This is a genomic window from Pseudofrankia asymbiotica (genome assembly GCF_001983105.1).
Classification (GTDB): Bacteria; Actinomycetota; Actinomycetes; order Frankiales; family Frankiaceae; genus Pseudofrankia; species Pseudofrankia asymbiotica.
Map to the genome: position 1 here is coordinate 57672 of NZ_MOMC01000025.1, position 57671 is coordinate 115342.

Annotated in this window: 42 protein-coding genes (2 of these 42 cut by a window edge); 20 read left to right on the top strand and 22 right to left on the bottom strand. The window is 74.1% G+C overall.

The window, feature by feature from the left end:
- Positions 1 to 476, bottom strand: partial view of a 16S rRNA (cytosine(1402)-N(4))-methyltransferase RsmH gene (gene rsmH / locus BL253_RS13665; protein WP_076816949.1) — the beginning only. It extends 535 nt beyond the left edge of the window; the window shows 476 of its 1011 coding nt (coding positions 1–476); its start codon is at positions 474 to 476; its stop codon lies beyond the left edge, outside the window.
- Positions 477 to 944: 468 nt separating this feature from the next.
- On the bottom strand, positions 945 to 1376 hold the full coding sequence (gene mraZ / locus BL253_RS13670) for a division/cell wall cluster transcriptional repressor MraZ (protein WP_076816951.1): 432 nt from the start codon (positions 1374 to 1376) through the stop codon (positions 945 to 947).
- A gap of 779 nt (positions 1377 to 2155) precedes the next feature.
- Here mraZ and BL253_RS13675 point away from each other — a divergent pair.
- The 4 genes from BL253_RS13675 (at position 2156) to BL253_RS13690 (ending at position 9107) form a co-directional block, all read left to right on the top strand.
- Positions 2156 to 3187 carry an AAA family ATPase gene (locus BL253_RS13675; RefSeq protein ID WP_076816953.1) on the top strand — a complete coding sequence of 344 codons (1032 nt, stop codon included), beginning with the start codon at positions 2156 to 2158 and terminating at the stop codon, positions 3185 to 3187.
- Between the two features lie 9 nt (positions 3188 to 3196).
- Complete coding sequence (locus BL253_RS13680) at positions 3197 to 4690, top strand: DUF58 domain-containing protein (RefSeq protein ID WP_081438288.1); 1494 nt, start codon at positions 3197 to 3199, stop codon at positions 4688 to 4690.
- 47 nt (positions 4691 to 4737) lie between these two features.
- Positions 4738 to 8307: a transglutaminase TgpA family protein gene (locus BL253_RS13685; protein WP_076816955.1), complete on the top strand. Its 3570-nt coding sequence runs from the start codon at positions 4738 to 4740 to the stop codon at positions 8305 to 8307.
- 401 nt (positions 8308 to 8708) lie between these two features.
- On the top strand, positions 8709 to 9107 hold the full coding sequence (locus BL253_RS13690) for a DUF3040 domain-containing protein (RefSeq protein WP_076816957.1): 399 nt from the start codon (positions 8709 to 8711) through the stop codon (positions 9105 to 9107).
- 18 nt (positions 9108 to 9125) lie between these two features.
- Here the strand turns inward: BL253_RS13690 and dinB are convergent, their stop codons facing one another.
- The 6 genes from dinB to BL253_RS13720 form a co-directional block, all read right to left on the bottom strand.
- Complete coding sequence (gene dinB / locus BL253_RS13695) at positions 9126 to 10325, bottom strand: DNA polymerase IV (protein WP_241834765.1); 1200 nt, start codon at positions 10323 to 10325, stop codon at positions 9126 to 9128.
- Positions 10326 to 10351: 26 nt separating this feature from the next.
- Complete coding sequence (locus BL253_RS13700; RefSeq protein WP_076816961.1) at positions 10352 to 11152, bottom strand: methyltransferase domain-containing protein; 801 nt, start codon at positions 11150 to 11152, stop codon at positions 10352 to 10354.
- Positions 11153 to 11331: 179 nt separating this feature from the next.
- Complete coding sequence (locus BL253_RS13705) at positions 11332 to 15303, bottom strand: error-prone DNA polymerase (protein ID WP_076817074.1); 3972 nt, start codon at positions 15301 to 15303, stop codon at positions 11332 to 11334.
- 302 nt (positions 15304 to 15605) lie between these two features.
- Positions 15606 to 17339, bottom strand: a complete 1734-nt coding sequence (locus tag BL253_RS13710; protein ID WP_076816963.1) for a DNA polymerase Y family protein — start codon at positions 17337 to 17339, stop codon at positions 15606 to 15608.
- Positions 17340 to 18254, bottom strand: a complete 915-nt coding sequence (locus tag BL253_RS13715) for a hypothetical protein (RefSeq protein ID WP_241834766.1) — start codon at positions 18252 to 18254, stop codon at positions 17340 to 17342.
- A gap of 2 nt (positions 18255 to 18256) precedes the next feature.
- Positions 18257 to 18703: an SAV_6107 family HEPN domain-containing protein gene (locus tag BL253_RS13720; RefSeq protein ID WP_241834767.1), complete on the bottom strand. Its 447-nt coding sequence runs from the start codon at positions 18701 to 18703 to the stop codon at positions 18257 to 18259.
- A gap of 578 nt (positions 18704 to 19281) precedes the next feature.
- Between BL253_RS13720 and BL253_RS13725 the strand changes: the two genes are divergently transcribed.
- From BL253_RS13725 to BL253_RS13745, 5 genes are all read left to right on the top strand, one after another.
- Complete coding sequence (locus BL253_RS13725) at positions 19282 to 20049, top strand: hypothetical protein (RefSeq protein WP_081438289.1); 768 nt, start codon at positions 19282 to 19284, stop codon at positions 20047 to 20049.
- A gap of 278 nt (positions 20050 to 20327) precedes the next feature.
- Entirely contained in the window at positions 20328 to 20951 is a 624-nt protein-coding gene (locus BL253_RS13730) for a GNAT family N-acetyltransferase (RefSeq protein WP_076816967.1), read from the top strand.
- An 82-nt stretch (positions 20952 to 21033) separates the two neighbouring features.
- The gene (locus BL253_RS13735; RefSeq protein WP_241834768.1) at positions 21034 to 22089 is read left to right on the top strand and encodes a carotenoid biosynthesis protein; all 1056 of its coding nucleotides are present in this window, start codon (positions 21034 to 21036) and stop codon (positions 22087 to 22089) included.
- The gene (locus BL253_RS13740) at positions 22086 to 23240 is read left to right on the top strand and encodes a glycosyltransferase family 2 protein (protein WP_081438290.1); all 1155 of its coding nucleotides are present in this window, start codon (positions 22086 to 22088) and stop codon (positions 23238 to 23240) included. The genes BL253_RS13735 and BL253_RS13740 overlap by 4 nt, the downstream gene beginning before the upstream one ends.
- Positions 23241 to 23354: 114 nt before the next feature.
- On the top strand, positions 23355 to 24983 hold the full coding sequence (locus BL253_RS13745; protein WP_241834769.1) for a phytoene desaturase family protein: 1629 nt from the start codon (positions 23355 to 23357) through the stop codon (positions 24981 to 24983).
- Between the two features lie 13 nt (positions 24984 to 24996).
- Here the strand turns inward: BL253_RS13745 and BL253_RS13750 are convergent, their stop codons facing one another.
- Positions 24997 to 25530: a cupin domain-containing protein gene (locus tag BL253_RS13750; protein ID WP_076816972.1), complete on the bottom strand. Its 534-nt coding sequence runs from the start codon at positions 25528 to 25530 to the stop codon at positions 24997 to 24999.
- Complete coding sequence (locus tag BL253_RS13755; RefSeq protein ID WP_081438291.1) at positions 25527 to 26489, bottom strand: NmrA/HSCARG family protein; 963 nt, start codon at positions 26487 to 26489, stop codon at positions 25527 to 25529. The genes BL253_RS13750 and BL253_RS13755 overlap by 4 nt, the downstream gene beginning before the upstream one ends.
- Before the next feature lie 166 nt (positions 26490 to 26655).
- Here BL253_RS13755 and BL253_RS13760 point away from each other — a divergent pair, with 166 nt between their 5' ends.
- Complete coding sequence (locus BL253_RS13760) at positions 26656 to 27570, top strand: helix-turn-helix transcriptional regulator (RefSeq protein WP_076816974.1); 915 nt, start codon at positions 26656 to 26658, stop codon at positions 27568 to 27570.
- Positions 27571 to 27800: 230 nt separating this feature from the next.
- Positions 27801 to 28220, top strand: a complete 420-nt coding sequence (locus BL253_RS13765) for a globin family protein (protein WP_076816976.1) — start codon at positions 27801 to 27803, stop codon at positions 28218 to 28220.
- On the opposite strand, the gene BL253_RS13770 is transcribed toward BL253_RS13765, so the two are convergent.
- Positions 28217 to 28900 (bottom strand): CDP-alcohol phosphatidyltransferase family protein, encoded by a 684-nt coding sequence (locus BL253_RS13770; RefSeq protein WP_198946260.1) that lies wholly within the window; start codon positions 28898 to 28900, stop codon positions 28217 to 28219. The genes BL253_RS13765 and BL253_RS13770 overlap by 4 nt on opposite strands.
- A gap of 26 nt (positions 28901 to 28926) precedes the next feature.
- On the opposite strand from BL253_RS13770, the gene BL253_RS13775 reads away from it, so the two are divergent.
- Positions 28927 to 29175 carry a hypothetical protein gene (locus BL253_RS13775; RefSeq protein ID WP_076816980.1) on the top strand — a complete coding sequence of 83 codons (249 nt, stop codon included), beginning with the start codon at positions 28927 to 28929 and terminating at the stop codon, positions 29173 to 29175.
- Positions 29176 to 29303: 128 nt separating this feature from the next.
- On the opposite strand, the gene metF is transcribed toward BL253_RS13775, so the two are convergent.
- On the bottom strand, positions 29304 to 30179 hold the full coding sequence (metF, locus tag BL253_RS13780; RefSeq protein ID WP_076816982.1) for a methylenetetrahydrofolate reductase [NAD(P)H]: 876 nt from the start codon (positions 30177 to 30179) through the stop codon (positions 29304 to 29306).
- 436 nt (positions 30180 to 30615) lie between these two features.
- Positions 30616 to 31317, bottom strand: coding sequence for a DUF4097 family beta strand repeat-containing protein (locus BL253_RS13785; protein ID WP_076816984.1), 702 nt, complete (start codon positions 31315 to 31317; stop codon positions 30616 to 30618).
- Between the two features lie 465 nt (positions 31318 to 31782).
- Between BL253_RS13785 and crtI the strand changes: the two genes are divergently transcribed.
- The 7 genes from crtI (at position 31783) to BL253_RS13820 (ending at position 40978) form a co-directional block, all read left to right on the top strand.
- The gene (crtI, locus tag BL253_RS13790) at positions 31783 to 33369 is read left to right on the top strand and encodes a phytoene desaturase family protein (protein WP_076816985.1); all 1587 of its coding nucleotides are present in this window, start codon (positions 31783 to 31785) and stop codon (positions 33367 to 33369) included.
- A gap of 72 nt (positions 33370 to 33441) precedes the next feature.
- Positions 33442 to 34545: an AAA family ATPase gene (locus BL253_RS13795; RefSeq protein ID WP_076816987.1), complete on the top strand. Its 1104-nt coding sequence runs from the start codon at positions 33442 to 33444 to the stop codon at positions 34543 to 34545.
- The gene (locus BL253_RS13800; protein WP_241834770.1) at positions 34542 to 35948 is read left to right on the top strand and encodes a DUF58 domain-containing protein; all 1407 of its coding nucleotides are present in this window, start codon (positions 34542 to 34544) and stop codon (positions 35946 to 35948) included. The genes BL253_RS13795 and BL253_RS13800 overlap by 4 nt, the downstream gene beginning before the upstream one ends.
- Positions 35945 to 36904, top strand: coding sequence for a VWA domain-containing protein (locus BL253_RS13805; RefSeq protein ID WP_076816989.1), 960 nt, complete (start codon positions 35945 to 35947; stop codon positions 36902 to 36904). Before BL253_RS13800 ends, BL253_RS13805 begins: the two co-directional genes overlap by 4 nt.
- 120 nt (positions 36905 to 37024) lie before the next feature.
- Positions 37025 to 38101 (top strand): phytoene/squalene synthase family protein, encoded by a 1077-nt coding sequence (locus BL253_RS13810; protein WP_096335993.1) that lies wholly within the window; start codon positions 37025 to 37027, stop codon positions 38099 to 38101.
- Positions 38102 to 38278: 177 nt separating this feature from the next.
- Positions 38279 to 39541, top strand: a complete 1263-nt coding sequence (serS, locus tag BL253_RS13815; protein WP_076816992.1) for a serine--tRNA ligase — start codon at positions 38279 to 38281, stop codon at positions 39539 to 39541.
- A gap of 513 nt (positions 39542 to 40054) precedes the next feature.
- Positions 40055 to 40978 (top strand): peptidylprolyl isomerase, encoded by a 924-nt coding sequence (locus BL253_RS13820; RefSeq protein ID WP_076816994.1) that lies wholly within the window; start codon positions 40055 to 40057, stop codon positions 40976 to 40978.
- Between the two features lie 114 nt (positions 40979 to 41092).
- Here BL253_RS13820 and BL253_RS13825 read toward each other — a convergent pair whose 3' ends face one another.
- Positions 41093 to 42922 carry a DEAD/DEAH box helicase gene (locus BL253_RS13825; RefSeq protein WP_420801658.1) on the bottom strand — a complete coding sequence of 610 codons (1830 nt, stop codon included), beginning with the start codon at positions 42920 to 42922 and terminating at the stop codon, positions 41093 to 41095.
- 696 nt (positions 42923 to 43618) lie between these two features.
- On the opposite strand from BL253_RS13825, the gene BL253_RS13830 reads away from it, so the two are divergent.
- A complete protein-coding gene (locus BL253_RS13830) occupies positions 43619 to 45070 on the top strand; it encodes a helix-turn-helix transcriptional regulator (protein ID WP_241834771.1) in 1452 nt (483 codons plus the stop codon).
- 203 nt (positions 45071 to 45273) lie between these two features.
- Here BL253_RS13830 and BL253_RS13835 read toward each other — a convergent pair whose 3' ends face one another.
- From BL253_RS13835 to secD, 8 genes are all read right to left on the bottom strand, one after another.
- Positions 45274 to 46488 carry a CaiB/BaiF CoA transferase family protein gene (locus tag BL253_RS13835; RefSeq protein ID WP_076816998.1) on the bottom strand — a complete coding sequence of 405 codons (1215 nt, stop codon included), beginning with the start codon at positions 46486 to 46488 and terminating at the stop codon, positions 45274 to 45276.
- A gap of 1 nt (position 46489) precedes the next feature.
- Positions 46490 to 47632 carry a CaiB/BaiF CoA transferase family protein gene (locus tag BL253_RS13840; RefSeq protein WP_076817000.1) on the bottom strand — a complete coding sequence of 381 codons (1143 nt, stop codon included), beginning with the start codon at positions 47630 to 47632 and terminating at the stop codon, positions 46490 to 46492.
- A 197-nt stretch (positions 47633 to 47829) separates the two neighbouring features.
- Positions 47830 to 48576 (bottom strand): dienelactone hydrolase family protein, encoded by a 747-nt coding sequence (locus BL253_RS13845; RefSeq protein ID WP_158230356.1) that lies wholly within the window; start codon positions 48574 to 48576, stop codon positions 47830 to 47832.
- 112 nt (positions 48577 to 48688) lie between these two features.
- Entirely contained in the window at positions 48689 to 51628 is a 2940-nt protein-coding gene (locus BL253_RS13850; RefSeq protein WP_076817003.1) for a RelA/SpoT family protein, read from the bottom strand.
- 31 nt (positions 51629 to 51659) lie between these two features.
- The gene (locus BL253_RS13855) at positions 51660 to 54377 is read right to left on the bottom strand and encodes a RelA/SpoT family protein (RefSeq protein WP_076817005.1); all 2718 of its coding nucleotides are present in this window, start codon (positions 54375 to 54377) and stop codon (positions 51660 to 51662) included.
- Positions 54378 to 54557: 180 nt separating this feature from the next.
- On the bottom strand, positions 54558 to 55154 hold the full coding sequence (locus BL253_RS13860) for an adenine phosphoribosyltransferase (protein ID WP_076817007.1): 597 nt from the start codon (positions 55152 to 55154) through the stop codon (positions 54558 to 54560).
- A gap of 9 nt (positions 55155 to 55163) precedes the next feature.
- Positions 55164 to 56369, bottom strand: a complete 1206-nt coding sequence (gene secF / locus BL253_RS13865) for a protein translocase subunit SecF (RefSeq protein WP_076817009.1) — start codon at positions 56367 to 56369, stop codon at positions 55164 to 55166.
- 1 nt (position 56370) lies between these two features.
- Positions 56371 to 57671, bottom strand: the 3' portion of a protein-coding gene (gene secD / locus BL253_RS13870) for a protein translocase subunit SecD (protein ID WP_076817011.1). It continues 577 nt past the right edge of the window; 1301 of the gene's 1878 nt are visible here — the last part of the coding sequence; its start codon lies off the right edge, out of view; its stop codon occupies positions 56371 to 56373.

Consider the following 57671-nt stretch of genomic DNA (forward strand, 5'->3'; position numbering starts at 1 on the left):
TCGCCGTAGCGGCGCAGCACCCGGGCGAGCGATGCCTCGTCGTAGGTGTTGAGGATGTCGGCCGCGGTGCGCGGGCCTGTCGTGTCCATCCGCATGTCCAGGGGGGCGTCCCGCGAGTAGGCGAAGCCGCGGTCGTCGGTGTCCAGCTGCAGCGAGGAGACGCCGAGGTCGAACAGCACCGCCTGCACGGCCCGGATGCCCAGGCCGTCCAGCACGTCCGGCAGCTCGTCGTAGACGGCGTGCGCGAACTCGACCCGCCCGGCGGCGAAGTCGAGCCGGTCGCGACTGGCGGCCAGCGCCTGCGGGTCACGGTCCAGGCCGACCAGCCGCAGCTCGGGCAGCTCGCGCAGCAGCGCCTCGGCGTGCCCGCCGAGGCCGAGGGTGGCGTCGACGGCGACGGCGCCAGGCTGGCGTAACGCCGGGGTGAGCAGCGCGCGGACCCGGTCCAGCAGGACCGGGATGTGGCTGGCCTGCACCGCTCGCCGCCCTTCTCGACTGGACCCTTCCTGACCGGTCCCTCGCGGCCGGGGCGCCCAGCGGACGGAGCACGCACGCACGCGACTGCCCGTGTCGACGCCATCCGGTGGGATGGCCGAGGGCCGCTGGGCGCGTACCGGAGGCGGCGCACCCGCGGGAGGAACGAGCAGGTTCGGCGTGCGCCCAGGTCCCGCCCCGCCGGGCCGCCGGGCGCCGGGGAAGTGGCGCCCGGAGGCAGGCGGGGGGAGAACTCGACACGCGACGGCCGTCTGTTCCGCTTGTTGAGGGTTCCGCTGGCTGAGGCCACCGGGGGGCGGGGTCACCCGTCGGGTCACCTGGTCGCGTCCTCGCCGGCCAGCCGGGCCCGCCGCGGGTCGGGGCCGCGGGCCGCGGGGAGCACCCAGAGGTGCGGGTGCTCCTGGAGCTTGGTATTGCGAGCGTCCCTGGGCAGCACGTGCCCTGGAGCGCTATATGACGCCGGGCAGCACCTCCTCGGACAGCTCCGCGAAGCTCTCCTCCTGCTCGGTCAGGTAGGTCGTCCACCGCTGCGCGTCCCAGATCTCGACCCGGGTGTTCGCACCGTTGACGACGCAGTCGCGGGCCAGCCCGGCGTACTCACGCAGCGCCTGCGGGATGTTGATCCGGCCCTGTCTGTCGGGAACGTCATCGCTCGCCGAGGAGAAGAAGACCCGGCTGTAGTCGCGCAACGACTTCGTCGTAACCGGCGCAGTACGCAGCGACTCGCTGATTCTGGAGAACTCGGCCAGGGGGAACACATAAAGACAGCGTTCCTGCCCTTTGGTAATCACGAGCCCTCCCTCCAGCTCCTCACGGAACTTCGCGGGCAGCGTGAGCCGGCCCTTGTCGTCCAGGCGCGGGGAGTGGCTACCGAGAAACACCGGCGCCCCTCCTCGCTCACCAGCACGGGGTCATGCGCCGCGGCCGACGGTCTCCCCACAGATCCCGCTCATCGGTCCCGCAAACAGCCCATCAGTCCGTCGTCGTTCCCCCACTGCGCGCCACTGTACCCCACTATCCCCCACCCGACACCCCCGCGACACCCCGAGGAGGTGGCTTCCCCCACCGCGCCGCGGGGCTGGCACGACGCCGTTCCGCGTGCCCTCCGGCTCCCGGGAGGACCAGGCTCCGCACAGCGAAGAAGTGCGCCAATTCGACGGACGTAAAGGCGGCACAATCTGGTCACGGGCCATCACCGTCACCGATAGGGCGCACAGGTGCCACACAGGTTCCGTGATGGAGTCCACCGACATGGGYGGAGCCAGGACGGCGCGCCAGAAGTGCGCCAGAAGTGTCGGGACTTCCCGGCGCCATCCCGCGTTCCCATCGTCCCGGCAGGTTCCGGGTAGGGCGGGAAGGTTGTTGTTGGTTCGCTCCGTGCGGGCGGCGCGCTACGGCGACCTCCGCGCCAGCTCGGTCGCGTGCCGCTTGGACGTCACGAGTCCAAGACCGGTCCCGACCGGAACCAGCGCCCCATGGCGTCGGCCACTGGTGTCACTACGGCGCACCACGCGACCACGCACGGGCGCGAGGCGCCTCCCCCGGATGACGGTTTGACGCCCCTTGCACGCAAGGATGGCCCGTTGGGATGTCACACTCGGGAATGGAGAGCTCCCGCCGGGGGCCGGACCGATCCGTTGATCCCGGAGGAGGGCCTTAGGTGGCTACGGAGCCAGGAGTCCTGCACTGGCGCGACCCGGCTGGCGATCTCGGCCAGCTGGCAGACGTGGCCGACCGGATCCAGCATTCGGTGGCCGCGGTGATCGACGGCAAGCCCGAGGCGATCAGAGCCGCGCTCGTCGTGCTGCTGGCCGAGRGCCACCTGCTCATCGAGGACGTGCCCGGCGTCGGCAAGACGATGCTGGCCAAGGCGCTCGCCCGCTCGATCGACGCGCGGGTGCGCCGCATCCAGTTCACCCCGGACCTGCTGCCCGGTGACGTCACCGGGGTGAGCGTCTACAACCAGGGCACCCGCGACTTCGAGTTCCGCCCCGGCCCGGTGTTCGCGAACATCGTCGTCGGCGACGAGATCAACCGCGCCGAGCCGAAAGCCCAGTCCGCGCTGCTGGAGTGCATGGAGGAGCAGCAGGTCACCGTCGACGGCGTCAGCTACCGGCTGGAGTCACCGTTCATGGTGATCGCCACCCAGAACCCGGTGGAGATGGAGGGCACCCGGCCGCTGCCCGAGGCGCAGCGCGACCGCTTCACCGCCCGGATCTCGATGGGCTACCCGTCGCCCGCCGCCGAGTTCTCGATGCTCGACAACCATGGCAACGCCGATCCGCTGGCGGACGTCGTCCCGGTCACCTCCGCCGCCGAGATCGCCAAGATGAGCTCCCTGGTGCGCGGGGTGCACGTCGCCGATGAGGTCCGCCAGTACGTCGTGGAGCTGGTGGGCGCCACCCGCCGTCATCCCGAGATCATGCTCGGCGCCTCCCCGCGCGCGGCGCTGCACCTGATCCGCACGGCCAGGGCCGCGGCCGCGCTCGACCGCCGGTCGTTCGTCCTGCCCGACGACATACAGGCGCTGCTGGTGCCGGTGCTCGCCCACCGGCTGCTGCTGCGCCCGGAGCTGGCGATGTCCGGCGACCCGGTCGTCGACATCGCCGCCCGGCTGCTCGCGGACATCGTCGCCCGCACGCCGATCCCCCGTCCCGGCCCGGCCGCCAGGCCGCCGCGACGCGGGCACTGACGGACCGCGGTGCGCGACCTCGCCGCCGCCCTGCGCGGACTGACCGTCCGCGGCCGCTCGTTCCTGGCCGCGGGCGGTGCCTGCGCCGTCTCCGCGCTGGTGCTCGGCGAGCAGGACCTGCTGCGGGTGGCTCTTCTACTGGTGCTGCTGCCGCTGTCGGCCGCCGTGTTCGTCTCCAGGACGCGCTACCGGCTCGCCTGCACCCGACGGATCGACCCGCCTCGGGTCGCCGCCGGCCGGACCGCGCAGGTGCATGTCCGGCTGGACAACATGARCAGGCTGCCCACGTCGGTGCTGCTCGTCGAGGACCGGGTACCGGAGGCGCTCGGCGCCCAGGCCCGTTTCGTCCTCGACCGGATCGAGCCGGGCGGCACCAGGGACCTGTCCTACGAGCTGCGCGCCACGCACCGCGGGCGCTACCAGCTGGGCCCGATGTCGATCCGCCTCGCCGACCCGTTCGGGTTCTGTGAGCTGACCCGCGCGTTCCGCAGCCGCGACGAGCTGGTCGTGACGCCAAAGATCGAGCTGCTGCCCGCCACCCGCGCGGAACCGCACGCCGCGGTCTCCACGCGGCGTCGCTCCGCACTGCACGGCGAGGACGAGGTCACCACCCGGCCCTACCGGTCCGGCGACGACCTGCGCCGGGTGCACTGGCGCACCACCGCCCGGGTCGGCGAGCTGATGGTCCGCCGGGAGGAGAAGCCGCGGGTGGGCGGCGCGACGGTGCTGCTCGACGACCATCTGGGGTCGTGGGGCCACTACGTCGGCCCGGGATCACCGTTCGAGTGGGCGGTCAGCGCGGCCGGCTCGATCAGCGCTCACCTGGCACGCAGCGGCTACGGCGTCCGGCTGGTCACCCATCGCGGGCTCGCGGCCGTCGCGGCCGCCGGCAACGTGAACCCGCTGCTCGACGAGCTCTCGACGGTGACTCAGGTCCCGACGTTCGACCCGAACGCGGCGTACGCGGCGGTCGCGGCCGGCGACGGCGGGACGCTGGTGCTCGTCCTCGGGCACACCTCGCCGCCGGTGGCCCGCAAGCTCGGCGCGATGCGGCCGCGCTCGGCGCCGGCCGTCGCCGTGCTCGTCGACCTGTCCCGCTGGGGCCAGGACCCGGCGGCCGCCACCGACCTCGCCGGCTGCGAGCTGGCGTTCACCCGCGCCGGCTGGCGGGTGCTCGTCGCCGGGCGCGGCAGCCGGCTCGCCGACGAGTGGCCGCGGGTGACGATGCCCGCCGTCCGGTACGCGTCCGGCTGGTCGCGCGCCGGCTCCCAGCCGGGCACCCCCTGGCTGGGAGCCGCCCCCTGGGTCGGCCGGAAGGACGGCCGAACCGACGGCCCGGCCAGGACCCCGGAGACCGGGCCGGCAGACGGCGCGGGCGCCACCATCCTGACCGCTGGCGACGGTGTCCCAGGCGGTCGTGCCCGTCCCGGTATCGACGAGCGCCGGCAACGCCGCTGGGCTGGGCGCGACGGCGACAGCGACACTCACGAAGCGCCGCGATGAACGAGGTGCCGCGATGAACGAGGTGCCGCGATGAACGAGGTGCCACGATGACTCGGCCCGCCATGCCCGCCGCCCGCCAGCCGGGCGGCGCGAGCGCCGGCCGCCGGCTCACCACCCTGCTGAGCGCCGGCCACTCCAGCGCGCGGGAGCAGTGGGTGCCCACGGCCGTCGGCGCGTTCGCCTCGGTGATGTGCGCGCTCGCCCTCACACCGCTGTTCCGTGGCCTGTGGTGGTGGTTCGGCCCGGTGCTGCTGGCCGTCCTCGTGGTCGTCGGGCTCGCCGCCCTCGGCCGCCGCGCCGGCCTCGGGCCGTCCGCGACCATCGTCCTGAGCCTCGCCGGTCTCCTGCTCACGCTCACCGGGCTGTGCACGCGCGCGGAGGCCTGGCTCGGCTTCATACCGAACGGCGCGAGCCTCGCGCGCCTGACGGAGCTGATGTCCGACGGCCGAAGCGACATGTCGCGGCTGGCCGCGCCGGTGCCGAGCCGGACGGGCCTGGTCGTGCTGACCGTTCTCGGCGTCGCGCTCGTCGCACTGGTCGTGGACCTGCTGGCGGTCACCGCCCGCCGCCCGACGCTGGCCGGGCTGCCGCTGCTCGGGCTGTTCGCGGTGCCGGCCGCCGTGCTGCCGGGCGGCGTCGGCGTGGTGCCGTTCGCCCTCGGCGTGCTCGGCTTCCTGGCGCTGCTCATGCTCGACGGGCGCACCGTGATCGGGCGGTGGGGACGCCTCGTCACCACCCACGGCCAGGGACGCTCCCAGCTGCTGCTGGGGGGCCTGGCCGGCCGGGTCGCCTTCGGCGCCGTGCTGCTCGCCGTGCTGGTCCCGGTGGTCACGCCATCGCTGAACGGCAACGGCCTGGTCAACCGTGACAAGGGGGCGGCAGGCGGGAACGGCCCAGGAAGCTCGCAGACCAAGGTGAGCCCGCCGATGGCGACGCTCACTCAGCGGCTGCACGACAACCCCGACCGCCCGGTGATGACCGTGCTGCGGCCGAACGACCCGGACGCCTCGCTGCACCTGCGGCAGGTGGCGCTGGACGACTTCGACGGCAGCGCCTTCAACATGCGACAGCTGGAGGCGACCACCGACGACCGCATCGAGCACGGCCTGCCCCGCCCGCCCGCCGGCCTGACCACCAGCGAGACCGTCGCGACGATCTCCATCAGGCCCGGCTACCCGGACGTCTACCTTCCCGTGCCCGGCCTCCCGACGTCGGTCAAGGACCTCACCGGCGACTGGCGGCTCGACCGCGACACCAACACCATCTTCGCCGCCCACGCCAACGCGTCCGGCATCACCTACACCGTCACCGCCGCCGTCCCGACGCCCACCCCCGAGGAGCTCACCGCCGCGGGGCCACGGCCGCAGGATCTCGGCATCGACGTCACGCTGCCGAAGAGCCTCGACCCGAGGGTCGCCGAGCTCGCGCGGCAGATCGCCCAGGGGCGCTCCACCAGCTACGACAAGGTCCGCGCCATCCAGGACTACTTCCGCGGCGGCACCTTCACCTACGACCTGAACGGCGCGCCGACGAACAAGCCGGCGGCACTCGTCGAGTTCCTCTTCGGGAGCAAGCGGGGCTACTGCGAGCAGTTCGCCTCAGCGATGACGGTGCTCGTCCGTTCGCTGGGGATTCCGGCGCGGGTGGCTGTCGGCTTCGTCGACGGCGTCCGCCAGGCCGACGGCAGCCGGCTGATCCGCAACGGCGACGCGCACGCCTGGCCGGAGGTCTGGCTGCCCGGCACCGGTTGGATCGCCTTCGAGCCCACCCCGCGCTCCGACGGCGCCACCCCGCCGCCGAACTACGCGCCCGACCCAGGCCAGGCCCCGGCCGGCCAGGGCACGTCCACCCCGGGCCAGACCCAGCCGGCGACCCCGGCGGCCGGCGGGGACCAGCCGGGCGCGACGCGGAGCGCGGGCCCGGGGGACGAGCCTCAGCCGGCGAACCCCGAGGGCCGGTCGACCGCCGACCTCGCCGATACCCTGCGCCAGACCGACCTCAGCGCGCCGAGGCTGAGCGTGCGGACCGCGAACCCGGCCGCGTTCCAGTTCCTGCGGGAGACGGCGCTGGACACGTTCGACGGCCAGAGTTTCACGTCGGTGCGGCTTCCCGGTGCTGACGACACGGAGCTGGCCGCCGGCCTGCCCGGTCCCGTGGCGGGCGTCGCGACGACCGCGGTCACCGCGACGGTCGCCGTCCACCCCGGCTTCCGCGAGACCGAGCTGCCGGTGCCCGGTGCTCCGACGTCGGTCACCGGGCTCCAGGGCGACTGGTGGCTGAACAAGGCCACCAGCACCCTTTACGCCGCGGTCGGCACGTCGGCCGCCGGCGCCACCTACACGGTCCAGGCCCAGATCCCGGCGCCGACGGCCGCCCAGCGCGCCGCCGTCGGCACGGTGCCCGCCGAGCTGGCCGTCGACAGGGAACTGCCCGCCACCATCGACCCGCGGGTCGCGTCGCTGGCACGGCAGGTGACGGCGAACTACCGCGGCAGCTACGACAAGGCCAACGCGCTCGAGCGCTACCTGCGCGGGCCCGCGTTCACCTACGACCAGGACGCCGTCGCCGGCACGCTCACCGACTTCCTGTTCGGCACGAAACGCGGCTTCTGCGTCGACTACGCGACGGCGATGGCGGCGCTGGCCCGGTCGCTCGACATCCCGGCCCGGGTCGTGACCGGCTTCGCCTTCGGCGTCCCGCAAGCCGACGGCACGCTGCTCTACAAGGATGGCAACAGGCACGCCTGGACGGAGGTCTGGCTGCCCGGTACGGGTTGGATCGGCTTCAACCCGACCCCGGTCGGCGACCTGCGCGGGCTCGGCGACAGCACCTGGGCACCGGGACCCGACCAGCACCAGAGCGAGACCGGGCAACAACCGGCCGCGACCGCGACTCCTGGCGTCGACACTGGCGCCGGTACCGGCAAGGCGGACCAACAGGGTGGGACGGGACACGCGGCGCACATCGCGCTGTGGGTCGGGATCTGGCTGGTGGTGGCCCTCGCCGCGCTCGGTCTGCTGTTCGCGCCGGCCATCGCGCGGCGGGTCATCCGCCGCAGGCGACTGCGGGTGGGCCCGCGGGCGGAGGCGGTCACCGCTGGCACGGCCGGCGACGCGCCCGCCCGGGCGAGCGCGCGGGTGCGGGCCGGCTGGGCGGAGCTGTTGGACGTGTCGACGGACCTCGGCATCCCGCTGCGGCCCAGCGACTCGCCGCGGATGGTGGTCGCGCGGCTGTCCTCCTATCTGTCAGCGGGGCCGGAGGCGGAGGACGACGAGCGGGTGATCGCGGCTCGGGCGGCCCTCAACCGGATCGGCTGGGCCGAGGAGCGGGTCCGCTACGCCCCGCCGGGCACCCCCCTCGGGGAGGGCGCGGACACCATCGGGGCCGACGTGACCACGGCGATCGACACCCTGCTGGCCGTGGCGCCGCGCAGCCGCCGGCTGGTCGCCCAGGTCGCCCCGCCGTCCGTTCTGCGCAGACTGACCCGGTCCGGCGCGTACGCGGCCGACGAGCGCGCCTGGCAACGACGCTCCGCCGATCCGGCCTCGCCGCCGGCGGCGGGTCCGGCTCCCGAACGCGAGTCCGCGGAGCCCCCTGAGCCTGCCGGGCGGTCCTGACCTGGCCATTCCTGACCGAGCCGTTCCTAGCCGGCTGACCTCGCGGCGGTCCACCGTCGGAGGTGTCCCGCCCGCCCGAGCCGCCTGGCGCGGAGGCCGCTGCCGGCCAGGTCAGGATCCGGACACGGGTCGGGCAGTCCCCGGGACCCCACACCCGACGGTTTTGTTTACGCTTGGGTCCACAGGGGTGTCGAGGTTCGGCTGACTCGGGCCTACCGGCCAGAGGCGGCCCAACGGGACGCGACCATGAACTAGAAGCACGCACCCGGGGGCCCGCGTGCCCTCGGGGTACCTATTCGGTGTTACGGCTGGGTACCTAGGATGGCCGGTTGCCTACCGCGCCCGCTCTCGGATGCCTATCCTTGGTTAGGTTCGTCCTACCGGCCGTGGGAGGAGCGTCGATGCCGCTCTCGGAGAACGAGCAGCGCATGCTCGAGCAGATCGAGCGCGCTCTTGTCGAGGACGACCCGAAGTTTGCGAGCACTGTCCGCTCGGCTACTCCGCGTACCTATCTGGTGCGCCGGATTCGCCGCAACGCGGTACTGTTCGTCCTCGGGCTCGCGATGCTGATTGTCGGCGTCGTACTCAGCCAGATGCCGGTCCTGACCGTTGTCCTGGGCATTCTCGGCTTCTCGATCATGCTGGCCGCCGCCTTGCGCGGCTCCGCGGACCTGCGCCGCATGAGCGGCCGGGGCGCCGATCACGGCCGCCGTGGCGCCGGCGGGGCCCCTCGCCGCCGCACCCGGCCCAGCATCACCGAACGCTTCGAGGAACGCTGGCGCCGACGCTGGGAGAATTAGCAGGCGGAGCCGGGCCGGTCAGGGGTTGTGGGGCTTCGGGGCGCGTGGCGGTGGGGGCTGGCGGGGTAGGAGGCTTGCGGGGGCTACGGCGCCCGCGCCGAAGCGGTGGCCGGCGGCGTCGGTGGCCCGGTCGAGCTGGGACCAGGCGGCGGGGCGCTCGTCGATGGCGAGCTGGTGGCCGGTGGCGCCGGCCTCGGTGAGGTTCGCGGCGCGCACACCCACGAGCCGGACCGCTCGCCCGGCTATCCCCGCCTCGCGGAACAGCGCCAGTGCCGTGCGGTAGATCTCCTGGCTGACGTCGGTGGGCTCACGCAGCGTGCGCGCCCTCGTGACCGTCGTGAAGTCCGCGAACCGGATCTTGATTCCGACCGTGCGGGTGGCCCGGCCGCGTGCCCGCAGCCGGCGGGCCACCTGGCCGGACAGGCGCAGCAGCTCACGCGCGAGCTGGTCCGCCTCGGCGACGTCGACGGACAGCGTGTGCTCGGCGCTGACGCTGACCTCGGTCGTGTCCGGGTCGACAGCGCGCTCGTCGCGGCCGTGGGCGAGCGCGTGCAGATGTTGGGCTGCGGCGTCGCCGAGGGCATGGCGCAGAGTGAGCAGCGGGCAGTCGGCGATGTCACCGATGGTGCGCAGGCCGAGCCGGTCGAGCGCCGCCTCGGTGGCCCGCCCGACCCCCCACAGCGCGGACGTCGGCAACGGGTGCAGGAACGCGAGCACATCGCCGGGCGGGACGACGAGCAGGCCGTCCGGTTTGCACCTGGTCGAGGCGATCTTCGCGACGAACATCGTCGGCGCGACGCCCACCGAGCAGGTGAGCCCCTCGTCGGCGAGCACCCTGGCGCGGATCATCCTGGCGATCTCGACGGGGGTCCCGAACAGCCGTCGGGCGCCGGAGACATCGAGGAACGCCTCGTCCACGGACAGCGGCGCCACCAGCGGGGTCACGTCCCGCAGGACCGCCATCACCCGTCGCGAGACCTCCTGGTAACGGTCCCGCTCCGGCGGCAGCACCAGCGCGGACGGGCACAGCCGACGGGCGCGAGCGAGCGGCATGGCGCTGTGGACGCCGTAGGCGCGCGCCTCGTAGGTCGCGGAGAGCACCACTCCGCGCGGGCCGCCGCCGATGATCACCGGCTGGCCGCGTAACTCCGGGCGGCCGAGCAGCGTCACCGCGGCGAAGAACGCGTCCATGTCGACGTGCAGGATGTCGCTGCCCATGGGACCCATCGGGCCGGCCTCGCTGGTCATGGGGCGGCTGGGGCGCGGCGGGCGAGCACGTGCAGCTGGGCGGCCAGGTCGCGATAGGGCGAACGGGCGGACACGGCGGCCTCCAGGTCGGCAAGCTGGTCGGCCCAGGCGGCGGGCGGCTCCCGTTCGCCCTCGCCGCGGGCGGGCGGGGGCGGCGCCGCGAGGTCGGCGAAGACCCGAACGCCGTGGACCGCGACCACCTCGGCGCCGGCCGCGCGCACCAGGGACATGGCCTCCGCGGTGTCGAAGCGGCGGGTGGGCTCCCCCGGCCCCGGCTCGCCCATCGGGTCTGTGAGTATCCGAGCCGCCTCGCCGAACCGGCCGGCGAGCGCCCTGGCGAGCACGGCACCGGGCCGGCCGGCGACAAGCAGGCTCAGCCAGCCGCCGGGGCGCAGCACCCGTACCGCCGCGGCGAGCGCCTGCTCGGGGGCCTCGACCTGGTCCAGGACCGCGTGACAGAGCAGCAGATCGGCGCCACCCGCGGCGGCGACGGCCGGGCCGGCGGCGGAGGCGAGCTCGGCCAGGTCGCCCTGGCGGCCGGTCACGCGGTCGGCGACGCCCGCGTCGGTGGCGCGCCTGGCGAGCGCGGCGAGCGCGTCCTGGCTCGGGTCGACGACCGTGACCCGATGCCCGCGCTGGGCGAGTGGCACGGCGAAGCCGCCGCTGCCCCCGCCGGCATCGACGACGGTGAGCCCCTCGCCGACCGGACCGGAGACGGCGAGGACGTCCGCGAGCGCCCGCCACACGGCCGCGTGCCGTGGGTCCGACGAGGGGACCGGCGGCCGGGCGGCCGTCATCGGGCCGGGAGCGAGAACCCGATGACCACGCCGACGACCAGCCCACCCACGGAGACACCGGCGACCGCCATCATCCACCGGGACATCGGCCACCCCTACGCTCGGTAACAACGGCTCCCCCAAAGTAACCGATGGTAATCGAGTAGAAGTGACACGGCGACAGCGTCCGCTGTCCGGCGCTAGCGGAAGTCCCGGGAGCGGCGGGCGACGGCGATCGGGAGGCGTTCCAGGCGTTCGGCGATCACGTTCACCACGCCGTCGGCCTTCTCCAGTCTCCCACTGACGATCAGCGCGGCCGCGGATGTCGCGACCGTCCGGTGGCGGACCCAGACCCCGCGCGAGCAGACGACGTTCACCAGCCCGGTCTCGTCCTCCAGGTTGAGGAAGGTGGTCCCGCCGGCGGTCGCGGGGCGCTGTCGATGGGTGACCACGCCGGCGACCACGACCCGCCGGTCCGCGTCGAGCCCGGCCAGTCCCGAGGCGACGACCACTCCGAGCGCGTCCAGCCGGTCCCGGACGAACTCGGTCGGGTACCGGCCAGGGGTGATCCCGGTCGCCCACAGGTCGGCGACGGCCTCCTCGGCGTCGGTCATCCCGGGCAGACAGGAGGCGACCGCCGCCGGGTCGGCGCCGATGGTCATCCCCTCGAGCCGGCCGGGGCGGGCCTGGGCCGCGGCGCCGGCCGCCCACAGCGCCTCCCGCCGCGCCATCCCGAAGCAGCCGAACGCGCCGGCGGTGGCGAGCGCCTCCAGCTGGGCGGCGGCCAGGCCGGTCCGGCGGGCGAGGTCGGCCGGGTCCCGGTAGGGGCCGTCCCTCTCCCGGGCGGTGACGATCTTCTCGGCGTTCGCCGCGCCGATGAGGCGCACCCCGGCGAGGCCCAGCCGAACGGCCGGGTACCGGCCGGCCGCCTGGTCGGCGTTCACCAGCCAGCCGGCGTCCCGGCTTCCCAGCGTCACCGCCGGGGCTTCCGGGGCCGGGGCCGCGGGGGTTCTCACCGGATCGACACGTCCGGGTCCTGGTCCGGGCTCATCTGCCTCGCGCGGGCCGGTCGGCGCCATGGCCTCCCAGCGGATCTCCCGGAACGCCGGCCTCCGGCGCGCCCGGACCTCCCGGAACGAATCCGCGAGCTCCGTCGATCCGGCGGGAACCCCGGATCCGGCGGGAGCTCCGGATCCGGCGGGAGCTCCGGATCCGGCGGGAGCTCCGGGTCCGGCGGGACCATCGGCCTCGGGCTGGCGGGGGGATGGGAGGTTCTCCAGGATGGCGCCGGCGGCGGAGGCGTTCAGGTCGGGGCCGTGGACGGTGATCCCGTGGCGGCGGGCGTCGGCGACGAGGCTCTGCGGGGAGTAGAAGCCCATCGGCTGGGCGTTGAGCAGCGCCGCGCAGAACGCCGCCGGGTAGTAGAGCTTGATCCAGGCGCTGGCGTAGACGAGGAACGCGAAGCTCACCGAGTGGCTCTCCGGGAAGCCGAAGTTCGCGAACGCGGCGAGCTTCGTGTACAGCTCGTCGGCCGCCTCCCCCAGGATCCCGTTCGCGGCCATGCCCTCGTAGAAGCGGGTCCGCAGCCGGTCGATCCGCTCGGYCGCCCGTTTGGCGCCCATCGCCCGGCGCAGCTGGTCGGCCTCGGCCGCCGTGAACCCGGCGATGTCGATGGCCATCTGCATCAGCTGCTCCTGAAAGAGCGGGACCCCCAGGGTCTTCTTCAGGGAACGCTCCAGCAGGGGGTGGGGGTAGGTGACCTTCTCGGTACCATTGCGGCGCCGGATGTAGGGGTGTACCGAGCCGCCCTGGATCGGGCCGGGCCGGATGAGGGCCACCTCGACGACCAGGTCGTAGAAGCGGCGCGGGCGCAGCCGGGGCAGGGTCGCCATCTGGGCGCGGCTTTCCACCTGGAACACCCCGATGGAGTCTGCGTCGCAGAGCATGTCGTAGACCGCCATGTCCTCCTGCGGGAGCTCCCCCAGGTCCAGGTCGCGGCCGTGGTGAGCGCGGATCAGCTCGAACGCGCCGTGCAGCATGCCGAGCATCCCCAGGCCCAGCAGGTCGAACTTGACCAGCCCCGCGACCGCGCAGTCGTCCTTGTCCCACTGGATGACGGTCCGCCCGGGCATCCGCGCCCACTCCACCGGCACCACCTCGGCCACCGGCCGGTCGCAGATCACCATCCCGCCCGAGTGGATGCCCAGGTGCCGGGGAAACCCCAGCAGCTGCCCGGCGAGCCCCACCACCTCATCCGGGATCTCCGGCCCGATCCGGTCCCGTGGCTCGGGGGGAACAGCCGTTCCGCCAGGGGGCTCGGGGCGGGCACCCGTCCTGTCAGGCGGTGTGGGGCGTGACCGGGCCTCCTCGACCCCATGGCGCCTGAGCGGATCCTCCACACCGTCTGAGCGGATGCCGGGGCCGGAGGGCGTGGCCGGGGCGGCGGCGGGTTCACCTGCGGTCTGGGCGGTTCTCGCCGTGCTGACCGGAATCACCACGGCGGGGGCCGCCGCCCGGGCTGGAATGGGCGGGGCCGTGGCGGCCGTGGCGGCTTGGGGCAGGGGCGGGGTGGGCTGCGCCGGGATGGTCGCCGCCGTGGTGGCGGGCAGGGGGGACCAGCGGTCTATGCCGGTGGACCAGGCGTCCTGCTGGCCGGGCGAGAAGCCGAGCGCGCGGGCGACGTCCCGCACCGCCGAGCGGGACCGGTAGCTGATGACGTTGGCCACCTGGGCGGCCCGGTCCCGGCCGTAGCGGCCGTAGACGTACTGGATGACCTCCTCGCGCCGGCCCGACTCGATGTCCAGGTCGATGTCGGGCGGGCCGTCGCGCTCCGGGGCGAGGAAGCGCTCGAACAGCAGGCCGAAGGAGACCGCGTCGACGCCGGTGATGCCCAGCGCGTAGCAGACGGCCGAGTTCGCCGCCGAGCCGCGGCCCTGGCAGAGGATGTCCTCCCGGCGGCAGAACTCGACGATGTCGTGGACGATCAGGAAGTAGCCGGGGAAGCCGAGCGACTCGATCAGGGTGAGCTCGTGGGCGAGCTGGTCGTAGGCGCCGTCCACCCGTTCCCGCCCCGGCGGGCCGTAGCGGCGGGCGGCGCCCTGCGTGGTCAGCAGCCGCAGCCAGCTGGCCTCGGTGTGCCCGGGCGGCACCGGGAAGTCCGGCAGCCGGGGCGCGACGAGGCGAAGGTCGAAGGCGCATTCGGCGCCGATCCGGGCGGCCGTCGCCACCGCGCCCGGGTAGCGGGTGAACCGGCCGGCCATCTCGTCGCCGGACCGCAGGTGCGCACAGCCGGCCGGGGGCAGGTGGCCATCCATCTCGTCGAGGGCGCGCCGGGCGCGGATCGCGGCCATCACGGCGGCGAGCCGGCCCGCCGACGGGGTGGCGTAGTGGACGTTGTTCGTGGCGACGCAGGCCAGCCCGGCCTCCTGGGCGAGCTCGTACAGGGTGTCGTTGCGGGCGGAGTCGAGCGGCTGGGCGTGGTCCCACAGCTCGACGGCGACGTTGTCCCGGCCGAACCGGGCGACCAGCCCGTCCAGGCTGTCCCGGGCGGCGTCGACCCCGCCGGCGGCCAGGGCGGCCGGTACCACCCCCTTGCGGCAGCCGGTGAGGATCTGCCAGTGTCCCTCGCCCGCCGCGGCGGCGAGCACGTCCAGGCTGGTCAGCGGGCGGCCTTTCTCCCCGCCGGCCAGGTGCGCGTCGGACACGGCCCTGGACAGCCGTCGGTATCCCTCGGGGTCGCGGGCCAGCACGAGCAGGTGCTCCCCGTCGGGGTCGGGCGTGCCCGGGCGCGGGGCGGCCAGGTCGAGGGAGACCTCCACCCCGTAGAGCGTCGGCAGGCCCACCTCGCCCGCCGCCTCCGCGAACCGGACCACCCCGTACATGCCGCCGTGGTCGGTGAGGGCCAGCGCGGACAGCCCCAGCCGGGCGGCCTCCTCGACAAGATCCTCCGGCTGGCTGGCCCCGTCGAGGAAGCTGAAGGCGGAGTGGCAGTGCAGCTCCGCGTATGGCTCGCCCGCCAGCGCAGCGCCGTCACCACCGCGCGCGGCCGCCGTGGCCACCAGCTCCGGGGAGGGCCGGAACGCCTCGCGATGCCGCGTCCACGCCGGGGCGTCCCCACCGTCACCCGCCGGCGCCTCCCGCTCCTCGCCCGGGCGCGCCGGCCGGCCGGACATCCGCCGCTCCAGCTCCATCCACGAAACCGCCGGGTTCCACCAACTCACCATGTCTCCTAGTTCGCTCCGTGCGAGCACCGCGCCCAGCACGGTCACCTGCCGCTTCACTTCACCAATCCACGGCAGGCTTGTCCGTGGGGCCACATCGCTTCGCTCGCGGCGGGCGGGCTTCGTGGGGAACGCCTGCGCGGCTACCTGCCGCTGTGGCTAGCCAAACCATGACCAATCCGTCAACGCGACTGGGACGAGTCATCCCCCCACCCGCCGGCGATCTTGCCCACCGGCGGGACACTTCTCCTCCCTCAGCCGTATGACGCCTCCCACCACCAGCGGCCGGCCTCGACGTACAGGAGGCAGGCCGAGCCGTTCTCGGTGACCAGCTGGAACCGGGCCCGGCGCCGGCCGGCGGCCTCCCACCACCGCTCGTCGACCGGCCACGGCCCGGCCCAGCCGACGACCCGGACCGGCGGGCGGCCGTCGACGGACAGCCAGGTGGGCGCCCCGGTGGCCGTCGCCCGTCCGCTGACGACGACGGACTCGCCAGCGGCGTCGAGCAGTTCGGCGGGGCGGGGCTCGACGAGCACGGTGGCCGGCGCCGGCGGGGGCAGCCGGCCGGGCCACGGGGCGGCGGCCCGCTCGGCCTCGGCCGGGCCGCGCGGCCCGCGCGGCTCCCCCCACGGCACCAGTCGGACCGCCGCGAGCGGGTCCCGTCCGCCGCGCACCTCGGCGGTGAGGACCGCCTCCGGCCCGAGCAGCCCCTGCACCCGGTCGAGGGCGCGGCGCACCCGGCCGTCGGCCGCTCCCGGCTCCCCCCACAGCCCCAGCTGGCGGCCGTCGGCGGCGAGCAGGTCCTGCGGGGTCACCCGGATCCTGATGATCCGGGCTGGTTCGGGAGGCCGCCCCACCCGCGACGGGGAAGAAATGATCGCGGCTGGGGCGGCCCGCCCCGCTGGCCCGCCGGCCGCGTTCGCGGCGGACAGCCAGCCGTCGAGCTGCCAGCGGATCCGGTCGGTGATCGCGGCGGCGGTCAGCGGGCCGTCATGCCGCCAGACCCGGCGCAGGTGCTCGCCGTGCTCGGTCTCGGCCTCGATGGCGACCCGGGCGCAGGCCAGCCCCGCGGCCAGCAGCCTGGCGTGGGCGTCCTCGGCGAGCCGGCGGGCGGTGAAGACGACCTGGTCGACGTTGTCGGCCGGCGGGTCGAGCTCGGTCTCGACGGTGAGATCCGGTGGGACCACCCGCGGCGCCGGCAGCCGCTCGTCATCGCCGCGGGCGAGCCGGTGCGCGAGCACCCCGTCCGGGCCGAACCGGGCGAGCACCTCCCCCGCGGGCAGCGCGGCGAACGCGCCCAGGGTGGGCAACCCCAGCCGGCGCAGCAGCCCGGCGAGCTCGGGCCGGTCGAGCAGTTCCACCGGCAGCGGCGCGAGGAAGCCCGCACCGGCACCGGCCGGCACGGTCTCGCCGAGCCGGGCGGCCACCGCGGCCGCGAACGGCCCGTCGGCGATTCCGAAGGAGCACAGCGCCACCGCGGCCGAGCCCCTGCCCTGACCTCCCCCGTCAGCCAGACCGGCCCTGTCACCCAGGCCTCTCGGGCCACTCCGGCGGGCCGAGCCGCGCGGCCCGCCGGCCGTGGCGGCCCCACCGGCCGCCACGGCGGCCAGCGCGGCGGCGACCGCGCCGCGGACCTGGGCGATCACCAGTGCCTCGGCGCCGAAGTAGCGGGCGGCACCGCGGACGGGTATGAGGCAGTCGCCGGGCTGGGTCACCTCGGCGCCGGGCACCACGGTCTCGACGGCGGCCACCACCGGCTCGAACACCCGGGCGTCCCGCTCCGGGTCGGCGGGAAGCAGCCGCAGCTCGGGGCAGCGCCCCTGGGCGTCGCGACGGCGCAGCCCGGGCAGCACGCCGGCGGCGCGGGCGGCCCTGGTCACCGCCACGACCTGGTTCGCCTCGATGACAGCGGCGGGCACCTCGGGGCTGGCTCCCGCGGCCGTCGTCGGCCAGTCCCCGCAGTGCAGGGCAAGCATTCGCACAGGCATCTACGCCGCCCCCTCGACGGAGGGCGGGCCCGGCGCGGGCCGTGCCTCTTCCCTGGGTGGCGAGCCGGCGCCGCCGTCGCGGGCGGCGACGCCGTCCAGGCTGGCGACGGGATCCGCGCCGGCGACGGCGAGCCAGCCGTGGCGCGGGCGGGCGGCGGCACCGCGACCGGACACCCGGACCAGCAGCCGGGCCCCGCGCAGGTGGCCGTGCCCCTGGCCGAGGCCGTGGAAGGAGCGCTCCTCGGCGGCCAGCCGCAGGTCGGCGCCGTCCCATCCCTCCCCGATCGGAAGCAGCACACAGCCCCGCTCCCGGGCGCGGGCCGAGAGCCGCCGGGGCGCGCTGGCCGTCCCGGCCGCGCCGCCCCGCGCCGGCGAGCGGACCGCGACCACGTCCAGGGCGTCGATCAGCGCGGCGACGATCACCGGCCAGCGCGGCCCCGGCTCGGGTACCAGGACCAGCCGCTCCAGCGCGATCCCCGCCTCGGCCGCCGCGAGCAGGCCGAGCGTGGGACAGCCGACCACCGCGCACCATGCCCCGGCCCTCGACGGTTCGGCGAGCACGGTGAGCAGCAGCGCCGCCGACCCCTCGACGGCCACCGTCGCCCCGCGCGGCAGCCCGCGCCGGGGCAGCAGCGCGGCCAGCGCCGCCGGCACCGGCAGCATCCGGTCCGGATCGGTGAGGTCCGGCGGGTCGGCCCGACCATCCGGGCCGCCGGCGATCTCCCGCAGGTCACGCAGCTCCCGCAGGTCACGCAGCGCGGCCACCACCGGCGCGGCGAGCCCGGTGACGGGCCGTTCCCCCGGGGACGCCTCACGAGCCGCATGGGCGTCGCGGGCGTCGCGGACACTCCGGCCCTCGCGAGAGGAACCGCCAGGAGAGGGGCGGACCGGATCGGCCGCCCTGGCGGGTGCCACGGCTACTCCGTCCCGGAACGGGCCGTCCCCGGCACCGTCCCGGTGAGCGCCGGCTGGGATGGCAGGCCGAGGACCTCCTCCACCACGCCAAGGAAGATCTCCACCTGCCGGACGAGATCGTCGGCCTCGCGGGCGGTCACGACCGACAGCCCGGCTTCCGCCGCCGCCCGCCGCGGCGCGCCCGCGGCGAAGAAGTCCGCCCACTCGTCCAGCGCCGGGACGACCTGGGCCAGCAGCCGCCAGGCGCTCACCGGCCGGCCGCGCCGGCCCGGCCGGGGCTTCGCCCGGTCCGCCAGTACGGCCGCGGCCACCCGCAGCGCGGCGAGGTGCGCGAGGGCGTACCGCTCCCCCGCCGGATGGGCGAACGCCGCCTCGGCCAGCCCGTGCCTGGCCGCGGCCAGCAGGTCGTCCCGGGAACGGCGCGGCATCCCGGCCGCCGGGACCGCCACGCGGCGATCATCGGAGGAGCCCTGTCGCACCCCCGAGGCAGACTGCTGGGAGAGCGGGGGCTGTGGTGCCTGCGGGGGCCGGTGCCGTACCGGGTACAGGGTGGGCTGCTGGCACACGGGCTGCTCGGACCTGCCAGATCGGCTCCGCCGATCCGGCGGGGGCCCCGGGACGGACTGCTGGCGCACGGCCGGGTGACGCGGCGCGGGCTGAGCTGGCTGGTGTGGAGTCGGCTGGCTGGTCATGTCCCACCCTCCGGTCTGGCGTCGTGCTCGCTGGCGTCGTCAGCGCTGGTCCTGTCAGTGCTGGCCTTGTCAGTGCCGCCGACCCGGCGCCCCACTTTGTTCGAACAAAGGTTCGAACACAACTGAAGGTAGCCCGACTGAGAGGAGGCGTCAATGTCGCTGGTCACGCCGTGTCGGGCCGCCGCGGTGGCCGGTCCACGGCCGCTCTCAGCCGCGGGTTCCCCCTGGGGGGACGGCCTTCCCGCCGGCTCCGCTCCCCCTCCCGCGCCGGAGACCGAGCCGCCCGCCGACGGCGGGGCCGCCGGGGTGCCCGGGCACGGCCGGGGCGCCCCGCGGTGACGGTGACGCCCGCCGATGCCGTCGGTGCCGTCCCGCCGCTGGTCACCGTCGACCTGTGGCGGGTGCCGACCCGGCGGGTCGGCGGGGCGCTGGTCAGGATGGCGCTGGACAGGGCGCGGCTGCGCCGCGTCCCCGGGCTCACCTTCGCCAGGCTGGTCGGCACCGGCGTCCCCGGCGCGTTCGGCCCGCTGGACGCCGAGCCGCGCCGCTGGGGGCTGGTGGCCGTCTGGGACAGCCAGCGGGCGGCCGAGGCGTTCACGACCTCCGCCGTCGCGCGCGCCTGGGCCCGCGCCGCCGAGGAGCATCTCCACCTGCGGCTACGGCCTGTCGCCGCCAGGGGCCGCTGGTCCGGCCGCGAGCCCTTCGGCCGTCTCGCCCCCGGACGCCGGGCGGCCGAGGAGGTGCCGCCCGGTCCGGTGGCGGTGCTCACCCGCGCCCGGCTCACGCCCCGGCGCGCGGTCACCTTCTGGCGCGCGGCTCGTCCGGTCGCCGCGGACCTCGCCGCCCTGGCCGCCGACCCCGCCGGGCCGCGACTCGCGATCGGCATCGGGGAGGCCCCGATCGGCCTGCAGGGGACGTTCAGCGTCTGGCCGGACCTCGCCGCCGTCCGCGCGTTCGCCTACGGGCGCCCCGCGCACGCCGCCGTCGTCCGCCGCACCCCCGAGATCGGCTGGTACACCGAGGAGCTGTTCGCCCGCTTCACCGTCCTCGCCGCCCACGGCACCCTCGACGGCCACGACCCCCTGCGCCCCGGCGGCCAGTAGCGCCCGCCGGGCCGCGCCGATCACGAATCCCCGGCGGCGAGGCGGGCCTTCGCCGCCGCGACCCCCACTGACGGATAGTCCGGCTATTGCGACGATGTAATCGATTGATGGCCCTCTGTCCTCTTCGTGGTCCACCCCACCCGTCGCCGGGCGCGCGAAGGCGGCGGCGGGTTATCGTCGACCTCCCGACTCCACGCCGAAACCTGGCTCACGGAGGCGCGAAGGACGAGCTTGTCGCGCTTCCTTCGGCCAGGCGCCCAACCCCTGCGAGGCGACCCTTGGCGAGTGCCGACATCAGGCTGGTGCGCTGKACGCCCGCCCGCATGCGGGCCCGCCTCGACGAGGTGATCGCCGTCTACAAGGCCGCCTTCCTGGACGTCCACGAGGCCGACCCGGCGCGCGCCGCGCGTGACCGGATGACCCATGCCCGCCGGCACACCGAGCGGCGCGACCTGCGCGCCGTGGCCGCGCTGACCGCCGACGATGTCCTGGTCGGCATCACCTACGCGATGCCGGGCCGGGTCGGGCAGTGGTGGCACGACGTGGTGGCCTCGGCGCTGTCCCCGGCCGCCGCCGGGTACTGGCTGGAGGACTGCCTGGAGATCGTCGAGCTCCACGTCCTGCCGGAGTACCAGGGCCAGGGCATCGGCCGCGAACTGCTGCGGGAGCTGCTGCGCGACGACTCGCACCGCACCGCGGCGCTCTCGGCGCTGGAGCTGCCGGACAGCCGGGCCCGCCGGCTCTACGCCAGCGAGGGGTTCGTCCCGCTGCTGTCCAACTTCCGCTTTCCCGGCAGCTACACCCCCTATGCGGTGCTCGGCAGGGAGCTGCCACCGCCGGCCTCGAGGCGTCGGCGCGGCGCTGTGACGGCCCGCTTCGGCCGTCCCGCCCGCGCCCTGTAGGCGGGCCGCCCTCGTGGCCCACGGCTTCGGTGCCGCGGGCGGGCCGCCCCTGTCACCATCAGGGCCCCCGCCGGCACGGCGGGTGCGGGTTTTGTCCGCGTGGGTCTGGGTGCCGCGGCTCGCGGCCGTGCTGGTGGTCGCCGCCCAGATTCCCTATCCGCTGCTGCCGGCGGGCGGGCGCGGGCGGCACTGGCTGACGGCCGCCCAGATCCTGGCGTTCTTCGTCGCCTCGGTGAGTCACGCGGCCCTGCGACGCGGCCGCGCCTTCACCGCCGGGTATCTGGCTCTCACGATTGGCCTCGGTTTCACCGCCGAGGCGGTCGGCGTGCGCACCGGCTGGCCGTTCGGCCGCTACACCTACACCGGCAGGCTCGGCCCCGCGATCGCTGGCGTCCCGCCGCTCATCCTCCTCGGCTGGGCGATGATGACCTACCCGGCCCTTCTGCTCGCCCGCCGGCTGACCCAGCCTCCAGCGCACGCACCGCGAAAGCACAGCCCCGACGTGCTGGCGGTAAGCGGCATCCTCGGTCGCCATGGGTGGATGGCGGACCCGTGGCCGGTGGATGACCGGGCACGCGGGACCTGGCGGCGGGCGGTGGCGACCGCCGTTGCCGGCGGGATGCTGCTCGCCGGGTGGGACCTGTTCCTCGACCCCCGGATGGTCGCCGAGGACTTCTGGCGATGGGCACCCGGCGGTGGGCCGGCCCTCAACGGGATTCCCCTGACCAACGCCGTTGGATGGCTGTGCGTCGGCACGGTCCTGGTGGCCCTTGTCGACCGGCTCCCGGACCCGACCCGCCGGCCGGGGCGGGAGACCAGCCGCTGGCCGGCGGGCGACGGCGTCCCGCTGGCGCTGCTCTGCTGGACGTACGGATCCTGGGTGCTCGCCTGCCTGGTCTTCTTCGACCAGCCCATGGTCGCGCTCGCCGGCGGCGTCGGCATGGCCCTGCCGCTGCTCCCCCGAGCGCCGCGCGCCGCCGCGCGAGCCGTCCGCCGCCTGGCGTACCGGCCCACGCCCGCGAGGCCGGACGAACCGCGCATCCCGCCATTCGACCTGACCGATGCCTCCGCCAGCACCGGGCCGTCCAGGCCATCCACGCCGTCCAGGCCACCCGAGTCGCCCGGGCGGCACAGATGACAGATGCCCAGACGCCCGTGCGGATGGCCGCCCGCGGCGCCGCGCGCGCCGGGGTGCGCGCCGGGGTGCGCGCCGGGGCCGCGGGGGCGGTCCTGGTCGCGGCGCACACCGCCGTCAACACGCGGCTGTGGCGACGGCCGCCGCCGGCGCGGCCCGTCGCCGAACGCGTCTCGGTGCTGCTGCCCGCCCGCGACGAGGCGGCCATGATCGGGCCGTGCCTGGCCGCCGTGCTCGCCGCCACCGGCGTGCGCGACCTTGAGGTGATCGTTCACGACGACGCCTCGACGGACGCCACCGCGGATCTCGTCACCGCCGTCGCCGCCACCGATCCACGGGTGGTGCTCCAGCGCGGGCAGGGCCCGCCAGGCGGCTGGCTCGGCAAGACGCACGCCTGTGCCAGGGCGGCCGAGGCGGCGACCGGGACCGTTCTTGTGTTCGTCGACGCGGACGTCACACTCGCTCCGGACGCGCTCGCCCGCGCCGTCGCCCTGCTGCGCGACACCGGGCTGGACCTGGTCAGCCCCTACCCGCGCCAGGAGGCGGTAGGTCTGGCGGAGCGGCTGGTCCAGCCGCTGCTGCAGTGGTCGTTCCTGGCGCTGCTGCCGCTGCGGGCGGCCGAACGCTCGCCCCGCCCGTCCCTGTCGGCGGCGGGCGGTCAGCTGCTCTGCGTCGACGCGGCCGCCTACCGGCGCGCCGGCGGGCACTCGGCGGTGCGTGCCGAGGTGCTGGAGGACATCGCGCTGCTGCGGGCGGTCAAGCGCGCCGGCGGCCGTGGTGTCGTCGCCGACGGGACGCGGCTCGCCGCCACCCGGATGTACACGGGTGCCGCCGAGCTGCGCGACGGCTACGCCAAGTCGCTGTGGGCCGCCGGCGGCGGGCGTGTGGCCGCGAGCGCCGGCCAGGTGGGGCTGCTTGGCTGGCTGTTCGTGCTGCCGGCCGCCGCGGCGCTGCGCGGGTCGCGCGCCGGCCTCGTCGGCTACCTCGCCGGGGTCGCCGGCCGGGTGGTCACCGCCCGCGCCACCGGCGGGCGTGCCTGGCCGGACGCCACCGCGCACCCGCTGTCGATCTGCGCCCTCGGCTGGCTGACCGCGCTGTCCTGGTGGCGCCACCACCGCGGCACCCTCAGCTGGAAGGGCCGCCTTCTACGCTGACCAACCCAGCCGGCCAGGAGCGGCGCTACCGACGCATGAGCCACCATGAGCGGCGAGCGGCGGCGGTCACCCGAAACCGGCGATCGCCATGATCGAGGTCGGTAGAGTCGGCGGGTGGCCAGGATCGTGGTGGTGGGCGCCGGGGTCGGCGGGCTCGCGGCGGCGGCCAGGCTGGCCGCCGCCGGACATGTCGTCACGGTGTGCGAGCAGTCCTCCCAGATCGGCGGCAAGCTCGGCTGGTACAGCAGGGATGGGTTCTCCTTCGACACCGGCCCGTCGCTCCTGACCATGCCCGAGGTCTTCGAGGAGCTGTTCACCGCCACCGGCGGCCCGCCACCGGCCGGCCTGGAGTTCCGCCGGCTCGACCCGATCGCCACCTACCGGTTCGCCGACGGTTCCGGCTTCGCCGCCCGTGCCGGCGACGACGAGTTCCACGCCGAGCTCGACGACACCCTGTACGACGGGGCGGGCGAGCAGTGGGCCCGGTTCGACGCGCACGCGGCCAAGGTCTGGGAGATCACCAGGGACACGTTCCTCGGCCAGCCGATGTCCGCCGGCCGGCTGGCCCGCCTCGCCGGCCGCCATCCCGGCGGGATCACCGCCGTGGCCGCGGGGCGGACGCTGCGGGGCCTGGCCGCCCGTTACCTCACCGATGAGCGGTTGCGGATGTTCGCCGAGCGCTACGCGACCTACACCGGCTCAGACCCTCGCCGCGCCCCCGCCGCGCTCGCCGTGATCGCGCACGTCGAGCGCCGCTACGGCGGCTGGTATGTGCCCGGCGGCCTCTTCCAGCTCGGCGAGGCGATCGCGCAGCGGGCCAGGGAGCGCCGGGCGAGGATCCGCGTCGACGCCCCGGTCGTCGCGATCACCAGGGAGCCCGGCGGCCGGGCCGACGGGGTGATGCTCGCGGACGGCGGCCGGCTGCCCGCGGATGTCGTGGTGGCGAACGCGGACGCGGACGCGGTGTACGGCGGGCTGCTCGCCGGGACGCGCGGCGACGGCGTGGGCCGGCGGCTCATGCCCCGGCCGACGCCGTCACTGTCCGGCTTCGCCCTGCTCCTCGCCCTCGGCCCGGACACCCGCCCCGGCGGCTCCGGCGAGGCTGGGGACGCTGACCGCCCTGACGACCCCGGCGCCCCCGAAGCGCGAGGCCGCCCTGTCGGCCTCGGGAGGCCCACCGTGCCTGGAGGGCCGGGGAAGCCGGGGAAGCCGGGCCACCCCGGTCACCACACGGTGCTGTTCCCCGCCGACTACGACGCCGAGTTCGACGCCGTCTTCCGCGGCCGGCTGCCGACCGACCCGACCGTGTATGTCTGCGCGCCGCCCGACCCGACGCTCGCGCCGCCCGGCTGCGAGGCCTGGTTCGTCCTGGTCAACGCCCCGCCGCACGCGCCGCGGCCCGGCCCGGCCCGCACCGGCGTCGACTGGGACCGGCCCGGTCTCGCCGCCTCCTACGCCGAGCGCGTCCTGGACCTGATGGCGGCCCGCGGCCTCGACGTCCGCCACCGGCTGCGCTGGTACGAGACGATCACGCCGGCCGACCTGGAGCGGCGCACGGGCACGCCAGGCGGCTCGATCTACGGCGCGTCGTCCAACGGCGCCAGGGCGGCCTTCCTGCGCCCCGCGAACCGGACCTCGGTGCCGGGGCTGTTCCTCGTCGGCGGTTCCAGTCACCCCGGCGGCGGCCTGCCGCTGGTCACCCTGTCCGCCCGCATCGTCGCCGATCTGGTCGGCCCCGCTTAGGAGATCCGAGAGGTCAGCCGCCGGAGACGGGCTGGACGGGGAGGCCAGGGACGAGGGGGGTGAGCTGCTCGATGTCGTGACGGGCGCGCAGGGCGACGATCTCGGCCGGGTCGGGCGGGCCATCGGCCGTCAGCAACTCGCCCAGCTCGCGCATGTACCGCTCGTGCCCGGACGGGGCGACCACGAACAGCATCCGGGCCGGCACCGGGCCGGGGTTCGCGAAGGCGTGCGGGCAGCCCGGCGGGACGTGCATCAGGCTCCCGGGCCCACCGCGGGCGATCTTCTGGCCATCCGCGCCCTCCCAGCGCCGCCAGTCCCCCGCGGTCCGCGCGAGCGGCTCGAACGCGAGCAGGTCGAGCTCGCCGTCGAGGATGTAGAAGATCTCCTCGGCGACGCCGTGCCGGTGCGCGCCGACGTCGAAGCCCGGCGGCACGTCGGCCTCGAACACCGACCAGCGCGCCGAGACCTCGGCGCCGATCTTCAGCGTCATTCCCGCCGACTGGAGGCGCCGGCCCGCGCCGGGCGGCAGGACAAGCCCGTCGGTCATGCCGCCGCACCCGCGCTCCGAGGTCCCCGGCCGCCGCGTGGTTCCCCACCGGGCGCTTCCCCGCCGGGTGCTCCCCAGCCGGTGGCGCCGAGCCAGTCGGCCAGCGTCAACAGGCCGGGGTGCAGCGCGCGCAGGGCGGGCAGGTCCGGCCGCTGGCTGGCACCGGCGTCGAGCCACGCGAACATCGCGGCGACGTTCCCGTCGAAGGCGCGCAGGTCGGCCAGCGGGGTCTGCCGGAAGCGCGCGGACTGGCCGGACGCGGCGGCGAACCGCTCGGCGATGTCCGGTCCGGTCAGGACGTCGCCGGCGATGACCGTCGGCCCGGCGAACCGTTCCGGCTCGTCGAGGGCGATCGCGGCCAGCGCGCCGATGTCCCTGATGGAGATCATGGACAGGTGGGTGGTCGGTCGGACCGCCAGGCTGACGGTCAGCGCGCCGTCGCGGGCCTCCGGCCGGGTGAACGAGGCGAAGTTCTCCATGAAGAACACCGGCCGCAGGATGGTCGTCGCGAGGCCGAGCCCCGCGAGGTGGGCCTCGATCCGGCTCTTGCTGTCGACATGAGGAACACCGGTCGTGTTGGCCGCGCCCGGGTCCGCTCCCGCGATCGAGCTGTACACAAGATGCTGGATGCCGACTTCGGCGGCCACCTCGCAGACCGCCCGGCCACGCCGCTGCTCGGCGGCCACGCCCGCGTCGGTCACCCGGGGGCCGGTCATCATGGTCAGCGCGAGGAAGACCGCCGGCGTGTCGGTCATCGCCGTACGCAGCGACGCACGGTCGTCGAGGTCACCGGTGACCAGTACCGCGCCGGCGTCCCGCAGCTCGCGGGCCGCGGGCCGGTCCGGGTCGCGGACCAGGGCGTGCACGGTGCGGCCTCGCTMCAGCAGTGCGCGCGCCACGGCACCGCCTTGCTGACCCGTCGCGCCGATCACCAGAATCGGCTGTGATCCATCCGTCATGTCCGGAACAGTAGGTGTCTGTGCCGTTCTTAGCCTGGTGCGATCGCCACCAGGCATCGGCGACGAAACGTACTCGGCAGACGAATGCGCCAGGCGGAGAGGAAGTCGGCTGAATGGGCTCGGAGCCGGGCGGCAAAGGAGCCAGACAGCCGCGGGGCGGTCCTGGATGACGACCGACGAGACGGCCGCCGACCAGGGACCACCATCCGCGACGGCCCGACGCGCCGAGCTCGCCGCCTTCCTGCGCAGCCAGCGCGCGCGGCTACGCCCGGCCGATGTCGGCCTGCCAGCCGGCCATGGCCGGCGCCGCACCCCCGGGCTGCGCCGCGAAGAGGTCGTCGCGCTCTCCGGCGTGTCCCTCACCTGGTACACCTGGCTGGAGCAGGGCCGCCCGATCCCCGCGTCGGCGCAGGTCGTCGACGCGCTCGCCCGCGCGCTGCGGCTGGACCCCGACCAGCACCGCCACCTGCGAGTTCTCGCCGACCTGCCGACGCCACCCGTGACGACGCCCACCGAGACGGCGACCCCCCGGCTGCGGCGCCTCGTCGACGCGGCCGCCCCGAACGCCGCCTCGCTCTACGACCGGTACTACGACTTCATCGCGTGGAACGACGCCTACGTCCGGCTGCGGCACGACCCGGGCTCGATGCCACCGCCGCGACGCAACCTGCTGTGGATGATGTTCACCGACACCGAGAACCGGCGGCGGATGGTGAACTGGGAACCGGCCGCGCGCGCGGTGCTCGGCCAGTTCCGCGCCGCCGCCGGGCGGCGGCCCGACGACCCGCGTTTCGCCGAGCTGGTCTCGGCGCTCACTGACGCCAGCCCCGAGTTCCGGCGGTGGTGGGCGAGCTACCCCGTACGCGACTTCAGGCCGGCGACCGTCGTGATCGACCATCCGGTGGCTGGCCGGATCGCTCTTGACCTTTACCAGCTCCGGCCGGTCGAGTACCCGGACCTGCTCCTCGTCCTGCAGGTGCCGGCCGGAGCCGAGGACACCCGCCGTGCCCAGGCCGTCCTCGCCCGGCCGGCCCGATGGACCAAGGCCGATGGACCACCAGCCGCCGGCACGTCGGCATGACGATCCCAGGGTCGCCGCGTGGTCACCGTGTGGCCGCCGCGTGGTCGGCTTGTCGTGCCGGGCGCTCGCCGGCCGGTCTCACATCGGCGGGTGGCCCACCGTGAGAGGACTTTCACTGGCTCGAGACCCGTGACGGCGCGTACCGTAACCGCGCCGCAGTGCACTGGGCGTCGGCAGGGGCCACGCGACGGTGCACGGCCCGACACACACCCACCCCGGAGCAGGAGATCATGAGCCCTGAGGAGATCCGGCTGGTCCAGGAGACGTTCGGCGCCGTCGCGCCGGCCTCCGACGCGGTCGCGACCCTGTTCTACACCCGGCTGTTCGAGCTCGACCCGGCCCTGCGCGCGATGTTCCCGGCCGACCTGACCGAGCAGCGCGGCAAGCTCATGAACATGCTGGCCGTGGCCGTGAACGGCCTGTCCCGGCTCGACTCGATCGTGCCGGCGGTGCAGTCCCTCGGCGTGCGGCACGCCGGCTACGGCGTCACCGACGCGCACTACGACACGGTCGCCGCCGCCCTGTTGGCCACCCTCGCCGAAGGCCTCGGGGATGCCTTCACCCCACCGGTGCGGGACGCCTGGACGAACGCCTACACGCTGCTCGCCGACACGATGAAGAGCGCAGCCCACGAGGCGGCCGCCGTCTAACGGCCGCGCAGGACGCGGCGCAGGACGATGGTGAGCTGGCCGAGGCCGATGACGGCTACGGCCAGGGAGGCGGCGGCCGCCGCGGTCGACACGGGGCCGCGAAGGGACGGCAGGACGCCGGCGGCGAGCAGCCCCGCGGTGGCGATGATCACACGGCTGGGCCGTTCCCCCACGGTGACGACGCCGATCTCGCCGAAGCCGGCGTTTCCGGCGCGGGCACGGGTGTACTCCAGCAGGCCCATGGCCGCGCCAGCCGCGACGGCGAGCCAGCCCGGCGCCCCCAGCAGCCACAGCGCGACCAGGTAGAGCGCGTCGGCTACCCGGTCGGCCACCGAGTCCAGCACGAAGCCGGTGGCGCTCACCCTTTCCCGCAGGATCGCCACCGCGCCGTCGAGATTGTCCAACAGGCCGCTCACCGCCACGACAAACGCCGCCAGGAGCGGCCAGCGACCCCCGCCGGCCGCGGCGGGCAGGGCGAGTGCCGTCACGGCCATCGCGGCGGCCGTGACGGCCGCCGGTGGCGTCCGGGCGGTGGCCAGCGGCCGGGCCAACAGGTAGGTGACGGTCAGCCAGCCGCGGACGAGCGCTCCCCCTGTAGCCGGGTCGTAGCCACCGTGCGTCACCGCCCACGCGGCGAAGTAGTCGATCCGTCCGGGCACGGGGGTACGCACGCGGCCCATCGTCGCCTCCCCGTAGAGTTCCCCGCGTGAGCGAGCAGATTTCGGGCGTCGTCGAAAGCCCCGACGACCTTGACCCAGCCGAGTTCTTCAACGCGAGCCGCGATCAGGTGGTGCTCGCGGTCAGGATCACGCCGGTCTTCGGCACGCTCGACCTGAACCTGGTGACGGCCGTCGTGGACGCCGCGAACGAGGCTGGGTTCGCCCTCGTCCGCGAGCAGCCCCTGCGCGACGAATACCTCCTGTGCGTCTTCGACGCCTATGAGGACCAGGACTAGGACACCCAGGCCCGGCCAGGCACGCGACGCTCACCCGCTCAGCCAGAAGCGGCAGCCAACCACCCTGGCGACGGCGCCTCAGCGGGCGCCCGGGATCCCTGCCGGATCGGTGAAACCGATCCGGCAGCTCAGGGGGCGGCCACGCCCCGCCTTACCGCCTGGCAGACCTCTCGGGTCGCGCTGGATCGGTTCAAGGTGATGAAGTGCAGGCCGGGGGCGCCGCCCGCGAGCAGCCGCTCGGACAGGTCGACGGCCACCTCGATGCCGATCGCCCGCACCGCCGCCGGGTCGTCGGCCGCGGCGCGCAGCCGCGTGACCAGGTCGGCGGGGAGATCCGCGCCGGACAGCAGCGCCATCCGCTCGATCTGCGCGACGTTGGTCACCGGCATGATGCCCGGGATGATCGGCGCCTCGCAGCCCCGCGCGCGGACCCGCTCGACGAGCCGGAAGTAGTTGTCGGCACCGAAGAAGAACTGGGTGATCGCGTAGTCGGCGCCGGCGTTGAACTTGCCGACCAGGAAGTCCGCGTCGCTCTCCAGGTCTGGCGAGCGCGGGTGCTTGTCCGGGAACGCGGCGACACCCACGCAGAAGTCGCCGAGTGACTTCACCAGCTCGACGAGCTCGCTCGAGTACTGCAGCCCATCCGGGTGGGCGACCCACTCGCCCTGCGGGTTGCCCGGCGGGTCGCCGCGCAGTGCCATCACGTTGCACACCCCGGCGCCGGCATAGTTGCCGATCACCTGGCGCAGCTCCGCGACCGAGTGGTTCACCGCCGTCAGGTGCCCGATCGGGGTCAGCGTCGTGTCGGTGGCGATCTGCTCGGTGACCCGGATCGTGCCGTCGCGGGTGGACCCGCCGGCGCCGTAGGTCACGGAGACGAATGACGGGTGCAGCGCCTCGATCTCGCGCAGCGCCTGCCACAGCGCGCGCTCGCCGTCCGCGGTCTTCGGCGGGAAGAACTCGAACGAGTACGAGGTCTCGCCGGCGGCGAGGAAGTCCCGCACCGTCCTGGGCCGCTCCGCCGCGGGAGACTGTGTCCTCGGAGACAAGGTCACAGAACCGCTCCCCACCGCTGTCATGACCCATGAGCGTAGCCGGAATGCCCGCCGCCACCGCAACTACCCCGCTGTGTTTCTGGTTCGCTCCGTCCGGGCACGGCGCTGTGACATTGGTTCGCTCCGTGCGGGCGCAGCGCTGTGACATTGGTTCGCTCCGTGCGGGCGCAGCGCTCCGGCCCCTTACTCGCTTCGCTCCCAAGGGACCTCCGCGCCGTGTCCTCCTGCGCTCACGAGCGCTCCGGCGACCTCGCTGCGGCCCAACCCCGATCGCTTCGCTCCGGGGCCGGGCCTCCGCGAGGCACGCCTCCGCGCCCAGCACGGTCACCCGCCGCCGCACGTCACCCCGTCAAGACCGCGCCGCACCCCGCCGCGGCGGCCGCGCTCAGATCTGGCGGGTGCCGCCGGCCGCCGGGGTGCCGACGCGGACTGGGCCGCCGTGGCTGCGGACCAGAACGGAGTTCGGGGCGTCGGGGTCGGTGTCGACGTCGACGCGCGCCGGGCTCGCGGGGTCCGCGGACTCGACCTCGACCGCGTAACGGCCATCCGGCAGCACGACGGTGATCGCGCCGGATCCGCCGGTGATCGCGAGCCGCCGCGGCTGGCCGGTGAAGTGCAGGCTGATGTCCCCAGCCCCGCTGCGCGCGGTCACCTCCGCCCCGGACAGCTCACGCGCGGCGATGGTCGCCGTCTCGGTGACGACCACCAGGTCCCCCGCCGAGCCCCACATGCTGACCTCGCCGGAGCGCAGCTCGACACGTGCCGGCGTCGCGCGCGGCAGCCGCAGCCGCAGCCTGGCCTCGCTCGCCTCGCCGTCCAKGCGCAACGTCCCGTCGACCACCGTCAGCCGCGGCACCTCCCGGCCTATCTGGCGACGTACGGTCAGGTCGATCCGCGTGTCGGCGCGGTCGTCCTCTCCGATCTCCACCCGGCCCGCGGCGAGGCGGACCTCCACGGCGCGCACGCCCTCGACGGTGCGCACGGCGGACAGCGGCGGACGGCGCAGCAGCCGCAGCCCGCCTACCGCGACCGCGAGCAGCACGGCACCGAGGACCACCACGAGCACGTTGCCGACGGGACCGGACACGACGGAAGCTCCATACAGGTATGGATGGGGGACGGATGCGTGAAGGCGCGTCTCCACGGAGCCCCGGCCACCAGGGAAGCGACAGAGTGACGTTACAGCTGCGAGCGACCGAGYCGGGCACAAAGGCACACCTCGCGGAAACCCACCATGAGCAAGGCGAGGTGACACTGGTGACGTCTCAGCGGCAGATGACCGTGCTTGCCATGGAGGCGCACCTCACGGAAGCCCAGCCCACGAGCGAAGCGAGGTCGTTCTGGTGACGTTTCAGCGCACGGTGACCGTGCTGGGCGCGGAGGCGCGCCTCGCGGAGGCCCGGCCCACAAGCGAAGCGACGTGGTCCGGGCCGCAGCGAGGTCGCCGGAGCGCCCGTGAGCGCAGGAGGACACGGCGCGGAGGTCCCTTGGGAGCGAAGCGAGTAAGGGGCCGTAGCGCCGTGCCCGCACGGAGCGAACCAGAAATACAGCCGTGCGGACGGTGACTGGGCCGACGGACCATGTGGTGGTGGTCGGCGCGGGCCTGGGCGGGCTGTCCGCGGCGCTGCGGCTGGCCGGGGCCGGCCGGCGGGTGACCGTGCTGGAGCGGGCGGACGTTCCCGGCGGGCGGGCCGGGGTGTGGCGCGCCGGTGGCTACCAGTTCGACACCGGCCCGACGGTGCTGACGATGCCGGACCTGGTCGCCGACGCGTTCGCCGCCGTCGGCGAGGACCTCGCCGACTGGTTGACGCTGCGTCCCCTCGACCCGATGTACCGGGCGCGCTTCGCCGACGGGTCGACGCTCGACGTCCGGGCCGACCCGGAGGCGACGGCCGCCGGCATCGAGGCGCTGTGCGGCCCGGCGGAGGCCGCCGGCTACCGGCGTTTCGTCGAGCTGGTGAGCGCGATCTACCGGGCCGAGATGCGCGACTTCATCGACGCCCAGCTCGACTCGCCGCTGGGGCTGCTGCGCCCGTCGCTCGCGCGCCTGGCGGCGCTCGGGGCCTTCCGCCGCCTCGACCGGCTGGTCGGCGCCCACCTGCGTGACCCGCGGACCCGCCGGCTGTTCTCGTTCCAGGCGATGTACGCCGGCCTGGCGCCGAGCCAGGCGCTCGGGGTCTACGCGGTGATCTCCTACATGGACTCGGTGGCGGGCGTGTTCCACGCCGAGGGTGGGATGCACGCGGTGCCGACGGCGATGGCGGCCGCGGCGGCGAAGCACGGCGTGACGCTGCGCTATGGCACCGAGGTCACCGAGGTGGAGGTCCGGGCCGGGCGGGCGGTGGCGGTGCGTACCGCCGACGGCGAGCGGATCGCGGCCGACGTGGTGGTTCTCAATCCCGACCTGCCGACCGCCTACCGGGAGCTGCTGCCGCCGGCCGTGGCGCCGGCGCGGCTGGCCCGGCTGCGCTACTCGCCGTCATGCTTCCTGCTGCTCGCGGGGGCGAGCGCCGCCGCCCATCCCGACGCCGGCCGCCCGCAGGCCGCCGCCCAGCACACGATCCACTTCGGGCATGCCTGGCGGCGGACGTTCACCGAGATCATCGGGCGGGGCGACCTGATGACCGACCCGTCGTTCCTGGTGAGCGTCCCGTCGGTGACCCAGCCCGCGCTCGCGCCGGCGGGCGGGCACGCGTTCCACGTGCTGTTCCCGACGCCGAACACGGTGACCGGGGCGGGGCTGGACTGGTCGGTGATTGGCCCGCGTTACCGCGAAGAGGTGGTCGCGGCCCTGGAGAGCCAGGGATACCGGGGTTTTGGCGATTCGGTGGAGGTGGAGTCGATCACCACGCCGGCGGACTGGCAGGCGCGCGGGATGACGGCCGGCGCGCCGTTCGCGGCGGCGCACACCTTCCGGCAGACCGGCCCGTTCCGGCCTGGAAACCTGGCTCCCGGCCTGGAGAACGTCGTGTTCACCGGCAGCGGCACCCGTCCGGGCGTCGGCGTGCCGATGGTGTTGATCTCCGGGCGGCTGGCGGCGGAACGTGTCGTCGGGAGCCGCGGCGCCCGGCTACTCCCGGCCAGTACGCGCGCGCCCCTAACCGCCTTAAGAAACCGTAACCGCCTTAAGAAACCGTAAACAAACGGGACGAGCCCCGCCGAGCCTTGGCTTTCCCTGCCGGTTTCCCGGGGCGGCTGGGAGAATGGACCCATGGAAGATCGGGAGGAGGCGCTGGCCGCACCGGACACGACCAGCGACGCGGCGCTGCTGGAACGCGCGCTGTTCGAGGTGAAGAAGGTCATCGTCGGCCAGGACCACATGGTCGAACGGATGCTGGTCGCGCTCCTGGCGCGTGGGCACTGCCTGCTGGAGGGTGTGCCGGGCGTGGCGAAGACGCTGGCCGTGCAGACGCTGGCCGACGTCGTGGGCGGCAGCTTCGTGCGCATCCAGTTCACCAACGACCTGGTCCCGTCCGACATCGTCGGAACGCGGGTCTACCGGGCCAGCCGCGAGACGTTCGACATCGAGCTTGGCCCGATCTTCGCCAACTTCGTGCTCGCCGACGAGATCAACCGGGCACCGGCGAAGGTGCAGTCGGCGCTGCTGGAGGTCATGTCGGAGAAGCAGGTCTCGCTCGGCGGCGTCACCCACCGGCTGCCGGTCCCGTTCCTGGTGCTGGCCACCCAGAACCCGATCGAGTCCGAGGGCGTCTACCCGCTGCCCGAGGCGCAGCGCGACCGGTTCCTGATGAAGGTCAACGTTCCGTACCCCACGGCGGGCGAGGAGCTGGAGATCGTCCGGCGGATGGGGGTGCGCCCCCCGAAGGCCGACCGGGTGCTCGACCCGACGACCCTGGTGCGCCTGCAGGAGCGGGCCGACGAGGTCTTCGTCCATCACGCGATCATGGACTACGCCGTCCGGCTGGTGCTGGCGAGCCGCGCGCCGGAGGCGCACGGCCTGCCCGACCTGGCGGGTGTGCTGACCTACGGCGCGTCGCCGCGCGCCTCGCTGGGACTGATCGCGGCCGCGCGGGCGCTCGCGCTGCTGCGCGGGCGGGACTACACCGTGCCGGACGACGTGCGCGCGGTCACGCTTGACGTCCTGCCGCACCGGTTCGTGCTCTCCTACGACGCGCTCGCCGACGGTCTGAGCTCCGACGACATCGCGGCCCGCATCGTCGCCGGCATACCGGCTCCGCAGGTCGCCCCCCGCCAGCAGGCGGGGGCGCGCGTCCCGGTCGGTGCCTATGGCCGCTGGTCCCCGAACGTCACCTCCGGCTTTCCCGAGTACCAGGACGAGGACCGGCCGGCATGACCGACCCCCGGCCCGGCGTGGGCTGGCTTGCCCGGCTCACCGCGGGGTCCTCCGGTGGGTCACCTCCGGGGGGTGGCTCTCCGCCCACCCCGGGCATCGGCCGGCCGTGGGCCGGGACCGCGCCGGGCCCCGACCCGGCGTCCGGCACGCCCACCCGCGCGCCAGCCGGGACCACCGGTCCCGAGGGCACCGGCGGCACCGCCGCGGCGGGCGGGCGGGCACACGTGCGGGTCACCGACCCGGTGGTGGAGCGGACGCTGCGCCACCTGGAGCTGACCGTGCTGCGCCGGCTCGACGGGCTGCTGCTCGGCGACTACCTCGGGATCCTGCCCGGGCAGGGCAGCGAGAAGGCCGAGAGCCGCGAGTACCAGTTCGGCGACGACGTCCGCAGGATGGACTGGGCCGTCACCGCCCGCACGACCGTCCCGCACGTGCACGACCTGATCGCCGACCGCGAGCTGGAGACCTGGGCGCTGGTCGACCTGACCGCGAGCCAGAGCTTCGGCAGCGCCCGCTGCGAGAAGCGCGAGCTCGCGATCGCCGCCACCGCCGCCGTCGGCTTCCTGACCGCGCGGACCGGCAACCGGATGGGGGCGATCGCGCTCACCGACGCCGGTACCCGGCTGATCCCGGCGAGGCCCGGCCGCGCCGGCCTGCGAGCGCTGCTGCGCACCCTGCTGACCATCGAGCCCTCCGCCATACCACCGGGACGGGGAACGCTCGGGCGCCGCGCGCCCGACGCCGCGCCGGCCACCCGTCCGGCCCGGGCGTCCCGGTTCGCCGGCCAGCCGGCGGGCCCCGCCCACCAGCAGGCATCCCCCGCGCGCCGTGCGGCGGCGCCGGGGAGCCGCCGCACGGGCACCAACCTCGCGGAGGCGATCGAGGCGCTGCGGCGGCCGGTGCGCCGGCGCGGGCTGGTGGTCGTGGTGTCCGACTTCCTGTCCGTCGACCTCAGCTGGGCGCGACCGCTGCGGGCGCTCGCCGGCCGGCACGACATGCTCGCCGTCGAGGTCGTCGACCCGCTGGAGCTGGCGCTGCCCAACGTCGGTCCGCTCGCCGTCGTCGACCCGGAGACGGGCGAGCTGTTCGACCTGCCCACCCACTCGCGCCGCTTCCGCGAGCGCTACGAGGCGGCCGCGGCCAGCCACCGCGACGACGTGGCCGCGGCGCTGCGCGGCGCCGGCGCGGCGCACCTGCGGCTGCGCACCGACACGGACTGGCTGATCGAGATCGCCCGGTACGCGGCGGCGAACCGTCGAGGACAGGCCGCGCTGCGCGGAGCTGGCGGCGGTGCCAGGGGCGGAGGCGGGACGGCGAGGACACGCGCCGTCAAGGAGGCGGCCAACCAGCGCCGCCCGGCGGCCACGGTCCGCCCGATCCGAACAGGCGATACGACGACATGAGCTTCCTGTCCGCCCCGTGGCTGTGGCTGCTGTTCGCCGTCGCGGCACTGCTCGCGTGGCACATAGTCGTCTCGGTCCGACGCCGCGGCTACGCGGCCCGGCTCGCGTCCGCCTCCACGCTCGCCTCGGTGCTGCCGATGCGGCCACAGTGGTGGCGCCGGCACGTGCCGGCCGCGCTCATGCTGCTCGCGCTCACCGGGATGGTCTTCGCGCTCGCCCGACCGGCCAGGACGCAGCGGGTGCCACGGGAGCGGGCCACGATCATGCTCGCGATCGACGTGTCGAACTCGATGGCGGCCACCGACATCAGCCCGAACCGGCTGGCCGCGGCCAAGCAGGGCGCCGCGGCGTTCGTCGACCAGCTGCCGCCGCGGATCAACCTGGGGCTCGTCTCGTTCTCCGGCAGCGCCGCGGTGCTGGTGCCGCCGACCACCGACCGGGAGGCGGTCCGGGCGGCGATCAACGGCCTGCAGCTCGGCCCGGCGACCGCGATCGGCGAGGGCATCTACGCGTCGCTGCAGGCGATCAGCAGCGCGGGCGAGCGCCTGTCCGACGCCAGCCAGTCCCCGCCGCCAGCGGCGATCGTGCTGCTCTCCGACGGGGAGACGACCAGGGGCCGGCCCAATACCCAGGCCGGCACGGCGGCCAAGGACGCGCACGTCCCCGTCGACACCATCGCCTACGGCACCGCCGGCGGCACGCTCGACGTCGGCGGGCAGCTGATCCCGGTGCCGGTGAACGAGCCGGCGCTGCGCCAGATCGCCGAGTTCACCGGCGGCTCACACCATCGGGCGACCTCGGGCGACGAGCTCACCTCGGTGTACAAGGGCCTGGGCAGCTCGATCGGCTACCGCAAGGAGTTCCGCGAGATCACCCCGGCCTTCGTCGGCGCCAGCCTCGCGCTCGGGCTGGCCGCCGGTGCCCTCGGCCTCGCCTTCGGCCGCCGACTCCCCTGAACGCCCACCCCCGCCGGGTCGGCCGCCCTGTCGGTCCGGCTGCCCTTTCGGTCCGGCTGCACGGAATCACGCCCGGCCGGGCATTGGCGAATCGGCGGGGGAGGCCGTAGCGTCGGGGCCGTGAGCGTCGCCCAGGACGCCGAGCTGGCCGCGATCGCGGCGGAGCCGGTGCTGCGCCGCTCGTATGCCGCCGCCCGCCGCCTCAACGCCGAGCACGGCCGCACCTACTACCTGGCGACTCTCCTTCTGCCGGCGTGGAAGCGGCCGTATGTGCACGCCCTCTACGGGTTCGCCCGGTACGCCGACGACATCGTCGACAGCCTGGACTCCCAGTTGCCCGCCGCCGATCGGGCCGCGTGGCTCGCCGACTGGGGCGGCCGCCTGGTCGACACCCTGCGCCGCGGCGCGGACGCCGTCGCGAGCCATGTGGCCGAGGGCGCCGCGGCCGTCGACTATCCGGATGCCAGCTACCCATATGCCGGCTCCCCGGGCACGGGCCACAGAGGTGGTCGCGGTCGATCGCCGCGTCGGGAGGACGTGTCGGTGCTACCGGCCGTCATCCACACGATCCGCCGCTGGGATCTGCCCATCGGCTACTTCGACTCGTTCCTCGCGTCGATGGCGATGGACCTCACCGTCACCGGTTATGACACGTTCGACGAGCTGATGACCTACGTCTACGGCTCGGGCACCGTCATCGGCCTGCAGATGCTGCCGGTCCTGGGGCCCTCCTCCCCCGCCGCGGCCCCGTACGCCGGCGACCTCGGCACCGCCTTCCAGCTGATCAATTTCCTGCGGGACGTCGGCGAGGACCTGCGCCGCGGCCGGGTCTACCTGCCGCGCGAGTCGATGGAGCTGTTCGGCGTCAGCCGGGACAGGCTCGCGACCGGGGTGGTCGACGGTGCCGTGCGCCGGCTGCTGCGGCACGAGATCGGCCGGGCCCGCGAGCTGCTGCGCGGCGCCACCCCCGGCATCCGGCTGCTGCACCCCACCTCGCGGGACTGCGTGTGGACGGCGGCCCGGCTCTACGGCGGCATCCTCGACGAGATCGAGAAGGCCGACTACCAGGTGCTTTCCCGCCGGGTCGCGGTCGGCACCCCGCGCCGGCTCTCCGTCGCCGGCGGCGCCCTGCTGCGCAGCCAGGGACGACGCCTCGTGCCGCGTCAGCGCCCATCGTCACCGCGGAAGGGCACCTGATAACCACTCGACGGCACCGATGGTCTCTGCGCCGCGCTGATAGCGTGGCCGATGCCTAGCCGTGTCGTCTAGGTATACCTAGCTGTGTCATCTAGGTACCAGTCGGCCACGCCGCTATCGACCGCTCGCTGCCGAGAGCGCGCCGGCCCCGAACTCATTCAGGAACGACGGGACCTCATGCTCGACAAGCGCTTCATCCGGGAGAACCCGGACGTCGTGAAGCAGGCGGTGCGCGTCAAGGGACTCGACCTTGACGTCGACGAGCTGCTCCAGCTCGACCAGGACAGCCGCAAGCTGCAGTTCGAGGTCGACACAGCGCAGGCCAGCCGCAAGTCCCGGTCCAAGGAGTTCGCCAAGGCCGACGTGGCCCGCAAGGCCGAGCTGCGGGCCGAGCAGGCCGACTTCGACAGAAACCTGACCGAGCTGCGCGAGCGGCTGTCCGCGACCAGCGCCCAGCTGAACGAGCTGATGCTGGCGACGCCGACCATCCCGTGGGAGGGCGCGCCGGTCGGCGCGGACGAGTCCGCGAACACGGTCGTGCGCGCCTGGGGCACCCCACCCACGTTCGACTTCACCCCGCTCGACCACGTCGACCTCGCCGAGAAGCGCGGCTGGGCCGAGTTCGCCCGGGCGCGCCGGGTCGCCGGTGAGCGGGCCTACGTGCTGTGCGGCGACGCGGTGCTGCTGGAGCGGGCACTGCACTCGTACGCCCTCGACCTGCTGCAGGGCCACGGCTTCCGGCTGATGTCGGTGCCCTCGCTGGTCAAGGAGGCCCCTCTGGTCGGCACCGGCATGCTGCCGAAGGGCCGCGCCGAGATCTACGAGATCCCGGCCGACGACGCCTTCCTCGCCGGCACCGCCGAGGTGTCGCTGGTCGGCCTGCACGCCGGCGAGATCCTCGACGCCGCGCGGCTGCCGATCCGGTACGCGGGCATCTCGCCGTGCTTCCGCCGGGAGATCGGCAGCGCGAGCCGGGACGTGCGCGGGCTGCTGCGCGTCCACCAGTTCGAGAAGGTCGAGCAGTTCGTCATCTGCGCCGACGACCAGGACGAGTCGGACCGCTGGCACGCGGAGCTGCTCGGCACCGCGGAGTCGATCCTGCAGGCCCTGGGGCTGGCCTACGAGGTCGTCGAGTGCGCCACCGGCGACATGGGCGTAGGCAAGTATCGGATGAACGACATCAACACCTGGTTCCCGTCGCTCGGGCTGTTCCGGGAGACGCACAGCTGTTCGTCGCTGAAGGACTGGCAGGCGCGGCGGGCGAACGTGCGTTACCGGACCGCGAGCGGCGAGATCCACTTCGCGTACACCCTGAACAACACCGCGGTCGCCACCCCCCGGCTGCTCGCCGCCGTGCTGGAGAACTTCCAGACGGCGGACGGCACGCTGCGGGTGCCCGAGGTACTCCGTCCCTACCTGGGCGGCCGCGAAACGCTGTGACATTGGTTCGCTCCGTCCGGGCGCGGCGCTCCGGCGCCGTCCTCGCCTGGCGGCTCGGACGACCACTCCACGCCGTGTCCTCCTGCGCTCACGGGCGCTACGGCGACCTCGCTGCGGCCCGACCCACGTCGCTTCGCTCGTGGGCTGGGCCTCCGCGAGGCGCGCCTCCGCGCCCAGCACGGTCGCCCGCCGCTGAACCTCACGAAGGCCGGCCATCAACTGGCCCAACCACGATCCCTTCGCTCCAGGGCCGGGCTGCTGGGGCCAACGCACCTCATCCGGTAACTTCGCCGACGGGTACCGTCGGACACTCCGTGTCTCCAAGGTTCCGCTAAGGCAACGCCAAGGCGGCACTTAGCCGGACTCAGGAGGCTAGGGCGGGTCGGCGGGCCTGAGGGTGAAGGGTATGCGAAAAAGATCTTACTTCGCTTACCCGGCAGCCTTGATCCCCAGGATCGGCCAGGGACGCGGACGGTAGGAGCAGGGCGCGCGGAGGGCAGGGAGGCCCGGTAGGTGAGCAACTCGAAGACACGACGACGACGCGAGCTGGAGATGGCCAGAGCGCAGCGAGCGGCGGAGCGCCGGCAGGCCGCCCGTCGCCGGCGGCAGCGGATCATCACCATCGTCTCGGCCGCGCTGGTGGTCGTGCTGGGCGGCACGATCACGGCCGTCGTGCTGGCCACCACCGGTGACGGCGGCACCGCCACGGCCACCGCGAGCCCGAGCGCGAGCGCGAACGCGGCCACCACCAAGGTCGGCGACTGCGTCTACACCAAGGACACCTCCGGCCAGGCGCCGGCGAAGGAAGTCTCGATGCCCGCCGCGGCGCCGGCCGTGAGCACCAAGCCGGCGATGATGACCATCAACACGAACCTGGGCACGATGGTCGCGACCCTCGACCCGGCCAAGGCGCCGTGCACGGTGCACGCGCTGTACGCGCTGGCACAGCAGAAGTACTTCGACGACACCCCCTGCCACCGCGAGACCTTCGGGCCCGAGGCCGGCATCTACGTCCTGCAGTGCGGCGACCCGTCCGGCACCGGCTCGGGCACCCCCGGCTTCACCTACAAGAACGAGAACACCGCGGGCGTCAACTACAACCGCGGTGTGCTCGCCATGGCCAACGCCGGCGCGGACACCAACGGCAGCCAGTTCTTCATCAACTACGCCGACCCGAGCGAGGAGGGCGCGAAGGCGCTCGCCGGCGGCTACACCGTCTTCGGCCAGATCACCCAGGGCCTGGACATCCTCGACAAGATCACCAGCCCGGGTGTTGAGGAGGGCGGCTCGGACGGCGCTCCCGTGTCCAAGCCCCAGATCACCTCGATCACCATCGACCAGGAGCAGCCCGCGGCCACCGGGTCCGCGTCGCCGGCGCCCGCGACGAGCCCGGCCGCGTCGCCGGCTCCGACAGCCACCGCCAGCCCGACGTCCTGACGGCCTGACCGGGGCCGCGAGCCACCCGACAACTCCGCTGGGGCTGATCTCCTCCGAGATCAGCCCCGGCGGCGTCTCAGGACCTCGCGCGGTGGTCCCGCCCAGGCGGTCGGGTCAGGTCGAGTTCCACTTCCGGACGGTGTCGATCCTGGCGCGTAGCTGGGCCGCGGTGGCCTGGCCGCTGGGCGGGCCACCGCAGGCGCGGCGGAGCTCCGCGTGGATCATGCCGTGGGGGCGGCCGGAGCGGTGGTTGTTGGCCGCGACCAGCCGGTTGAGCTCCTTGCGCAGCTCGCCGATCACCTCGTGGACCGGGCGGTCGCCGTCMTCCTCGGCCGCGGGCGGGCCGGCCTGGGCCGGTGGCGTCATGCCCGCCGCGGTGTCCTTCGCCGCCTTGGACTTGCGGGCACGCTCGGCGGCGAGCTGTGCGGCCTGGCGCTGACGCAGCAGCGTGGCGACCTGATCGGGCTCCAGCAGGCCGGGCAGGCCAAGGAAGTCCTCCTCCTCGGCCGAGCCCGCCGCGACAGGCGAGCCGAACTCGCCGCCGTCGAAGATCACTCGGTCCAGTTCGGCGGAGGAGTCCAGCGCGGTGAACGGCGAGTCCGGCTTGTCGGGGGTGTCGCGGCGTCGGTTGGCCTCGCGCAGCGCGTCGTCGTCGAACCCGTCCGGCTCGCGCATCGGCTTGTCCAGCGCGTGGTCGCGCTGGACCTCCATCTGGCCGGCGAGGTCGAGCAGCACGGGCACGCTGGGCAGGAACACCGACGCGGTCTCCGGCCGGCCGCGGCCGCGCACGAACCGGCCGACGGCCTGCGCGAAGAACAGCGGCGTAGCCACCGACGTCGCGTAGACACCGACCGCCAGCCGTGGCACGTCGACGCCCTCGCTGACCATCCTCACCGCGACCATCCAGCGGGCGGTCGAGCGGCGGAACGCCTCGATCCGGTCGCTGGCGGTCGGGTCGTCGGACAGGACGACCGTGGGCTCGGTGCCGCTGATCCGGCGCAGCAGCCCCGCGTACGCGCGGGCGTTCGCGTGGTCGGTCGCGATCACCAGGCCACCCGCGTCCGGCATGCCGCGGCGGACCTGGGTGAGCCGCATGTCGGCCGCGGCGAGCACCGCGGGGATCCAGTTGCCCCTCGGGTCCAGCGCCGTACGCCACGCGGCGGCCGTCTGCTCGTTGTTCAGCGGCTCGCCGAGCCGGGCGGACAGCTCGGCGCCGGCGCTGGTGCGCCAGCTCATCTCACCCGAGTACGCGAGGAAGAGCACCGGACGGACGACGCCGTCGCGCAGCGCCTCCGAGTAGCCATAGGAGGAGTCCGCGACGCTGCGCGTCACCCCGTCCTGCCCCGGCACGTAGGTGACGAACGGGATCGGGTTCACGTCGGAGCGAAAGGGGGTTCCCGTGAGCGCCAGGCGGCGGGTGGCCGGGCTGAACGCCTCCCGCGTCGCCTCGCCCCAGGACAGCGCGTCGCCGGCGTGGTGGATCTCGTCGAGGATCACCAGTGTCCGCCTGGCCTTGGTGCGGGCCAGGTGCAGTGCTGGATGCGCGGCCACCTGGGCATAGGTGAGCACGACGCCGGTGTAGTCGCGCGAGGTCGCGCCCGCGGAGTTACGGAAGTTCGGGTCAAGGGAGATGCCGACAACCGCCGCGGCGTCCGCCCACTGCCGCTTGAGGTGCTCGGTCGGCGCGACGACCGACACCGTCGTCACCACACCGGCGGCGAGCAGCTCGGCGGCGGCCGTCAGGGCGAACGTCGTCTTGCCGGCGCCCGGCGTCGCGACCGCGAGGAAGTCGCGGCCACCGGCGGCCGAGGTCGTGCGGTAACGCTCCAGCGCCACCCGCTGCCACTGCCGCAGCGGGCGTCCCTGGGCTCGCGGACCAGGAACGGTCTCGACGGTCGGCCGCGGTATCTGCCGGGTTGGCTCGAATTGGGGACGGACGCTCACGGGCTCTGACTCTATGGGGCACCACCGACAACCACCCACCCCCGGCACGGGCGGCGCGGCGCGGCGCGCGGCCCGGCCTGGCACGCCCCGGCGCACGGAACGGGTGGCGGCGCGATGACCGTGCCGGCGCGGGTCGCCCGGGCCTGGTACCTGGGGTTGTCACTGAGAGTGAAACAGAGTGATCTGCGCCACATTGAGGGGGTGAAAATTTCCAGCACGGTAGGCGGCACGGGCGTTGGTGACGACCATCTGCACGACAAGATGCACCTGCAGTCACGGTGCGCCACATGGAGGCCACGGGCTGAATACAGAGTGCCGAACGGGCGGCTACATTCTGTTTGCCGAAACTCGGGCCTGCACGTTCCGTGAACAAATCCGAAGCTGGCACCGGTGGACCTGTCTTTCCAACCGGCTACGCTGATCGTGTCYATTGCCTGACCTGGAGGTTGCGCGATGYCGGCACAAGTCGGGACCGAGGCCCGTCCCATTGCGACAGAACCGCGTCGCGTGCTGGCCGCCGACCGCGGTCGCGTCACGGTCGCCCGGGGTGCCCACACCGGTCAGGGCAACCGCGGCCAGAACACCGCCGGCCCAGGTACGCCAGGCCAGAGCTCCGCCGGCCGTGGCGCCCATGGCCAGGGCGCTCACCGCCAGCCCGGCCAGCCCCTTCCTCCCCTTGGCCCGCCCGATTCCGAGATGGACGCGGCGAGGCCGGCACCCGCGCGCACGCCTAACGGCCGACTGCGCGCCTGCCGGGAGGAGAAAGGCTGGTCCCAGGAGCGGCTCGCGGTCGAACTGCGCCGTTTCGCGGTTCTGCACGAGGGCCGAGAGGCCGGCGTCACCGGCAACATGATCTGCAAGTGGGAAAAGGGCGACAAGAAACCAAGCCTGCGTTACCAGCGACTGCTGCGCGCTCTTTTCCACCGCTCATCCGCGGAGCTCGGGTTCATCGACGACGACCCGTCGACGGGTGCGTCCGCGGCGGGCATGACGGCGGGAATTCTGGGTATCGCCGATGTCGTGGACCCCCACGTCGTAGGCACCATGGCAACGAACAGCTCCCGAAACCACGTCGACCCGTCGTCGCCGATTGTCCTGCGCACCGACGAGGACGCGCACGGTATTCCGGTCGAGCGGCGCGGATTCCTGCGGATGATGGCGGCCGGCGGTGTCGCCGTCGTCCCTATCGGCACCACGGCGGGCGCCGCCGACGAACCCCCCTGGGACCGGCTCTCGGCAGCCCTCAGCCAGCGCAGCCCCGTCACCCCGGAGCTCGCCCACCAGCTCGGCCAGCACACCGCCGGGCTTTTCGGCCTGGAGGAGCGGGTACCCGCGCGCACGCTGCTGGGCCGCGTCACCGGCCACCTGTCCACCCTCACCCAGCTGCTCGAGTCGACGACCCGCTCCCCGATCCGGCGCGAGCTCGCCAGCACCGCCGGCGAGACGGCGGCGCTGGCCGGCTGGCTGGCGTTCGACATGAACGACAGCGCCTCGGCGCTCGCCTACTACCGGGTGGCGATCGAGGCCGCCAGAGAGGCCGACGACCCGGCGCTGTGGGCGTGCGTCCTCGGCTACGAGAGCTACCAGCCGGGCGCGGCCGGGCGCCACGACCAGGCCTGCGCGCTGCTCGCCGAGGCACAGCGCCGGATCGGGCGCGGCGCGAACCCGCTGACCAGGTCATGGCTCGCCGCCAGGGAGGCCGAGGAGCAGGCCGCGCGCGGCGACGGCCGCGCGGCGGCCACCGCGATCGACCGCGCGCAGGAGGCGTTCGCGAAGGCCGACACGCCGGACCGGGTCTGGACCGGGTTCTTCGACCGAGGCCGCCTCGACGGCCTGCGGGTGACCACGATGATGCGGCTGCGCCGCCCGACCGCCGCCTACGCGGCGGCGAGCGACGCGCTGCGCGCCGCCGGCCCCGCCGCCACCAAGAAGCGATCCCTCCTGCTCGCCGACATCGCCGAGGTGCACCTCCAGCGGCGCGACATCGACAGCTCCTGCCGGTTCGCCGCCGACGCGCTGGCCATCGTCGCGCAGACGGACTTCTCCCTGGGCCTCGGCCGCGTCCAGCGAGTCCGCCAGCGGCTGGCCCCGTGGCAGTCCACCGTCCCCGTCCGGGACCTCGACGAACAACTCCGCGCCCTCGTGTGAATGTGCTGGTTCGCTCCGTCCGGGCGGCGCGCTCCGGGCGAACCAGAAATACAGCCCCGCCCGTGGAATAACCGGGTTGGCCGGCGCCGGGTACCGGATTCTCCCTTGTCCGGCGGCAGCGTATTCCGGCACCGACGCGAACCCGCCGAACCCGAATGGGGCCGGAGCCCGAACCCGAAATACTGAGCCCGGAAAATGAGCGTTCACACCGGATAGGGATATTTCTCGGGCGCGGAGGCGACCGCTCCGCGGGCGTGGAGGTCGTCGACGGCCGACTCGTCGTAGCCGAGTTCGGTGAGGATCTCCCGGGTGTGCTCGCCGTAGAGCGGTGCTGGCCGTTCCGGGCGGGTCGGGGTGTCGCTGAAGGTCATGAGGTTGCCGAACTGGCGGACCCGGCCGAGCAGCGGGTGGGCGTGCTCGGTGACCAGGCCGAGGCGTACCAGGTCCTCGTCGAACAGCAGGGTCTCGCCGTCGCGGGTGTCCGCCGAGATCTCGGCCGGCACCCCGGCCGCGTCCAGGGCGCGCACCCAGGCCAGCGCGCGGTCGGCGCGGAACGCCTCGGCGAGCAGGGCGGTGAGCTCGGCGCGGCGCTCCTCGCGGGCGTCCGGCGTGGCGAACCGGGGGTCGGACGCGAGCTCGGCGCGGCCCAGCACCGCGCACAGCGCCGGCCAGTGCTCGGGGCGCACCGCGGCCAGCTGCAGCCAGCCGTCCCGGGTCTCGTAGAGCCGGTAGAGCGCGCCCAGGCCGAGCTGCTCACGGTCGAGCGTGCCGCGCGGCGACGGGGTGCCGTCGGCGGTGAGCCAGGAGTCGGCGGTGTGCAGCATGCTGCCGTGCAGGATCGACGTCCACACGGACTGGCTCACCCCGGTGTTGGCGCGGTGGAAGAGCGCGACCAGGACGCCGAAGACCGAGGGGATGGCGGCGGCGATGTCGCCGTGCCCGTAGCGGTACCACAGCGGCGGGTTGCCCTCGGTGACCGGACCCTGCTCCCATTCGATGCCGCTGGCCGCCTGGCCAAGCGGGTCGAGGCCGCCCAGGTGGGAGTACGGCCCGACCGGCCCGTACATGTACGTGTTGCAGTACAGGACGTCCGGTCGCACTGCCCTGCAGTGCTCGTGGCCGATGCCGAGCCGGTCGGCGATGCCCTTCTGCATGTTGTGGTGGACGACGTCGGCGGTCGCGACCAGCCGCAGCGCGACGTCCAGGCCCTCGGGCTTCTTCAGGTCGAGCGCGATGTCGCGCTTGCCCCGCTGGCAGCCCAGGAACGGGCCGACGTTGTGGTGGCGCATGCCGTCGCCGTGGATCGACTCGACCTTGATGACCTCGGCGCCGAGGTCGGCCAGCAGCATCGGTCCGAACGGACCGGCCAGGAACTGGCCGAAGTCGATGACGCGGATGCCTTCGAGGGGCCCGGACACCTCAGATCACTCCCTTGGCACGCAGGCCGGCAAGCTCGGCGGCGTCGTGGCCGAGGGCGCCGAGCACCTCGTCGGTGTGTGCCCCGGCCACCGGGCGCGGCCCCGCCACCGCGCCCGGGGTGGCCTCGAGGAAGACGACCGGGCCGACCTGGGTGGTGCGGCCGGCCTCGGGGTCGACGACCTCGACCACCGACCCGGTCGCCAGTAGCTGCGGATGGCGGAACCGCTCGTGAGGCGGCCCGATCGGCTCGGCGTTGCGCCCGGCGGCGTGGAGCTCGTCGATCAGCTCGGCGCGGTCGCGGCGGGCGAACGCCGCCGCCTTCTTGGTCTCGTGCGCGGCCCGCTCGCCCGGCGACATCGCGAAGACGACGGCCGGCGGGACGTCCTCGATGCCGAGGATCTCGCCTTCCGTACGGGTCGGCCTCCCGCCGGTCACCATCGCCGCGTGGATCCACTCGCCGTTCGCGCACTCGTAGATGCCGGCCTGGTGGATGGAGGGAAACGAGTTCGGCAGGCCGTGCTGGCCGGAGTCGGTCCAGTTCCAGTTCTGGGTGGTCAGCGACATCGCCCCCGCGAGCAGCGACACCTCGACCCGCTGGCCCCGGCCGGTGCGCTGCCGGGCGACGAGCGCGCCCATGATCGCTACCGGGACGAGGTACGCGGCGGCGAGGCTCGCCACCGGGCTGTGCTGGAACACCGGCCCGGGGCGGTGGCTCGGAACCTCCCAGTGCAGCCCGGCCCGTGCCGACACGAGGGCGTCGTAGCCTGGCCGGTCCGCGAAGCGGCTTCCGGACGGCCAGGCCGGCACCGCGCAGTAGACGAGCCGGGGGAACTCGTCGCGCAGGTCGGCGTAGTCGAGCCCGAGGCCGGCCATCGTCCCGGCGGCGAACGCCTCGACCAGCACGTCCGCGGTGGCGAGCAGCTCCCGGAACAGCCGCGCGCCGTCGGCGCTCTTCAGGTCGAGCGTCACCGAGCGCCGGCTGCGGTCGTAGACCACGGACGCGGGCTCGGCCCGCCCGGGCCGGCCACCCGGCGGCTCGATCTTTATCACGTCAGCTCCGTGCTCGGCGAGCTGCAGCACGCCGAGCGGCCCGGCGATCCCACCGGTCAGATCCAGCACCCGAACACCGTCAAGAGCCTGCATGAGCCGCGCCTAGACCTTTCGTCTCAGCCGTCCACCCGGATCCGGGCCGGCACCGTCCGAGATGCTCCCGAGGAGCCAGAGTGGGCACCAACCGCGCCGAGGGCGGCGGGCGCCCGAGCGGCCCGAGGAGCACCGCAGACGGTGCCCGGCCGGTGATCCGGTGGTCAGTCAGGAATGGTTCGTCCGAAGGTGGTTGGTCAGGGGCTCCGAGCGGGCCGCAGGCGCTGGTCGAGGAACGCGGTCGCGTCCCCCCAGGCCGCGCGGTCCGCCGCCTCGTTCCGCATCGGGCCCCACGGGGAGCTGAACGCGTGGCCGGCGCCGGCATAGCGGCGGATCTCGGCGTCGACGCCCCAGCGCTCGATCCGGGCCCTCAGCTCGTCGAGCAGCTCCGGTGGCACGACCGGGTCGGCCTCGCCGTAGAGGAACAACGCCGGGCAGGTCAGCTGCCAGAGCAGGTCCAGCGCGTGCACGGGCGTGCGCGGCCCGAGCTCGTGGAAGCGGGGCTGACTCGGGTAGAAGAGCACCGCGGCGGCGACGTCGCCGCGCCCGCAGGCGGCGAGCCAGGCCAGCGTCCCGCCGGTGCAGTAGCCCCACACCGCGACCCTGCGCGCGTCCACGGCGGGATGGACGCGCAGGGCGTCGACGGCGGCGGCCAGGTCGCGTGCGCCGCGGGTGAAGTCGAGCCGGTCGACGTGCTCCCGGACCTCGGCGAAATCGTCGTAGGCCTCGGTCCTGGCCGGGCCCTGGCCCCGGTAGTAGTCGGGCACCGTCGAGGCGTAGCCCAGGTCGGCGAGCCGTCGCTGGACGTCCAGGATGAACGGGTTGACGCCGTAGGCCTCCGCCCCGAGGACGACACCGGGAAAAGGCCCCGGGCCTTCCGGCGTCACAACAGGTGCCGCCGGGCCAGGCAGGAAGCGCTCGGCTGACGCTAAGTCGGACTCCACCTCGATCGGCCCACCTCAGGCTCGGTCCACCAGTTTTCGTGGCAGTGTCGCGACGTGAATACTAGGTCCGCCCGGCCGCTGTGTCTCTGGATCGCTCCGTCCGGGCGGCGCGCTACGGCCCCGTACAGGCGCGGAAGCAGTCGTAGACGCCGCCTACGGTGCGGACGGCGGCCAGTACGGCGTCGAGCTGGTCTGGGCCGGTCACCTCGACGGTGAAGCGGGCATGCGCGACGCGGTCCTCCGAGGTCGACGTCGACGCGGCGCGCAGGCCGGCCGCCGTGTCGGAGAGAACCTCCGTGATGTCGGCGAGCAGGCCGTACCGGTCGAAGGCCTCGACGGCGATCTCCGCGGGGAAGGTGTGCGACTCCGGGCATCGCCAGGACAGCACCGCCACCGGCTCCCTGACTGGCCCAGCTGGGCCTGCTGGCCGGGTGTTCGGGCATTCGGCGCGATGCAGCGTCACCGCGCTGTGGTTCGCGTTCTGGTTAGTGACAAAGCCAATCAGCTTGTCCCCCGGCAGCGGGAGACAACATCGCGCGATCCGCACCGGCGCGTCGTCCGTCTGCCCCTCCAGCGACGCCATACCCGCCCACGCGGGCGTAGGCCGCTTGCCCACTACCGACGCGCCGGCCGGCCGCTCCCCGCGACTCCCTCGCGTACGGGTGGAGGAGTGTGCGGAGGCCGTGTCCGCGTCGGCTGCCGCCGGCCGCGCGCCGGCGCCGGCGCTTGTAGCGCCAGGAGCAGCGGTGGCGGCGGCCGTCGGCCCGGCGGCGGGTGTCGGCCCGGCGGCGGAGACAGCGGCGTTGACGGAGGCGGGCACCGCTGCTGACGCGGCCGGCTCGCCCACGGTGTCCCGCGTGCCTGCCGCCCGGGGCGTCATCTGGGCGTGGACCGCCGCGCCTGTGTCGGCGGGGACCGGTCGTTCTCTCGGCGAGCCAGCGGAGGACTCGCCGGCCGCGGTCGGTCCGTCCGCCGTGGACGCGGCTCCGGCCCGCTGGCCGACGCCGCCGGCGCCCGTCGTGGCCACGGCCGGGATCGTGGCGGTCTCAGCCGGGGTCGTGGTCCGGACCGCGACCTGAGTCCCCGCCACGGCGGCGATCTCGGCAGGGGCGGCGGTTCCCGCCGCGGCGGTGGCGGCTGGCCCAGCGGTGGCCACGGCTCCGGCGGTGGTACCGGCAACGGCGGGGGGCGTGGGGGCGACCGACTGGTTCGGCGAGTCGGGGCCGGCCCCGACCGTCGGCTCCGCGGCAGGGGCGCTCGTCTCCCGACCCGCCAAGACGCCGGTCCGCGCGGCCCCAGCCACGGCCACGGCCGTGGCCATGGCCGTCGACGGCGGAGTGCTCGCGTCCGGAGCCGACGGCGAGGTGTTCGCCTCTGTTGTCGACGGCGAGGCGCCCGCCGGCGAAGTGCCCGTGGCCGGCGTCGGCGGCTGGGTGCCCTGGGTCTCGACGGCGTCGCGGCGGCCGCGGGCGAGGCGGCGCCGGATCCGCACCCGGGCACGCGCGGTCCTGACGAACGACAGCCAGTCCTCGCTGGGCCCGGCGTGCGGCAGGTTCGACGTGAGGATCTCGACGACGTCGCCGTTGCGCAGCCGGGTGTGCAGCGGCACCAGCCGGCCGTTCACCCGGGCACCGATCGCCCGGTGGCCGATGTCGGTGTGCACCGCGTAGGCCACGTCCACCGGCGATGACCGGGCCGGCAGCGCGATCGCCTTTCCCTTGGGCGTGAAGGCGAGCACCTCGTCGGCGTCCAGGTCGCTCGACAGGGACTCGAGGAACTCCCCCGGGTCCTTCGCCTCGTCCTGCCAGTCGAGGAGGCTGTGCAGCCAGGCCAGCCCCTCCAGTCGGGCCCCGTCGGCGCCGGCGCCGACGGGGCGGGCGACGATGCCGGTCTCGGCGAGGACGTGCATCTGGCGGGTGCGGATCTGGATGTCGACCGCGTGGCCGGTCGCGTCGGTGACCGTCGTGTGCAGCGACTGGTACATGTTGAACTTCGGCGTGGCGACGAAGTCGCGCAGCCGGCCTGGAACCGGCCGCCACAGCCCGTGGATCACCCCGAGCGCGGCGTAGCAGTCGCGGACGTCCTCCACGAGCACCAGCACCCGGACGATGTCGTAGGAGTCCCGGGGCGGGCGGCCGCGTTCCTGGGCGCGCTTGTGGATGGAGAACAGGTGGCTGGTGCGCACGGACACCTCACCGGCGATCTTCGCCTCGCCGAGGCCGGAGCGCAGCCGGCCGACGACGGCCGTGAGCTGCCCACTTTCCCGCTCGGCCGCGATGAAGTCGTCGACGAGCACCTTGGTGCGCCGGTGCTCGTCCGGGTCGAGCACCTCGAAAGCCCGGTCCTCCAGCTCGCGCTTGATCACGCTGACGCCGAGCCGGTGCGCGAGCGGCGCGAGGATCTCCAGGGTGACGCGGGAGATCTTGGCCTGTTTCGGCGGCGACATGAAGCCCAGCGTCCGCATGTTGTGCAGCCGGTCGGCGATCTTGATCAGCAGGACACGGTAGTCCCTGGCCAGCGCCACGATCAGCTTGCGCAGCGTCTCGGCCTCGGCCGCCTCGCCGAAGCGCRTCTTGTCCAGCTTGGTGACCCCGTCGACGAGGTTGGCCACCTCGCTGTCGAACTCCTCGGTGAGCAGCTCCAGGGTCGCCCTGGTGTCCTCGACGGTGTCGTGCAGCAGGGAGGCGACCAGGGTCGTCGTGTCCACGCCGAGATCGGCGAGGATCTCGGCGACGGCCAGCGGGTGGATGATGTACGGGTCTCCGCTGCGGCGCATCTGGCCGCGGTGGTAGAGCTCGGCGGCCTCGTACGCGCGCACGATCGCGCCTATCTCCGCCTTGGGATGGAAGTCGCGATGCGCCTCCACGATGCCGCGCAGCTCCGGCGGGATCTGTCCGCCGCGGCCGGCGGCCACCCGGCGGGCCAGGTGCGCGAGCCGATGGCTGGCCTGGCGGGCGGCCAGCAGCGGGCGCGCGTCGTCACCAAACGGCGTCGTCACCCCAGGCGACAGACTTCCCCCGGCCGGCAGTGCCGCCCGCGCCCCAGCGTCCATCGCCCCCGCCCTCCTCTACGGCGCCGCAGGCCTACGCCTGTACGCCAGATGTGACCCGGAAACAGTCGTAGACGCCCTCGATCCGGCGCACCGCGCCAAGCACCTGCCCCAGGTGCTTGGCGTCCCCCATCTCGAAGGTGAACCGGCTGATCGCCACGTTCTCACGGTTCGTGGTGACCGACGCCGACAGGATGTTGACGTGATGGTCCGACAGCACCCTGGTGACGTCGGAGAGCAGCTTCGCGCGGTCCATCGCCTCCACCTGTATCACCACCAGGAACACCGAGCCGCTGGATGGGGCCCATTCGACACTCACCTGCCGGTCCGCCGTCGGGTTCGCCGGGTCGCCGACGTTGGCGCAGTCGGTGCGGTGCACCGACACACCGCGCCCCCGGGTGACCAGACCGGTGATCTCGTCGCCCGGCATCGGGGTGCAGCACCGGGCGAGCTTCACCCAGATGTCGGACGCCCCGGAGACCAGCACCCCCGGGTCGCCGGCGGAGCGACGCAACGGGCGGATCGGCAGCGCGGTGTCGGCGACGTCCTCCTCGGTCGCCTCCGGGCTGCCCATCGCGGTGAGCAGCCGGTTCACGACCGCCTGCGCGCTGATGTTGTTCTCACCGACCGCCGCGTAGAGCGCGCTCACGTCGGCGTAACGCAGATCCTTGGCCAGGCTGAGCAGGCCCTCGCCGGTCATCAGCCTGGTCAGTGGCAGGTTGTGGCGGCGCAGCGACCTGGCGATCGCGTCGCGGCCCGCGACGACCGCGTCCTCGCGGCGCTCGCGCGCGTGCCACTGGCGGATCTTGGAACGGGCCCGCGACGAGCGGACGAACGTCAGCCAGTCCTCGCTGGGCCCGGCGCCCTGCGCCCGGGAGGTGAACACCTCGACGGTGTCGCCGTTGTCGAGCTCGGTGTCCAGCGTGACGATCCGGCCGTTGATCCGCGCGCCGACGCACTGGTTACCGACGTCGGTGTGGACCGCGTAGGCGAAGTCGATCGGGGTGGAGCCGGCCGGCAGCGCCACGACGTCACCCTTCGGGGTGAACACGAAGACCTCGTCGGCCGGCGCCTCGAACCGCAGGCTGTCGAGGAACTCGCCGGGGTCCGCGGACTCGCGCTGCCAGTCCAGGATCTGGCGCAGCCAGCTGGCCAGGTCCGGCTCGCCGCCGCCGCGGCGGCGACTCCTGGCCAGGTCCGGCTCGTCGCCACCACCTCGGCGGCGGCTGGCGGCCCGGCCCTCCTCCTTGTACTTCCAGTGCGCGGCGATTCCGTACTCGGCCCGGTTGTGCATCCCGTGCGTGCGGATCTGCAGCTCGACCGGCTTGCCCTCCGGGCCGATCACGGTCGTGTGCAGCGACTGGTACATGTTGTACTTCGGCATCGCGATGTAGTCCTTGAACCGGCCCGGGATCGGCTTCCAGTTCGCGTGGACGGTGCCGAGAGCGGCGTAGCAGTCACGGACCGAGTCGACGAGCACCCGGATGCCGACCAGGTCGTAGATGTCGTCGAAGGACCGGCCGCGCACGACCATCTTCTGGTAGATCGAGTAGTAGTGCTTGGGCCGGCCGACGACCACCGAGGGGATGCCCGCCTCCGAGAGGTAGGACTGCACCCCCGCGGTGACGTCGGCGAGGTAGACGTCGCGGCTGGGGGCCCGGTCGGCGACCAGTCGGACGATCTCGTCGTAACGCTTCGGGTACAGGGCGGCGAAGGAGAGGTCCTCCAGCTCCCACTTCAGAGAGTTCATCCCGAGCCGGTGCGCGAGCGGCGCGTAGACCTCCAGCGTCTGGCGGGCCTTGCGCTCCTGCCGGTGCTCGGGCAGGAACCGCAGCGTGYGCATGTTGTGCAGCCGGTCGGAGAGCTTGACGACGAGGGCCCGCGGGTCGCGCGCCATCGCGATCACCATCCGGCGGATCATCTCCGCCTGCGCCATCTCGCCGGCGTTGACCTTCTGCAGCCGGCTGACGGCGTCGACGATCAGCGCGACCTGGTCGCCGAACTGCTCCCGGATCGCGTCGACGGTGAGGGTCGTCTCCTCGAGGGTGTCGTGCAGCAGCGCGGCGCACAGCGTCGGGACGTCCATGCCCAGGTCGGCGAGGATGCTCGCGACCGCGATCGGATGGGTGATGTAGGGGTGGCCGGAGGCGCGCACCTGCCCGGCATGCGCCTCGTCGGCCACCTGGAAGGCCAGCTGGACCGGCCCGATGTCCGCCTTCGGGTGGTTGGTGAGCAGGCCGCGCAGCACCGGGTCCAGCGCGGACGGCGGGGTCTCGCGATGCGGGGACAGGCGCGAGAGGCGGCTGCGCAGCCGCCGTGGCAGGGGCGGCGACTCGTGGCCCAGCCGGGGCTGCACCGGGGCGCCGTCCTCGGGCAGCTCGTCCGGCACCGGCCCGCCGGCCAGGACGCCCCCGCCGACCGCCACGACCGACGCGCCTGAGGCGGCACCACCATTACCGCTGGTGGCGCCGCCAGCGGAGTCACCGCCAGCGCCACCGTCGCCACCAGCCGGGCCGGAGGCCGCGGCCGGGCCAGCGACCGGGGCGCCGTTCCCGGCGGTCTCCGGCTCCGTGGCGGGCCGCTCGGCACCCGTCGGAGCGGCGGCGCCCGCGTCCTCGCCGGCCGCCCGTGTGCCGCCGCCCTGGGTCCCGGTTCTGGGCAGCCCACGGCGCCGCTCCGGCGGCGGGCCCGTCGTGGGCCCGGACGCCGGGAGCTGTCCGCCGCCGGTTGTCACCGGGATTGCGTCGGGCACTGGGCCGCTCCTGCCGGAAAGTCTGACTTCGAGACTAACGCTGGGTTAGCCGCGGGCCTTCCGCAACCCAACCAAGCCGACGCTGAAGCCCCGAGGTCATGCCCTGATCGCGATCGAGCGGGCAGGTAGGGCGCGGCCCCGCGCGACGGTGGACGCTCGCGCCCGGCGGGAGCCAATGACCTAGATCGCCAGGAGGGTGGTCACTTCCAGTGACGGAATCTGGCTCCGGCCGGCCAGGAACGTGAGCTCCATGAGCACGGCGAGGCCGAGCACCTCGGCGCCGCTGTGACGCACCAGGTTGGCGGCCGCGGCGGCCGTGCCCCCGGTGGCGAGGACGTCGTCGATGATGAGCACCCGGTCACCGGCGCCGACGGCGTCGGCGTGCATCTCCAGGACGGCCGTGCCGTACTCCAACGTGTACGACTCGGTGACCGTCGGGCCGGGAAGCTTGCCCTGCTTGCGGATCGGGACGATCCCCGCGCCGATCCGGTCGGCGACCGGCGCCGCCAGCAGGAAGCCGCGGGCCTCGATGCCGGCGACCACGGTCGCGCCCAGCCGCCTCGCCGTGGCGGCGAGCGCGTCGAGCACCGCCCCGAAGGCGGCCGGGGTCGCCAGCAGCGGGGTGATGTCCTTGAACACCACGCCCGGCTGGGGGAAGTCCTGAACGTCGCGCACGTGGGCGCGCAGCGCCGCCGCGGCCTTCTCGAGGCCGGCGCCGGCCGCCGCGGCCGGCTCGGGCACCACGCGGCCCGTGAGAGGAGTCTCGATGCTCGTCATGGCGCCTTCTTACCGCCGCCGCTTCCCGCCGGGGCGTCCTCCGCCACGGCGCGGCGCGGCGCGTCCGCGCCCGGCCGGCTGCCCCGGGCGGGCGCCCGCACGGCGCGGCACCCCCGCCGAGGCGGGTTCCCGTTCCTCACCGACGTCGGCCACGCCGGCGTCCACCTCACCGGCCGCCCCGGCCAGGCGCGGGACGCGCGGTGCCGTGCCCGTGCTCCTGCCCGGCGCCGTGGCGTCGGCCGCCGCGCGGGCGGCGCTCGCCCGCGCCCGCAGCACCCGCGCCTGCAGGGCCCGCACCGCGGGCTCACGCTGCTTGAAGTCCACCAGCAGCGGGGCGGCGAGGAACAGCGACGAGTAGGTGCCCGAGGCGATACCGACGAACTGGGCGAGCGCCAGGTCCTGGAGCGTGCCGGCGCCGAGCAGGCCGGCGCCGACGAACAGCAGCGAGGCGACCGGGATCAGCGCGATGAACGAGGTGTTCAGCGAGCGGATCAGGGTCTCGTTGAGCGAGTCGTTGGTCGCCTCGGGGTAGGTCCGTTTACTGGACGTCGCGAACCCCGCGGTGTTCTCCCGTATGCGGTCGAAGACGACGACGGTGTCGTACAGGGAGAAGCCGAGGATGGCCAGCAGCGCGATGATCGTCGACGGCGTGACCTCGAACCCGACGAGCGAGTAGATGCCGAGCGTCACCACAAGGTCGTGGATCAGCGCCACCATCGCGGCGRCCGCCATCTTCCACTCGAACCGGAACGTCAGGTAGGCCATCACCAGCACGAGGAAGATCACAAGACCCTCGATGGCCTTGTTCGTGATGGTGGATCCCCAGGAGGCGCCGACCGTCGACACCGCGATGTCGGCGTCCTTCGCCCCGAAGTCCTCCGCCACCTGCCTGGTGACCGCGTCGGTCTGGGCGTCGGTGAGCACCGGGGTCTGGACCCGCAGCTGCTTGCTGGTCTCCAGCTGCTGGATGACCGTGTCGTTCGGGTTCACCCCGGCCGAGTTCAGCGTGCCGCGGGCGTCCTCGACCGAGTGGCCGTTCGCCGGGAACTGGAAGACGGCGCCGCCGGAGAAGTCGATGCCCAGCGAGAAGCCGCGCACGATCATGCTGATGATGCAGATCGCCAGCAGGATGCCCGAGAACAGGTACCAGATCTTGCGCCGACCGATGAAGTCGAACCAGAACTCGCCGCGGTAGAACCGGGTGATCGCCGACATCTCAGGACTCCCGCTTCTGTCCGGGTCTGGCGGCACGCGCCCCCGGCCGTTGGCCGGGCGGCACCCCGGTTGGCGCTCCCTGGGGTGTGGCGTTGCCGGCCGGCACTCCGGCGGCCGGCACGGTGCCGACCCGGCGGGAGAGCCGGGGCCGTTCCCGGCCGTCGGTGCTGCCGCGTTTCGACGGGTTGAGGCCCGACCACTTCGGCGAGGTGAACACCCGGCGGCGGACCAGCAGGGTCACCAGCGGCCTGGTGAAGACGAACACGATGACCACGTCGGACAGCGTCGAGAGCCCCAGGGTGAAGGCGAAGCCGCGCACCGACCCGATGGAGACGATGTAGAGGACGGCGGCGGCGAGGAACGAGACCGTGTCCGCGGACAGGATCGTGCGCCGCGCCGCGGGCCAGGCCCGCTCGACGGCCGCCCGCGTGGTCCGGCCCTGGGCGACCTCGTCCTTGATGCGCTCGAAGTAGACGACGAAGGAGTCCGCCGTCACGCCGACCGAGAGGATCAGGCCGGCGATGCCGGCGAGGGTGAGCGTGAACCCGATCGCGTCGCCGAGCAGCGTCACCGTGGCGTAGATCAGCACGCCGCTGACCGCGAGGGAGGAGATCACGACGATGCCGAGCAGCCGGTAGTAGAAGAACGAGTAGAGGATGACCAGGCCGAGACCGATCCCGAGCGCCAGCAGGCCGCCCTTGAGCTCGTGGCGCCCGAGTGTCGGGGAGATCGACTCCGCCTGCGACTTCTCGAACGCCAGCGGCAGCGCGCCGTACTTCAGGACGTTGGCCAGGTCGTTGGCGTCGGACTGGGTGAAAGTACCGGAGATCTGGGCCGAGCCGGGGATGTGCTCGTTGGTCGTCGGCGCAGACTGGACGACGCCGTCGAGCACGATCGCCACCTGCTTGCCGACGGTGTCGTCGGTCAGCTTGGTGAACTTCTTCTGGCCCGAGCCGGTGAAGTCGACGTTGACGACCCACTCACCGGTCGTGACGTTGGTCGTGCCGCCGCTCGACAGCAGGCCCGCCGACGCGGTCTTCACGTCGGTGCCGATCACCTTCGCCGGCTTGAGCAGGTACTTCACGGTGCCGGTCCGGTCGCACGCGACGGTCCAGTCACCCGGCGCGTCGGTCGCGGTGCCGGAGGCCCGCAGCTCCGCCGGGGCACACGTCAGCTCGTCGTACTTCTTCTGGACCGCGGCGGGTGGCGTGTTGGGGTCGGCCGCCGCGCTGGCGCTCGCCGACGGCGCCGGGGTGGGCGTCGCGGCCGGGGTGGCGGCGGCGTTCGCGGCCGGCGTCGCGG

Coding starts and splice junctions, on each gene's coding strand:
- BL253_RS13795 (WP_076816987.1), top strand. CDS start 33,442: ATGGAAGATCGGGAGGAGGCGCTGGCCGCACCGGACACGACCAGCGAC.
- BL253_RS13690 (WP_076816957.1), top strand. CDS start 8,709: ATGCCGCTCTCGGAGAACGAGCAGCGCATGCTCGAGCAGATCGAGCGC.
- BL253_RS13710 (WP_076816963.1), bottom strand. CDS start 17,339: ATGCCTGTGCGAATGCTTGCCCTGCACTGCGGGGACTGGCCGACGACG.
- BL253_RS13840 (WP_076817000.1), bottom strand. CDS start 47,632: ATGCAGGCTCTTGACGGTGTTCGGGTGCTGGATCTGACCGGTGGGATC.
- BL253_RS13700 (WP_076816961.1), bottom strand. CDS start 11,152: ATGACGGCCGCCCGGCCGCCGGTCCCCTCGTCGGACCCACGGCACGCG.
- dinB (WP_241834765.1), bottom strand. CDS start 10,325: ATGGGCAGCGACATCCTGCACGTCGACATGGACGCGTTCTTCGCCGCG.
- serS (WP_076816992.1), top strand. CDS start 38,279: ATGCTCGACAAGCGCTTCATCCGGGAGAACCCGGACGTCGTGAAGCAG.
- BL253_RS13740 (WP_081438290.1), top strand. CDS start 22,086: ATGACAGATGCCCAGACGCCCGTGCGGATGGCCGCCCGCGGCGCCGCG.
- BL253_RS13770 (WP_198946260.1), bottom strand. CDS start 28,900: ATGGGCCGCGTGCGTACCCCCGTGCCCGGACGGATCGACTACTTCGCC.
- BL253_RS13760 (WP_076816974.1), top strand. CDS start 26,656: ATGACGACCGACGAGACGGCCGCCGACCAGGGACCACCATCCGCGACG.
- BL253_RS13750 (WP_076816972.1), bottom strand. CDS start 25,530: ATGACCGACGGGCTTGTCCTGCCGCCCGGCGCGGGCCGGCGCCTCCAG.
- BL253_RS13805 (WP_076816989.1), top strand. CDS start 35,945: ATGAGCTTCCTGTCCGCCCCGTGGCTGTGGCTGCTGTTCGCCGTCGCG.
- BL253_RS13685 (WP_076816955.1), top strand. CDS start 4,738: ATGACTCGGCCCGCCATGCCCGCCGCCCGCCAGCCGGGCGGCGCGAGC.
- BL253_RS13765 (WP_076816976.1), top strand. CDS start 27,801: ATGAGCCCTGAGGAGATCCGGCTGGTCCAGGAGACGTTCGGCGCCGTC.
- BL253_RS13830 (WP_241834771.1), top strand. CDS start 43,619: ATGGACGCGGCGAGGCCGGCACCCGCGCGCACGCCTAACGGCCGACTG.
- BL253_RS13800 (WP_241834770.1), top strand. CDS start 34,542: ATGACCGACCCCCGGCCCGGCGTGGGCTGGCTTGCCCGGCTCACCGCG.
- BL253_RS13860 (WP_076817007.1), bottom strand. CDS start 55,154: ATGACGAGCATCGAGACTCCTCTCACGGGCCGCGTGGTGCCCGAGCCG.